Source organism: Reichenbachiella sp. (assembly GCF_039941815.1).
Classification (GTDB): Bacteria; Bacteroidota; Bacteroidia; order Cytophagales; family Cyclobacteriaceae; genus Reichenbachiella.
The window spans coordinates 173,015-230,685 of the sequence record NZ_JBDVDW010000014.1 but is presented as its reverse complement, the minus strand read 5'-3'; the positions used below and the strand labels follow the sequence as shown (position 1 = coordinate 230,685).

The window sequence follows — 57,671 nt, the reverse complement described above, 5'->3', positions numbered from 1 at the left end:
GGCAGACGTTGATTACTTCACAAAATATGAATATCAGCTCGATGACGATTTGAAAAGAAGAAATGTTGATGTTGCGTTTCAAATCTATCGGATATTCAGAGAAAGAGCCAATGCTCGAATTGCACTGGTTGAGCAATTGATATCCGAAGGTTTTGATTTCACTAAAGATGAATCGTTGGAGCTATCAGATGACGAACTGCCCTGGGCCAGCACAGACGATGAAATCAATGAAAGATGGAGAAAATCGATCAAAAACCAGGCTTTGAGTCTTAAGCTTTCTGGCAAAGATGACGTAGGGATCAAAGAGACTCTGACTAAACGATATCGACGCTATCAGAAGGGGATCAACCAGTACAACTCTGATGATGTGTTTCAGTTTTTTATGAATGCGGTGGCCTCATCTTATGATCCACACACCAATTATTTTTCTCCGATCTCGTCTGAGAATTTTAATATCAACATGAACTTGTCACTGGAAGGCATTGGAGCACGACTGACACAAAGCATGGATTACACAGTTATCAATGAGGTGATCGCCGGAGGACCTGCGTATAAGTGCAAGCAGCTGCATAAGGATGACAAAATTATCGGTGTGGCTCAAGATCAGGAGGACTATGTGGATGTAATAGGCTGGAGGCTTCAGGATGTGGTGCAACTAATCAGAGGACCTAAAGGAAGTACAGTGAGGCTGCAATATCTAAAAGGAGGAGATGAAGGTAGAATAAATGAAGTGACGCTTATAAGAGAGAAGATCAATCTAGAGGATGAATCAACCAAGGCCGAAATGATACCGATTTCCAAAGGGAAAAAGGTATATAATTTAGGCGTCATTACGATCCCTTCTTTTTATATGAATTTTGAGGACGCTAGAAATCGAGTGCCTGACTATAGAAGTGTCACCAGGGATGTACAAAAGCTGGTAGAAGACCTAAAAGCTAAAAATGTTGACGGTATTATGATCGACTTGCGCTACAACGGTGGAGGGGCGCTGCCGGAAGCTATCAATCTCACAGGACTATTTATAGATCAGGGACCGGTCGTACAGGTGAAGCATAGCAACGGCGAGATTGATGTCCAAAAAAATACCAATCCCGGTGTAGTATATGATGGCCCACTGGCTGTGTTAGTCAATAGATTTTCGGCTTCTGCTTCGGAAATATTTAGCGCAGCTATTCAAGATTATGGTCGTGGAGTCATCATAGGCGAGACCACTTTTGGTAAAGGAACAGTACAGCAAATGGCAGGGTTCAATAGATACTATCCCAACTACCCAGATAAAATGGGTAACCTAAAGTTTACACTATCCAAATACTATAGGGTATCGGGTAGCAGTACACAAAATATAGGGGTGACTCCGGATGTTGAATTTCCTTCGGCTTTTGACGCTGCAGAATTCGGTGAGAGTTCAAGACCAAACGCTTTGAAGTGGGATCAGATTATATCCTCCTACTATCAACCCACTAATACAATCTCAGAAGAGATTATCGAAAATCTTAGAGCCCTGTATCAAGAGGATCTGAATACGGATGTAGATCTTATAAATATGCAGAAAGACATTGCAAAAATGAGACAGAATCAGGATAGGAAGAAGCTTTCTTTGAACCTGAATGAGCGTAAACAAGAGCAGGACGAAAACGATAAAGAAAGTGATTTGCAAAAGAAACTTTCTGAGTCCGCTGGCAAAATCTATCAAGAGTATTCTGCCTCTGAAGAAGATCAGAAAAAACTTCGTGAAGACCCATATTTGAAAGAAGGGCTTCGGTTGCTCGCAGAACTTGTCAAATAAATTAAGAAAAATCAATTGATGAATGCATCTTCCTTTTGGATTGGCGTAGCTGTATTGCTTGGAGTAGTATTTCTTTACAACTTATTTTTTGTATTGTTCTACGAGAGCTTTCTTTTTCAAGGCGAGCCGCTATCAGAAGATTACAAGTTCTCTTTTGATTTTCAATATGAAGAAGTAGTGCTGAGTCCGGAACCTCAGGTAGCCCTGCATGGAATTCATCTAAAAAGCGATTCTTCTAAAGGGATCGTTATTTATTTTCATGGCAATAGAGGAAATGTCTCGCGGTGGGGATTGGTAGCTGAGCAAATCAGACAGTACGGATATGATGTCCTGCTTATGGACTATCGCGGGTATGGCAAAAGCCATGGAGAAAGATCAGAAGAGGCACTTTATCGGGATGCAAATTTCATTTATGATTATGCCATTGAATCATCTCAACAGCCCAATGTAATCATATTTGGTAGATCTCTCGGAAGTGCAATTGCTACAAAATTGGCATTGGATAAATCGCCTGATCAATTGATACTAGAAACGCCGATGACGCGAATTCGTGATGTTGTGCCGCTGTTGTATCGGCTACTGATTTATAAGCCCTGGATGAAATATGAATTTGATTCGGCCTCACGCATTGAGGCTATTACCTGTCCGATTACAGTCTTTCATGGTACCGATGATGCTATAGTTCCTTACGAATTAGGAAAGTCGTTATTCGACCAAATTAGCCATTCTAATAAAAAATTAGTTACAATTAATCAGGGTAAGCATAATAATTTGGATACTTTTGAGAGTTATCAGCAAGCTATAGGACGAATATTGAGGTGAATTGTTAGAAAACCCCTTGGGAGTTTGCTATAATGAAAAGGATAATTATTACAGTACTTACTAGTGTCATTTGCGTTGCGAGTCTTAGAGCTCAAGACGTGACAGTATACAATAGTCCACATAATCTGGACAACACGATCTCCAAGCTTTATTTTAGTATTGACAAAAATGGATTTTCCTATCTGAATACTACAGAGTACAAGACTAGCTCAAGAGGCGTGGATGGTACCTTCAAAGGAAGAATACAGGTGATCAGTTTTGAAACAGAAGACGTGGGTAAACTAGCTTCTTGCGAACCTACAGCGATGCTTGACATGCCATTCAAAATATTGGTTTGGCAAGAAGAAGATGATACCTTTATTGCTTTCACAAATGCCATTCATCTCAACCAACGTTACATGATTCGTGGATGCGACGAACTCATCCATAGTATCAACAAATCTCTAATTCGTGTGGTGAATGACGCAATTCGCACCAATTAACGACCATCTATTTACATAGACAGTTGTAAAGAAGTCCTGTGATTTTCCGAATACGGAGTGATCTGAAACCATTCTGAAATAATCCAAAAAGGGTGCTGAATTCTTGACGAATCCAGCACCCTCCTCAATATACAACAACCGAAGTCACTGTATACTGCCAAACTACGGTAGAAAGCCCTTCAACTTTTTGCCTCGATTTGCATCAAGACCCTCCATTGTCATCTCTCTGAACTTCGATTTGATTTGACGTATCTCCTTAAATCTTCCCTTCTTTGAGATTGTCTTGCGACTGACTTTTTTCTCTCATTTGGTGATACTAATGTAGAAGTTAAAACATCTTTGTGCAATAAATTAGCCCTTCAGTTATCCTCAACTTTCCCACGCGATATACACACTTTTTGCACAGGAGGTCAGTTCCCAGCTTGGAAACATTCGAAGCGGTGTCTATATTTAGATGCCCATTAAACAATATACTTAGACACTGATCAGTATTCTAATTGATCAAAGTCGTGATTTAAGTAGATAGTACATGGAGCAATATTCCAATATTGAATCTAACCTATGACGCAATTTAGATCTACAGTTGCTAAGAAAGAGGAGAAAAGTACTCCTGTATCTACAGCATTACAAAACAGACCAAGCAGTGACTCTCAAAAGGATACTACAGACAACCGTCCGGAGAGTAGTCAGTTAAATAAACTAATCCAACTCGCGAGCAAAAATGTAACTAACAGTCATCAAGAAAGTCATGTGGTTTGGGAAACTAGTGACATTTTGAACGATTTGCAGGCAGATTTTGGGCGGTGGAAAAAAGGTCAACAAGATACAAGTGGACAATCAGCTTCCGCTGCAAAGAAAATGCTCTCTTCTGATTTCAATAAACTTACAAGTATGTGGACCAAAAGAAACGACAAGACGGCAGGTAAATCAGTGATTAATTTTTCAGTAGACAACTCCCTCTCTGGAGGAAAAGGTGTCAAGTCTATCAAAGCAACTACTACCGAAAATAAGAAGTATTATTCCTTCGTTTGGCACATTCGAGTAGTGCCAGATTAGAATTAGTGATTTTCAGACTTATCAAAACTTTGGTGGGCATAAATCTCGTATAGTTACCTTCAAGCATAAAACAAGCAAAATGACTTTAGAAGACTTAGGCTACAGTTCTGTATTGAAAGACCATAGAAACAATCAGGGACTAACCGATTTTATGGTAGGACGAGTCACCCTCGAACACAAGGACAGGTATGTGGTAAAAACGGACGTCGTAGAATATGATGCCGAGTTAATTGGTAATCTACGATTTACAGCAGAAAGCCGAGAGGATTTTCCAGCAGTAGGCGACTGGGTGGCCCTATCAGAATATGATCAGAATAAGGCTCTTATTCATGCTATCTATCCAAGGTATTCAGTCCTGGGAAGACAAGCAGTAGGCAAAACAGGCCAACAGCAAATCATAGCTACCAACATCGACTACGGCTTAATAGTCCAGGCGGTCAATAGAGATTTTAGCATCAATCGTCTCGAACGCTATCTTACCATTTGCCATACGGCCAAAATAGAGCCCATCATTATACTAAGTAAGGTAGATTTGGTTGATGAAACCCAACTTCATTCTATGCTTGAGGATATTCAAGCACGCATCAAGAATGTTGCTGTGCTGACTGTGAGTAGCGAGCAGAAGGATGGATATGACGCTGTTGCCGATCTTATTGAGCCTGGTAAGACATATTGTTTGCTTGGATCATCAGGAGTAGGAAAATCGACTTTGCTCAATCACTTTTCTGGTGCGGAAAAGATGAAAACCGGAGAAATTAGTGAAAGTATCGATCGCGGCAAGCATGTAACTACCCATAGAGAACTAGTGGTGTTGGATCGAGGAGGAATTCTCATAGATAACCCGGGAATGCGCGAAATAGGCATCGCAGACAACACGGATGGGCTGGAAATGACATTCGATGAGATCCTCGCTTTATCTGAAGATTGCAAGTACAAAGATTGTACGCATCTACATGAAGACGAATGTGCAATCCTTCAAGCATTACAGGAGGGAGACCTCGATCAGGATTCTTATGATAACTATCTCAAGATGTACAAAGAAAAGATGCACTTCGAATCCAGCCAAGAGGATAAAAAAAGGAAAGACAAAGGATTTGGCAAGATGATGAAACAGGTGAAGAAAGCCAGGAAGCACAACAAGTATTAACTGCAAACAAGCAAGAGCCATTAAGGCGGTCTGCTATTCGTGACCTTTATATAGTATGCGTGCATAATAAATATCACCATTATCTTCAATTATTGAAGAATTCAGGTTAAAATTAAGGTTCAGCATTAAACCACAACAAATCATGGCGCACGCAAAGTATCCACATCTATTTGAACCTCTGAACCTGGGATTTACCACTTTGAAGAATAGAGCACTCATGGGTTCTATGCATACTGGATTAGAAGAAACCAAAAATGGGTTCGAGCGTATGGCAGCCTACTTCGGAGAAAGAGCTAAAGGTGGTGTAGGGCTCATTGTGACCGGAGGAGTCTCTCCCAATCGTCAGGGCTGGGTAGCGCCATTTTCAGCCAGAATGACAAAGACACATCATGCCAGAAAGCATCAAATAGTGGCTGATCGAGTACATGAGCATGACGGCAAAATCTGCATGCAAATCCTACATGCAGGCCGATACGGATATCATCCGCTCAACGTAGGCCCGTCAGCGATCAAGTCTCCAATTACTCCATTCAAACCTTTTGCACTATCCCAGCGAGGTATTCGAAATACCATTAGCGATTTTGCCCGTTGTGCTTCTTTAGCCAGAGAGGCAGGATATGATGGAGTAGAAATAATGGGTTCGGAAGGGTATCTCATCAATCAATTTATCGCGGAGCACACCAACAAGAGGACGGATCAATGGGGTGGAAGCTATGAGAATAGAATGCGCTTTCCTGTAGAAGTAGTCAAGGCAGTAAGGCAAGCTGTAGGGCCTGATTTCATTATTATCTATCGATTATCCATGCTTGACTTGATTCCTCAGGGTAGTCAATGGTCAGAGGTAGTGCAACTTGCCAAAGAAATCGAGCAAGCTGGCGCGACTATAATCAATACCGGCATAGGCTGGCATGAGGCTCGAATTCCTACGATCGCAACCATGGTTCCAAGGGCAGCTTTTACTTGGGTGACAAAGAAAATGAAAGGGGAGGTCAGCATTCCTCTGATTACAACCAATAGAATCAATAAGCCAGATGTGGCCGAACAAATACTTGCAGATGGCCATGCAGATATGGTCTCAATGGCAAGACCATTTTTGGCGGATGCCGAACTGATTCTGAAATCTGAACAGGGTCGGGAGGATGAGATCAATACCTGTATAGGTTGTAACCAAGCTTGCCTGGATCATGTATTCAAAAACAAACTTTCTACATGCCTTGTTAATCCACGCGCGTGTAAGGAGACTGAGCTCAACTACCTACCAACTATGAAAAAAAGAAATATTGCTGTGGTAGGAGCAGGGCCTGCAGGATTGGCTTATTCTACAATAGCTGCCGAGCGAGGGCACGAGGTCACACTATTCGATGGAGCCTCCGAAATCGGTGGACAATTCAACATGGCTAAGAAAATTCCAGGTAAAGAGGAATTTTATGAAACGCTTAGATATTTTAATCGACGTATCGAACTCACAGGTGTAAACCTGAAACTAAATACTACAGCATCAGCAGAACAACTCGCGGAAGCTGGATACGATGAGGTGATCATAGCTACAGGAGTCACTCCACGCGATCCGGGAATAGAAGGACAGGATCATGCCAAAGTGCTCTCTTACCTAGACGTATTAAGACACGACAAACCTGTAGGCGATAAGGTAGCAATCATTGGTGCTGGAGGCATAGGATTTGATGTGGCCGAGTACCTGAGCCAGGAAGGTGAGAGCCCCAGTCTAAATATTGAAGACTTTATGCATGAATGGGGAGTAGATGTAAAGAATGAAGAGCGAGGAGGGTTGGTCAAGCCTGAAATGCCAAAAAGCAAACGCGAGATTGTCATGCTGCAAAGATCTGAAGGTAAAATGGGTGCCAGACTTGGCAAAACGACAGGTTGGATACATCGAACCACGCTAAAGCACAAGAATGTCAAAATGATCACGAACGTGACTTATGATAAAATTGATGATGAAGGTTTGCATATTACCATCAACGGCAAAGAAAAGCAGATTCTAGATGTTGATCATGTGATTCTTTGTGCCGGTCAGTTGCCAGAAAACTCTTTGGTAGAAAAGCTGATAAGTCTGGGAGTGAAGGCCTCTAAAATAGGAGGTGCAGATGTAGCAGCAGAATTGGACGCTAAACGAGCTATAGATCAGGCCACAAGATTGGCTGCCGAAGCCTAATTCCTAACCATAAATTTTTGCTTGGAAATCTTCTTGCTAAGTTTTTTTGCGAATTTGCCTATGGCCACTTCTTCATCTCTGGGATCTACTCGCATTATGATATCATCAGTCATCAGCTGTTTGGCACCATTCACATGATAGATGTCCGACTGCACCTCTACTCGACTAGATGAGATCGAATCAAAATAATTTCCAAAAGCATAGTCGCCCCAAGAATACGTTTTACCTCCTTTGATCATCACCCCGCTACTATTTGCAGAACTGAATCCACTGCCTGTATATTGAGCTCTTTGATTGTATGAGTAGCTATTTTCTGCCTCTGAGTCTAGTAGACGCACTACAAGTACCCCGTCAGTTTTGTTTTTTTGACACACTGCTATAACTTCTTTCTTGCTGAGCTCCGTGTATCCTATCAATCTGGTCTTGTGACTCTGAACGGTAGTTATTCCGTAGTTTTCCAACGCAAAAGCTAGCTCACTCTCCAGAGTTACACGATTAGCTTTGGTTTTGACAAGCACAATGATGAGCAAGTTTGAAATTTTGTCTTCATTCTTGGGTTTCTTTTCCAATATTGAGTCGCCATCGTTCGAGCCTTTTGCACAAGTAAGGGGGCTATTCAAAATATTTAACAAGAATATAAGAAGTAAAAAATGGAAAGTGTTTTTCATGGTGATATCCTATCTAGGCCTCAATATTACTCAAAAGACCTCATTCTAGAATAAGGTCTGGTTATTATATTAATAATATAAATCTCGTCCCTCAATACCTCTCTGTTTAGTTGAATTCCTTTTATCTTCGAGCCAGTTAATCGTGTGCTATTATGAAGGAAATATTTGCAGAAGTTATCACCATCGGAGATGAAATTTTGTATGGTCAAATCTTGGATACCAATACCAAATGGATTAGCCGCGAGCTAGATGATATGGGGATCAAAGTTCGGCGAAAGACTGCCATCGGTGATAAAAAACAAGAGATTCTTGATGCCTTGGATGAGTCACTCAATCGCTCAGATATTGTATTGATTACAGGGGGGCTCGGTCCTACCAAAGATGATATCACCAAGAAGACGCTTGCAGAGTATTTTGACATGGAGCTGGAGCTGGACCCAAGTGCCCTAGAAGATGTCGAGGATATTTTTAGCAGATTTGGCAAAGAAGTCACAGAGATCAATAGACAGCAGGCCTTTTTGCCCTTAGGGAGTAAAAAAATTAAAAACGAAAGAGGAACTGCTCCTGGAATGTGGTTTGAAAAAGGAAAAAAGGTAGTCGTATCCATGCCTGGTGTACCATTTGAAATGGAAGCCATGATGGCGAAGACTATTTTACCTAAACTGAAAAAGCATTTCACTCTGCCTATTATCATACACAAAATCATCAAGACCATCGGAATCGGTGAGTCCTGGTTGGCTGATGAAATCAGTACATGGGAAGATCAGCTACCAGAGCATATAGGGCTAGCGTATCTACCAGGCAAAGGCCAAGTCAGATTAAGATTGACAGGAGTAGGTAGTGAAAGAGAAGCGCTGGAGCAAGAAATGGATCACGAAATAGATCAAGTGTTGCCTTTAATCAAGAAGTATGTTTTTGGATTTGGTGACATTCAAATCGAGGATGCAGTAGGTGAAATATTGAAGTCAAAAGAGCTCACCATTGCCACAGCTGAGAGTTGCACCGGGGGGTTTTTAGCGCATCGTCTGACCGCAGTGCCAGGAAGCTCAGAGTACTATTGGGGCTCCATAGTTTCATATCATAATGACATCAAAAAAGCCGCACTTGGAGTGGATGAAAAGACGCTTGAAACGTATGGTGCTGTGAGTGAAGAGACAGCCACAGAAATGGCCATTGGCATTCGCAAAAAGTTCAAAACAGACATAGGAATTTCCACAACTGGCATCGCCGGACCAGATGGTGGAACAGAAGAAAAACCTGTCGGAACCGTTTGGTTGGCAATATCCTTTGGTAAAAATGTAGAAACACGAAAAATAAAGCTACCCGGAACACGCATTCTCAATATAGAATACACGGCCGTGCATGCACTCAATTTCCTACGTCAAACCCTTGAAAAACAGTGATATTTAGTCTTTAATCCAGTAACTTTGCGGCATAATATACCCCAAACTGAAAGAAGTAAATATTATGGCCTTAGTAGAAATGGTAATGCCCAAAATGGGCGAAAGCATAATGGAAGGAACCATTCTTTCCTGGCTCAAAAACGTAGGAGATTCTATCGAGCAAGATGAATCTGTTTTAGAGGTGGCTACCGACAAGGTGGATACCGAAGTGCCTTCCGCTCATGCCGGTGTTTTAAAAGAAATACTAGCCAACGAAGGAGACGTAGTAGAAGTAGGTAAGCCAATTGCTATTATTTCTACCGATGGTGCAGATGTACCGGCTCCGGCTAAGCCAGAGGCAACAGTAGTAGAAAAGGCAGAAGCCCTGGTGACAGAGGCCGTAGCGGCAAATTCAGCAAGTGCTCCCGCACCAGTATTAGAAAAGCCTACCTCAGGTAGATTCTATTCTCCGCTGGTACTGAATATCAGTCGTGAAGAAAATATTCCGATGACAGAATTGGAAGCTTTGCCAGGTACCGGCAAAGAGGGTAGAGTGACTAAGAAAGATATATTGGCCTATGTCAAAACAAGAAAATCTAATGGAGCACCTGCTGCTCCAGTTTCAGCACCAGTAGCTGACAATGGCCACAGTGCCCCGGCCAAACCAGCATCACAGCCAGTCGCTGTTTCCTTTTCAGGTCAGGATGAGATTATAGAAATGGATCGCATGCGAAAGATGATCGCCGAACGAATGGTGTCATCAAAGCAGACTTCGCCTCACGTGACCTCATTTGTAGAAGCGGATGTAACCGAAGTGGTGAAGTGGCGAGCAAAACACAAGAAGTCTTTCATGGATAGAGAAGGGCAGGCACTTACGTTCACGCCGATTTTTATTGAAGCTGTGGTCAATGCCATCAAAGATTATCCAATGATCAATGTGCAGGTGGATGGTACCAAGATTATCAAAAAGGGATCTATCAATGTAGGAATGGCCGTAGCCCTTCCATCGGGTAACCTGATCGTGCCTGTGATTCATAATACTGATCAACTTAGCTTGAAAGGTATTGCACTGAAAGTAAATGACCTCGCAAGACGCGGAAGAGACAATCAGTTGAAGCCTGACGATTTGAGTGGTGGTACATATACGATTTCTAATGTAGGTTCATTTGGAAATGTAATGGGCACGCCGATTATCATGCAGCCGCAAGTTGGGATTTTGGCCTTAGGAGCCATTATCAAAAAGCCTAGTGTAATAGAAACACCACAAGGTGACCTCATTGGAATTAGACACAAGATGTTCTTGTCACACTCTTATGATCATAGAGTAGTAGATGGAGCACTAGGAGGGATGTTTGTAAGAAGAGTCGCTGACTATCTCGAAAAATTTGATCCTTCCAGAACCATCTAATGGTTGGGAAAAGAGAATAAAAAAAGGGCTGTCACATTTGTGACAGCCCTTTTTTATCTTTACTAAATTCTTTTCCAGCGACCAGCTACCCACACTTTGCCTTTTCTGGTTTTGACCCAATGACCTTCGATCCAGACTTTTCTGTGGGCGGGTCTTGCTTTTTTTACCACGACTACCCTGGCGTGAGTACGTTGGTGGCACTTTGCAGGATGTGCATAAGTGCTACTAGCAAACAAAATTCCGATAATTATAAGTAGTATTTTCATGACCGTAATTATATAGTTAAATAATTTTTGGTCATTAGACAGGCTTGACTACAAAAGGTTTAATTGCAATTAGTCGAATTGCGTTTCAACATAGTTGAATTCGATTCCGAGTAGGTCGGCGTAATCTTCTCCGGCCTCCAACATATCTTCATCATCTTCCTCATAGTACCAGTTGATAGACAATTCGAAACCATTCTCTTTGACAGCGTTCATTTTTCTGAAAATGTCGAATAGACATTTTGAAGAACTGGTGTTGAAATATTCAAACTTGAAGTTTGCAATTAAATTTTGTTTGCTATTGCGGGCAAATTCTTCCAAATCGCTTATCAATTGGCTATAGAACTGAATTGAATTTTCTGGACTGGATTTTCCTCTAAGCTCAAGTAATCCTCGGTTAGGATCGAAATAGATTAGGGGTGTAATCCTGGTTGGCCTAATGATTAATTTTTCCATAAATCCTCCATCATTTCCCTGGTTTGGGTATCAGATCGCAAAACTCTCTCAATTGCGTCTTACGTAAGTTGCTTAATTCTTTTGGTTAGGATAAATGAAAAGACTTAGGATTGACTTTTGTCAATGATTCAACCTTTTCTTTCAGTACATAATATAACTTTCTCAGCTGCTGAATGCCAGTTTATATTCTAGTACATGACATACTATCCTACTTGTCGGCTAATATATCCTTTTAGCATCAAAATATGAATATAATTTTGAAATTGTTTAACAGGATATAATTCATCTCTCAACTTGCATTATGATTAATTAGGAGAAGATAATCGACTTTCAAACCCTCCCTTGTTCTATCTTTGATGTATGAGTCAACAAAACCTTTTGGTGGTGATAGCCGGGCCTACAGCCGTCGGAAAAACCAGTGTAAGCTTATCGCTGGCTCAATATTTCCATGGCGAAATTATTTCCGCTGACTCGAGGCAGTTTTATCGGGAAATGGAAATTGGGACTGCCAAACCAGCTCAGGAAGAATTGAACTCCATTGCACATCACTTTGTCAATTCACATTCTATTCAAGAAGATTATGATGCAGGTTCATTTGCCAGAGACGCAGAACCCTTGTTGGATTCGCTGTTCACAAAGAACAAAGTCCAATTTATGGTTGGCGGTTCAGGATTGTACATAAAAGCATTCTGTGATGGATTGGATGAAATGCCTGAAGTACCAAAAGAAATAAGAAACGAACTCAACGAAGAGTTCAGGACATCCGGGTTAGAACCAATGTTGGCCGAATTGAAGCGCTCTGATCCTGAATATTATGAAGTGGTGGACAAATACAATCCGCAGCGCGTGATCAGAGGTGTAGAAGTATTGCGAGCTACAGGAAAGCCCTATTCACAATTCAGAAAGGATAATGTAAAAAAGTCACATGATTTTAGGATACTCAAAATAGGCCTAAGTCTGGATCGTGAAGTTTTGTATGATAGAATAGATCAGCGCATGGACGTAATGATAGAGGAGGGATTGTTTGAAGAAGCCGAGAGTCTTTACCCGATGCGGTCTCAAAATGCATTGCAAACCGTTGGTTATAAGGAGATATTTGACTTTATCGAGGGACAATATGACAAGGATGAGGCAGTCAGACTACTAAAAAGAAATTCCAGAAGATACGCCAAGCGGCAACTTACCTGGTTTAGAAAAGACCCCGAATTTCATTGGTTTCAACCTAATCAAATGGAAGCTATCATAGCGAGAATTGAGCAGGAAATTGATTGATATAATTCGTGATAAATTGTGCGATTAATTATTTTTCAAAACTGTAGAAAAACTTTCGGTATATTTTCTTTAGTCGCTTCTCGGTTTTACCATCGTTGACCAGTAACCCATTGACTTCACCCACAAATATTTTATCCAGTTCTCCATCCTCTCTAATATCAACAGAAAAGCTGGTCATGAGGTCTCTTTTAGAGGCATTGGGTATGGCCACGCCCAGCGTATCCACTTTCAAGGCTAGGAATACAAGTATATCTGGCTCGGTAGACTGCTCAAACCCACGCTTGGACAACGCCTCGTGCAGTTTGCTCTGTACAGCTGACAGCTGACTACTCTCGGCTGGATTGGCTTTTTTTCCATTGATCATAAAAGAAGCGAGGCGATAGGTGTCGTAGTTGGACAGATCGGTTTGGAAGTAATGATGTCTAAACACCAACTGCGACATGGCTGATGATGATACACAAATCAGTAGGACAAGACAAACAATCGTTTTTTTCATATCGGGCTCCTTTTGCAAATAACAATTTAATAAGTATGATCCGTATCTGTGTTATTTATTTAATGACCCTTCTAAAGGCCTTTACATTTTTTTTGTAATAGTCAGAGTTGAGATTGGAAACTACGACCCCCTTGGAGGTAGAGGCGTGAATGAAATAAGTGCCTTTTTTACTCACTGAAGTGATCATACCACTGTGGTACCATTTTTCACGTTTGGATTTAAACTTGAAAAAAACGATATCTCCTTTCCTTAACCCAGACCAGCCGATTTTTTTACCAAACTTTGATTGTTCTTTTGCTGTCCGCGGGATTTTGTATCCAGCCCTTGCATAGGAGTTTTGCATTAGAGCTGAGCAGTCAATACCTGATTTGGAAGTACCGCCATATTTATAAGGTGTACCCTTATAGCTATAGGCTGTCTGTACTACTTTGGTGATAGATTGCTGTTTTTTCTTTTGTTTTTTCTGAGCTACAGCTCCGCCACAGGTTAGAAATAGAAGAATGATTAATGAAAGTCCTGCTTTTTGCATATTGGATCCTACGAGATTGTATTATTAATGCCAAATTAAGTTACTGATATTTTTTTAACGACTAGAAACGGACAAGAATTTTACAATAATTATTTTTGTTGCAATTTTGTAGCTGACTAATGTTCCAGGCTGCGCAATAAATGAAGAGAATATGTCTTGGCAATTAGAAGAAGAAGAGCTCACAGAGGTATTGGAGAAAGAAAAGGAGGATGAAGGACGGATCCTCGTGGTATTCAATGATGAAGTCAATACCTTCGACCATGTCATCGATACTTTGATCAAAGTTTGCAAACATGAAAGGGAGCAGGCAGAGCAATGTACGCATATCATCCACAACAATGGAAAGTGCAAAGTGAAAGAAGGTGCATACGATTTTTTGAAACCGATGAAAGAAGGTATTCTTGATGCGGGCATTAGTGCGGTGATTAACTAAAAAAACTGAATGGAATTTCCAAGTGAACTGATTGAGGAGGCCGTAAAGGAGATTTCCAAACTACCCGGAATAGGTAAAAAAACAGCATTGAGGCTGGCGCTTCATTTACTTAAAGAGAATGAAGCCACCACGGAAAGCTTATCTGCATCACTGGTCAGACTAAGGCAGGAGACCAAATACTGCGATACCTGCCACGTCATATCACATACCACAGATTGTACTTGTCGGACGATTAGTCGAGACCTTTCTCTCATTTGTGTGGTCGTAGATACACCGGATTTGCTAGCGATACGGAGCACAGGACAATACCAGGGCATGTTTCATGTCTTGGGAGGGGTGATTTCTCCGATAGAAGGGATCGGGCCAGAAGACCTGCAAATAGACTCTCTTGTGGAGCGTATCAAAGATTCAAATGGTGAAGTAAAGGAAGTCATTTTGGCACTGAGTGCCACTATGGAGGGCGATACTACCTGTTTTTATCTTTCCAGAAAACTGGAAGAAACAGGAGTGAAAATCTCCACCATCGCTCGTGGGATACCCATTGGCGGGGAATTGGAATATGCAGATGAAGTCACCCTTGCCAGAAGTATCGTCACCCGTACCAGCTACTCTTCTGAAAGTAACTAGAATCGCACCCATAAGTGATGTCCCCACTTCAATAATTATTTTTCGAATCTCATACCAAATCAGCTATGTCACTGATGGGGCTTCCAATTAATTGGTATTTTTTTGAACATTTTTTAACGTGAATGTTAAAATTTTTAATCGGAATGGTATGCGTTTAGTCTCCAGCTTATCTAGTTTTGCCGCATATTAAGTTAAGAAATTAGATCGATGGAACACTTATCAAATAGAATCAAAAATATGGCGGAGTCCGCCACCCTTGCCATGGCTGCAAAAGCCAGAGAATTTAAGGAAAAAGGTATTGATGTGATCAGCTTGAGTCTGGGTGAACCAGATTTTAAGACCCCGAAGCACATTCAGGAAGGTGCCAAAGAAGCCATTGATTCAGAAAAGTATTTCGCCTACCCACCAGTCAATGGATATGCCGATCTCCGTCAGGCTATTTCAGATAAGTTCAAAAGAGAAAATGGATTGGACTATACGCCTAATCAGATCGTAGTGTCCAACGGTGCCAAACAGTCCATCGTGAATGTGATGCTTTCATTGGTAAACCCTGGAGATGAGGTGATTGTGCTTTCTCCATTTTGGGTTAGTTATACCGCTGCCATTGAAATGGCAGAGGGCATTCCTGTGTTGGTCAAAGGTGGACTAGAAAATGATTTCAAAGCCACTGCAGAGCAGGTGAAGGCGGCTATTACTGACAAAACCAGGGTGATCATTTTCTCCTCTCCATGCAACCCTACAGGATCGGTATTCACCAAAGAAGAACTAACAGCTATCGCTGAAGTAGTAAGAGATAGAGAAGGATTGTATGTAATCTCTGATGAGATTTATGAGCACATCAACTTCTCTGGTGCTCATGCCAGCATTGGCACTATGCCCGGTATGTTGGACAAGACCATTACTATCAACGGTATGGCCAAGGGTTTTGCCATGACGGGTTGGAGAGTTGGTTTCATAGGGGCGCCGACCTGGATTGCCAAAGCTTGTAATAAAATTCAGGGGCAGGTGACTTCTGCCAACTGCAGCATAGCTCAACGAGCCACGTTGACGGCTCTCACATCAGACTTGGGGCCGACCAAGGCCATGACCGAAGAGTATGGCAGAAGAAGAGCACTTGTCCATCAACTACTGAACGATATTCCTGGCGTAAAAACTAATATGCCTCAAGGAGCTTTTTACTTCTTTCCGGACTTGAGTAGCTATTTTGGAAAATCTGATGGAACGACCACAATCAATAATGCGAGCGAATTGTGTATTTATCTATTGGAAAATGCGCACGTCTCTTTGGTAACAGGAGAGGCATTTGGAGATGAAAATTGTGTTCGACTGTCCTATGCAGCTTCTGAAGAAAATTTACGAGAAGCGCTCAAAAGAATAAAAGATACATTAGCAAAACTAAGCTAGCTTATCACGCTTGCAAGAGAGAGGATTGGTTAGAGATCAATCCTCTTTTTCCTATTCATCTTTGAGCTGATTTAGTTAGTTTTATCCCGTAATGAATTCAGCTCGGATTTTTATCAGTTACTTGTACCCAACAAACTATCTCAAGAATCTATTTCTTGGTATTTTTTTGGCCTGCTTTTGGTGTTCCAATGCCCAAGACCTGCCTAAAGCCAAAAATGGTGTCCTTGATTTAAGGGAGTGGCAATTTCAAAAAGCACAACCTATACCACTCGCTGGTGAGTGGGAGTTTTACTGGCAAAGTATACTTTATCCTACTGATTTTGATTCCCTCAAAACAACCCCGAGCTATCGCGAATTCCCCAAGCTATGGAAGGGCGATGTAGTCGACGGCGATACTATTACTTCTGACGGCTATGCTACACAGCGCCTGAAAGTAGTGGTCAATTCAGTCACCCCCGAATTAGCCATCACCATTCCGCACTTCTATTCTTCGTATTTGTTGTTTTTGAATGGAGAGTACATTGGATCCAATGGTCAGGTTGGGATGAACCCCAAGACATCTGTGCCTCATTGGCAATACATGACACGCGAGTTTAAAGTCACATCGGATACGCTGGAGATTGTTCTTCAGATTTCCAATTATCATCACTCACGTGGCGGAAGTTTTTATGATCTAAAGCTCGGGGAAAAAGTAAAGATGCAGACCATAGAGGGCCGTGAGCGAGCTTTTGATCTGATCATGTCCTCTAGTCTATTCTTTATTGGACTTTTTTTTATGGTGCTATTCTCATTTGGACGCCATGAAAAGCAGATTCTGTACTACTCCCTATTTTGCTTGTTTTACAGCTATCGATCTGTGGGTTCGGGTAGTTATACCCTGCATACCTTGTATCCGGAATTGCCCTGGCTGCTTACGCTTAAGGCCGAATACATTACCATGTTTATGGCAGGCCTTTTCTTTTCATACTACTCATTCTATCTGTATAAAAGAGAAACCTCCAGGCTATTTCTATTGCTGGTGACTCTGGTGTGTTCATCCTTTGTATTCATTACTTTGGTTTTCCCGGTCAAGGTATTTACTCAGCTGGTGGCGCCATTTTCAGTGATGGTCCTTATAGGATTTGTGTATATGATATACACGTATATCATGGCCGTGATCAAAAGACGTGAAGGATCTCTGATGTCTTTGATCAGTTCGTTTCTACTGTTTTTAGTGATGGGTGCTGTGATACTGGAGCATTTTGGCTTTATGAGCAATTCGATGTTGTTCTATTTTGTTGGCTATCAGCAATTTTTCTTTTTCCAATCTATTATTCTTTTTTATCGCTACAATAGGAAAATGGAAATCGCCAAAGAAAAAGCCGAGTCAGCCGCCAGATCACAATCAGATTTCTTATCCATGATCTCTCATGAGATCCGAACGCCGCTCAACGCAGTCATCGGTCTGACCAACTACTTGATAGAAGACAAGCCAAAGAAACAACATGTAGACGACCTAAAAACGCTCAAGTTCTCGGCCGAACACTTACACGTCCTCATCAACGATGTACTGGACTATAGTAAACTGGATGCTGGGAAAATTGAATTCGAGGAGGTTGATGTAAACGTAATCGAAATGGCGAAAAATATTGTCAAAGGATTTGACAATAAGGCGAGGGAGAAAGACATCTATCTCAGTTTTTTGCACGACGATGATATCCCGAAATATGTGATGTGCGATGGGTTGCGGCTTAGCCAAATTCTAACCAATCTACTTGGGAATGCAATAAAGTTTACCGAAGAGGGAGGAGTAACGCTGAGTATGAATACTATCATGCAGACTAAAAAGAGAGTCTCAATCAAATTCTCGGTGGAGGACTCGGGTATAGGAATTCCAAAAGACAAACTCAAGACGATTTTCGATAGTTTTTCTCAAGCCTCTACCTCCACTACGCGAGAGTATGGCGGCACTGGATTGGGATTGTCTATTACCAAAAGGATATTGGATCTGCAGAATACTAAGATCAATGTATTTAGTGTAGAAGGACAGGGGTCCAGATTCTATTTCACCCAAACCTTCGCGATCAGCGATGATCAGGAAAGGGTGACTGAGAAGATTCTTGAAGTACACAATGATTTGGAAGGCAAGAAGATTCTCTTGGTAGAAGACAACCCAGTGAATGTAATGGTGGCAAAGAAATTTTTGTCGAGATGGGATATAGCGGTGGAGGTAGCAGAAAACGGAAAAGTGGCGCTGACCCGTGCTGAAGAAGGTGTTTATGATTTGATTTTGATGGATCTTCAAATGCCAGAGATGGATGGATACACTGCCTCAGAAGAGTTGAGAAAAAGAGGGTTTACCGTGCCCATTCTTGCCCTCACCGCATCGGTCATGTTGGATGTAGGAGATCGGGTGTTTAAGTCTGGGATGAACGACTTCATTACCAAGCCATTTGATCCGGATGATCTATATAATAAAATCAGAGTGCATATTGAAAAAAGGGAAGCTTCTGAGAAGGAGATGAAATAACCGTTCTTCCCCTTGATGTATTCGTCTTCCAGCGTTCATCAACCCATGGAAATCCTAATTCACTTTGATCCCTATTTCAAATAGAGTAAGATGAATATTTACGCCCGCCAGTTTTTCACCGTTTCGATAAATATCTTCACCTTGTCAGGACTAATATCCGGATAAACACCATGACCTAAATTGGCTATGTGTCTATGTCCACCGAATTTCTCCAGCATTTCGATCGTTTGTCTTTCGACTTCCTTGTCCGAAGCATAGAGCACGCAGGGGTCTAGATTTCCCTGTAGTGTTTTAGACTCTCCAATGAGTCTTCTTGACGCCGACACCGACATGTTCCAGTCCAGTCCGATGGTTTCACAATTGAGCTCACTCATCTTCTTACGTGCAAAATATGCACCTTTGGCAAACACGGTGACTGGCACGATGTCTATAGCATCACAGATTTTGGAAATGTAGCGAAGACCAAATTCTTCATATTGTGCCGGAGATAGAATCCCAGCCCAGGAATCGAAGATTTGTACCAGATCCGCACCGCAGGTAATTTGCATCTTGAGATACTTAATTGTACTCTCAGTGATCATGTCCAGCAGCTGATGAGAAAGCTCAGGTTCGGTATAGAGCATTTTTTTCGCCTTGGAGAAGGTTTTGCTTCCAGACCCTTCGACCATGTACGAAAATATAGTCCATGGTGCGCCCGCAAAGCCAATAAGAGGCACTCGGCCGCTCAATTCTTTTTTCGTGATCTTGATCGCTTCGGCGACATAGTTTAAGTCCTCTTCAGGATTAGCTATGCGTATTTTCTTGAGGTCAGCCGACGACTTAATCGTATTTTCAAACCACGGCCCTTTCTTTTCGATCATCTCATATGGCAGTCCCATAGCCTCTGGGATGACCAAAATGTCCGAGAAAATAATGGCGGCATCCACACCCAGAATATCGACTGGCTGGAGAGTGACCTCTGCGGCCAGCTCGGGTGTCGTGGCCAATTCTATAAACCCACTCACGCTCTCACGCACTTTTCGGTATTCTGGAAGTATTCTTCCAGCCTGACGCATCAGCCATACTGGTACTCTATCAGTTTTTTCTCCTCTTGCGGCTCTTAGAATTAGATCGTTATGTAATTGCATATTGGGTGCTAGAATTCTCTGGCGGCAAAGATAATAGGGGATTTATGAAAACACTTTTTTAAACTAATAATTTGACAACCGCTATAAAAAAGGGAGCATCATTACTTAATCGTAAACAGGTTTAGAATTTCGGAAAGGCGAGTGTTCTGACCATTGAGACTTCTGAAATCATCGTAATAATCGTCTGTGATCGCGTAGAATTTTTCCGCCTGTTTGGCTTCTGACCATCCGTCCTTGATGGAAGAGAGCGCTTCGGCATTCACTTGATGCAAGTCTAATAAGAGGGTGGTAATCTTTTCCTTTTCTGAGTCAGACATTCTCTTGTTTAGCAGCACAGGACCCAATGGAATTTCGTCTGAGATCCAAAGCAAGTTTGTCTTTGTGAGCAGGAGAGAGTCCGCTTTGATTTGTTTGAAATATTCATTGCTACCGATGGCGCATAGGTCTGATTCGCCAGCGAGCAGCCGCTCAAGTGTAGACGTATGATTGCCACCATAAGTCACAGATTTGAATTGGTCTTCCGGTTGATGCAGGCCTAGTGCGCTGAGGTACAATCTGGGAATCAAGTGGCCTGAAGTAGAGCCCGGCGCTACAAACATGAAAGAAAGACTGTCAGAATTAGCTTTGACAAAATCTGTACTGCTTATTTGTTTGTTGCTCAGCAGTACGGTTTTGTAGTTGTCCAAGGCGTCTGTTTTTACTTTCAAGGTGGCAACGGGCAACATGTGCTCATTGTCCAGAGATAAAATCAGATAACCGAGCGTATTGATCAGTGCTACATCTATTTTGTTGGCTTTTATCCCAGCTACAAAAGCTTCCACATCCGGATAACTTGTGATTTCTACCGGCCTGTCCAAAGATTTTTTCAGTTCTTCGGCAAGTGGCTCCAGATGAGCGATTCTGTCATTGGTGGCGTAGGTGTAGGTAGCTAATTGCAGAGGTTCCTTTTGATTGCTACAAGCCATCAGAAGAACTATTGCGAGTAAATGGATTGAGTTTTTAATCTTCGAAATGATCATTTTATGTTTCACTTTTTTGGTAAAATTTTGAGTATTAACGGAGTATTTAGAATGACCAGTAATCTTACAAATTCCTTTAACGATCCTTGCAGAGATTAGGTGTCATAAATCCACTTTCAATTTTGTAACCAGTGCCTGATAGCTATTGATTTGCACTGCTCATTTGATAGCTCTTCCTTTGATTTGTGGAATAATCGGTACAAATGGAGAATAAAGCGCGTAGGCGTCCAAATGCACCTCACTAAAACCAATGGACCGGATGAGCGCACTTGTATCTCTATTGGTATGACATCCTTCAAAGAACCAGTGCCAGGGTCTGTGAATGAGGCGTTGGATGAAAGCCAGAAGCGTTCCACTCCTGGCTTTCACATGTTCAATAAATACAAACTCTCCTCCCTGCTTGAGGATCCGTTTGATTTGCTCCAGACACAGGCGTGGGTCATCTACCGTGCACAAGACCAGCGTACCTATCACAAACTCACAAGAGTCACTGGCCATGTCAATGGCTTCGCCAATCAGACTTTTGATCTCAAGATTGATCCCATGATCAAGCGCGCTTTGCCTTAAGTTTTTATGCATGTGTATGTTTGGTTCTATGGCAATAAGTGTCGAACCCTTTCGAAGGTATCTCATATTGGCTCCCGTACCTGGCCCAATCTCTACCACAGTATCTGGATGATTTTTGAACAAATCCCGTTTGGTTCTAACGAATAGATAGTCCATATAACCATCCAGTGTCTTAAACATCCATGAATTTAATGGCCCTCTGAACTCGTTGAGTTCAAACGAGTTTTTGCTCATGACTTAGAGGGTTTGGAAACATCTTTTCCTCTGAACATAGCCCAGATTTTGCTTGACGCGCCTTCATAAAAACCGGTGGCCTTTGTATAGCTCTCCGGATTTTGGAAAGTGCCAAAAATCATATCAATCAGCGGTAGATCGGCATAATTGTATCGATGGATGTTTCTTCCGTGATGTACAGAATGGCTTTCTGGCCGCTGGACCAGGTATCCCACCCAGCGTGGCGTATGGATGTTAGCGTGCTGAAAAAAGGCCAGGAAGTTGATTACAAAAATATTGATTGTAATCGCATACGGGGACAGTCCTACGATTAGCGCAAAGCTGATGCTACCCACCATAGTAAAGCCTATCATATCTAATGGGCTGTGGAAGAGTGCTCCATAGCAATCCAATCGCTCTGCACTATGGTGTACCTGATGAAAATTTCGCCAGAAGAAGTCGTATTTGTGCATCAGCCTATGGTAGGCGTATTGCACGGTTTCTAAAATGACGAACCCGATAATTGCACTTGGAATGACTCCCCATTGACTCAAGTCCATAAGCTGATACTCTGCTAGATAGGGGTCTGTAAATAGTGGGAGATAGGAGGCTACAAAAAAGTAGGTGAAGAAGAAGGTCAAGCCCTTGATTCGCCAGTTTTTGACCTTTGGTAATTTCCTTGCAGGAAATATCTCCTCCCATGCAATGAGCAAGCCATAGGCCCCGAGAACGTATAATGAAAGTGGGTCCAGCAGAATGTCTACCGGACTGGGTAACTGTGAAAAAATGTTTTCCATGATCCTTTGTTTTTATTTTGAAAGACAAAGGAACGGGGGGCAGGATTTTTAAGCCAGAAAAAGGACTTGACCTATGTTAGGAATTTATCTTCTTCCTGATTCTACTGAGACTTTCGGGGTGAATGCCCAGATATTTGGCAATTTTATTGACCGGGATTTGCGTAATGTACTGCGAATGGGTGGCGAACATTTCAGCGTATTTTTCTTCGGCCGTCTTGGTCAGCAGGTCTTTTTCGCGGTTAGATTTTCTTATGTATCCGTGCTCCGTTAGTATTCTCCCAAACTGATTGGCCTCCAAAGAATGACTATAGGCCTCCATCAAGTCATCACGCTTGATGGCTTCCATTTGAGTATCTATCAGTGCTGTGATCTTTACATCTGTAGGTTGCTGGGTCAGAAATGATGTAAAGCCGCAAACCATTTCGTTCTTAAAAAAGAAGTCAATAATCTTCTCCGTCATGTAGCTTTTGATTGTCATTTCGACCATGCCTTCATTGATGAAATAGACAGTATCTTCCAACTGATCATATTCGGTTACCACTTCACCTTTCTTAAAATGGACTGTACCTACAGAAAAGGGGAGTTCGTTGATCGACTCTATCGAAGTATGAACTATGGAATTATAAAAGGCTAAAAATGACATCTGAAGGCACCATTAGATTCATATAAATCTAACGTATTTTCAGCAAGCTACCTTCTTCTGCCACCACCGCTTTTCTTTCGGTTGGCGAAGAACTCCTGCTTGCGACGCTGCTTCTCCTTGTTCCACTCTTTTTTCTCAGCCTCGCTCATGGCCTTTTCGGTTTGAGGGAATGGGTGATCTTTGATCACTCTGATCGTCTGCCTGGTCAATTTTTCAATCGCCTTGATGCGAACGTTTTCTTCTGGTTCACAGAGCGAGATCGCATTTCCGGATTCGCCCGCACGGCCAGACCTCCCGATTCTATGCACATAGGTCTCTGCTTCTTCCGGCACATCGTAATTGATGACATACTTGAGCTTATCTATATCAATACCCCGGGCAGCAATATCCGTGGCCACCAGTACTCTAATCTTTCCAGCTTTAAAATCTTGGAGTGCCTTCTGACGTTGGTTCTGAGCTTTGTCGCCATGTATGGCTGCTGAGCGAATTTTGTTTTTGGCCAAATCTCGGGTGATGCGATCTGCTCCATGTTTGGTCCGGCTAAATACCAATACCTGATCGATCTTTTGATCAGTCAAAATATGCAGCAACAATTTCTTCTTGTCTGTACGATTGGTATAAAACAAGAATTGCTGGATCGTCTCCGCAGTAGAGGAGACCGGATTGACTTCTATTTTCTTAGGGTTGGTGAGGATCTCATTGGCCAACTTGAGAATGCTAGTCGGCATGGTGGCCGAGAAGAAAAGCGATTGTCTTTTGGTCGGCAATAACTTCAACAGCTTCTTGACGTCATTGACAAAGCCCATGTCGAGCATTCTGTCGGCCTCATCCAATACGAAAATCTTGACCTGACTCAGGGAAATATGACCCTGCGTGATTAAATCCAACAATCGACCGGGTGTGGCGACCAATACATGTACGCCTCTTCTGAGTTTATCTACTTGGGAGCCTTGTTTTACACCACCGAAAATCACGGTGTGCTTCAAGTTGGTGTATTTGCTATACAGTCTGATGTTGTCATCAATCTGAATGGCCAATTCGCGCGTAGGCGTCACGATCAACGAAAGCAATTGCGGTTTGCCGCCTTGATCCATCTCGTGGATCCGCTGGATGATCGGTATGGCAAATGCTGCTGTTTTTCCTGTGCCGGTCTGGGCACTACCCATTACATCCTGTCGATCCAATACCAGAGGTATGGCTTTTTCCTGAATGGCTGTAGGTTCACTGTAATTTTTATCTTTGAGCGCCTTCAATATGGGCGCTATGAGTGGCAATTGATCGAATGTCATTGTATAATATAAAGTGCTGAAATGCACTTTTGGCATTTCTCTAAGGCGCAAAGGTAGGTATAAGTCTGGCTAAAGCGTCTGGAATTGGCAGAATAGATTTTTCAACCCTTTGGTAAAAACAATTCCTTCGTTTCCAGTCATAAGCTACGCTAATCTCGTCTGCTGCAGGCATGGCTAAACTGAGCCAGTGGCGTCAGTTGGAGTTTAATCGCATATTTCAAGCGTACAGGTGGCGTTACCCTCATCATCCAGTGTGCAGTCATCACTTATATTGGTTCTAATATATTCCGCATAGCCAACCTCCTCTGGCGCAAGTTTGTAACTTGTGCCTTTTTATAATTAATAATTCTTAGACTGGTTCATTCAGCTTATAAATTCTACTTTTAATAGTCCTTTCTTTCCCGAATAATCTCTTGCACTGCTGTATAAGTAGTGCTCAGGTTCATCTACTATTCCTGCTTCTACAGGATTATTGTGTAGGTAATCCAATCGCTGTTCCATCATTTGATTGGTAGATAATTCAATGGGGTGATTATCTTGACGCCAGAACTGAAAATTCTTGTTATTGTTGTTTCTTTCACCTGCTTTTTTGAATATCCATAACATCCAATTTTTCCTGCTCTCTTTAGCATTGGATTCTATCATTTTCAATAACTGTTTTGAGGTATGTTTTTTGAAATCTCTAATGATATCTTCTTGTTTTATTCCTTCTTTGGACGAAATGATAAGGTGTAAGTGATTGGTCATGATACACCATGCATAAAGCAATAATCCTTTCTCTTCTTGGCAATATTTTAAACTATCTACAATTACCTGTTTGTATTCAATTCGTGTAAACACATCGACCCACTCGACAGTAGCAAAGCTTAGAAAGTGCGGTTTTTCCTGATCCCTTATCTTGTATTTTACGCTCATTGGTTGTCAATTCACCGAGTTGAAAACTCTGTTTTTCATTTTTAGTCACAAGTTACGCTTGCCTACCCGCCGTAGGCACTGCTAAACTTGCGCCAGTTGGGTAATGTAAGCGAATAACAGCTACAAAAATGACAATTCCATGCTCTGATGAGTAGAAGTCTCATTTTTCAGTCAAAAACTACCCTCTGGCGCAAGTTTGTAACTTGTGCCTTTTAATGACAAGTAAGTCTTAGATTACTTTGTACATGCTAATTTTTCTTGATCCCTTATCTTGTATTTTACGCTTATTGGTTGTCATTCACCGAGTTGAAAACTCTGTTTTTCATTTTCAGTCACAAGTTACGCTTTGCTAAACTTGCGCCAGTTGGGGTATCAAACCGGTTGAAAATAGAATTGGTTTCTAAAAGATTATAAAGTATTTGTTTTTTGACTTTTCTATCTTCTCGTCGAGTTCTAAACCATTGCCCGAGTTCATTAAGTAGCCAACCTAGAGTAACACTGAAAAGTGTCAATAAATAAGTCAAATTAGTTTTTTCCATGGATAAATAATCAAAGCTTGCCTAAAATTCTCCGTATTTTATGTTGTAAATCCAGTTAAAGCAAGCGCCTTACATATCGCTTTTGATAAACTATTCACTTTCCTTTAACTCTTGGATTTTAGCCATGATTCTGTTTTTTGATATGTTTGCTTTGTAGTACAAGGTTGGAACTGGATACTCTATCTCGTCTAATTTTCTGATCTGAACGGCGTATTCCGCAGCTCTATCATAATTCTCTTGGGTCTGATTTGAATCCATGTCAAAATCGTTTAGAAATGTCCTCAGATTTAGAATGTTTTCAGTCCCCCATTTGTCATTAATCAATAAGAAGCCAAGTATTCTAGCAATATGAAACATTCCATACACACGAACATCTCTATCTATTCTTTCAAGCGATGAATCCTTTTTTGAATCACTTGCTTTTTTCTGACAAAGGTCAAAAATTTTGTAGCAAACTAAAAGATCATCGACTGTTGCGTTCGAAAATATTTCCTGATAAAATTCAGACCAAATTGCACCCAAGTATCCACGAGCTTTGGACGGCTTGTTTCTAACTATGGCTAAATAGGCTTGGGCTGCTTTTGTATTCGGTACAATGAGTTTTCTCTTGCTACCTCGAAAATTTCTATATTCTTTATTTTTCCTTTCATAAAAGTGACCATGAATTTCATTCATTATTCTTTGAATATCTCTTTGAACGGGTTCATTGGCCCTCAAATCTCTTTCCGTAATACGGTTTTGATTATTAGTGGTTAATGTTATTCGATCTACAAGATTTGCGTTATCTGTCGCATAAACTTTTAATACTAATTTCACATCAGAATTTAATGAGTCACTTTCAAATGCCTCACGAATAGTAACTGTAGTTTGACAACCATTTACTATTTGTGCATTCTTCACGTTAAGAAAATGATTGTCTGGATCATCAACAAGTTCAAATTTATCACAGACCATCGTCACACCATTATTTAAGAACCAAAATCTACTACTTTCGTCACTTGAACAAGTGTTAAGAATCTCATTATTAACTCTACCTTTTGAGCCATAATAGGGTCGGACATTTAAGTCAAATATTGCATCTCTATGTTCGGTCGAAGCGACTTCCGCAAGCGTAATTCCTGTTATTGTACAAACAACTGATTTTGTTTCACCAGTGTTAAATTGAATTAGAGATCCCCGATTTCTGTCGTAAACAATAGGGACTTTCAGATCAATTTGTTTTTTAACTCTTTCTCTTTCTTCAATAAACCCAACAAGTTCAGAAGCTCCAATTTCTTTATATGAAAAATTTGAAAATCCCGCTGAGCTGTATTTATCAATAAGTACTTTTCTTTCTTGAAGATATTCTTCCGATAAAACTGTGGAATCCCCTTTAGTAGTAAAAAACGCATTAACCTCAATATTTGAAGGTCCGTGGGTCATTCTCAATTCTCTGATTTCATCGATTTTTGTAACGAAATCCTCATTGTCAATTTTTCGGTATTCTTCTTTCGGTCTTTCAAAAATCCAGTCTAACCCATTTCTGATTTGGATTATTACATTCGAGCTAAAACCTGTTGAATTTTTCGCTTGAATTATATCAACAACTGCATACCCTTCTTCCGAATTTTCATTTATTCTAATGATGTCTATTTGTTTGTCCTGGCTTCCATCAACAATTATGTCCGCAGGATCAATGCCATTTATATCTATATCTAAAATGAGACTTGTAGCCAAAGCTTGAAAAGCATTGTCAGAATCTTGAAACTCTGGTGATATGTCATCAATAATTTCATCAAGCCAAGTCTGTCTAATTTTTATGTTTTCAATTTTGTTTTCCATTCTTAGGTTCATTACCACCAGCTGTCTGGCTACAAAAACTTTGCATGTCTTACTTTCAAAAATTGAAATAAACGTACACTGTTCTTCTATTTTGTTTCAACTACTCTGCTTTTCAGGGTAGATATTAGATACCTGTAAATTATCTTTCTCAGAAGGGCTGCTGTCTGGCTGCTGACCAGACGAATTGTAAAATAAGGAAATCAGGCGATGATCACAACTGGATCGAAACGTTATTATTTAATTATGATTTTAATCAAACCAAATCACCTCAGAGTTCAATTCATGCGCTTTGATGTCCAGGATGCGATACGCAAAGTTAAGGTGGTCTTCTATTTCTGCCTTTTCAGAGTGTCTTTTGATCTGGATACTGGCGGAAGGGGTGATGGTTTGGTGGATGTTTTCTACTGTCATACAATCATCCATATGTAAGTGGCCACAAAAGATATGCGCCGATTTAGGATGTGATTTTAGCAGGTCAAAGATTTGCGCATCTCCAGCCAGCGGGAATTCGAGCTGTGGGGTGGTGTTGGTTTGCAGGACTGGATGATGGATGAATAGCAAGAGGTCTTTTTCTGTTTGCAGTTCTGCCTGGAGCCAGGCCAGTTGGGTAGTGCTGATGGCATCCGAAGACGAGTCCAGATAGATGGATTTGTACCCTTCGCTCTCCTCACTCCAGTACCATTCGTTTCGATCGGCTATAGACGCTGGTCTGCTGGTTTGGACTACCTCAGCGAAATTTTCATGATTGCCCAAGATGATATTGTAGTCTATTTGACTTTGATCAAGCGTATCGAAAAACTGACGATGAGCTGCTTGGGACCCTATATCCCCCAAAAAGAAAAGCTGTTGGATACCTCTGGATTGGATATCGGCCAGGATAGTTTTCCAATTTTCCCAGGGCTTAGCGCCAGCTTTTGAGGTGAAATCTTCTTCTGCATGGAGGTCTGTGACTAGGGCGATTTTCATTTAGTTATCTATAGGTCATTCAAATCATGATCAACGCATTTGCAGGTCTCGGGTTTTAGATCTCAACCACCAATTTGCCTTTCGCTTTGTTGTTGATTGAATCGGCATAAATGGAATTACTTCTTGTAATATCTGGCTTTGCCAGGGTCTCTTTTTGGTTTTACTCTACGGCTGTAGCCACGTTTGAGAACGTGAAGATAAAATCGCTCCACTTTTTCACGGGCCCATGGGGTTCTTCTCAGAAACATCAAACTGGATTTTATCGACGGGTCATGGGTAAAACATCTGATATCTACCTCTTCGCCGAGATGTTCCCATCCGCATATTTCCACTAGCTGTTCCAGCATATCTGCCAGTTTTACGCCGTGTAGCGGATTATTTACTTGGTCGTTTTGCGGTTCACTCATTTTGAATTCGGGTTGAGTGCATCATTTTCAATTTCCATCCTGAGCCTTTTTTTACAGCGACAGCGCTCTCCAACCAATGCATACGCCCGACCACGTTTCCATTTTTTGTCCAATAAGCATAGTTGTCATAGGCCAACCAAATCATGTCACCGGATTTCTCAAATTTGATGAATTCGAATCTGTTATTTCTAACAGTACTGTCCGGATAGATCAGGGCTTTTCTGATGTAGTTTTTGATCGTGTCATTGTTCCATACTTCCCCGTGCTCTAGCAATAGAAAGTCCGAGGTCAGGTGAGTCTCGACTTTGGTCGAATCAAAATCAGAAAGGAGATCTTGAAAAATGTCGATAATGAGTTGCTTGGCCGCCTGCTCTTCTTCTGGCGTAGGCTTCACCTGAGCCATAGTGGAAGCTGAACTGGCGAACAATAGTACAATAGCTAATAGATGTTTCATGCTGAATAAATACAGTGGTGTATGACAAATATAATAGAGAATTCCAGCTATGACTTCAGTACAGAAATTCTAACCTTTTTCTTTTTCAATCTCGAATTGTTCAACTGCTGGCTGAGCTGAGCTGACTTGGCCAGAGGAACGGCCACAAAGGCACAATCCAGTTTGAGTTCAATGATTCCGAGTTCCTCCTTTTTCAATCCGCCTTGCTTCATGAAAAGGCCTGCAATGTCACCTTTCGATATTTTGTCCTTTCGTCCGCCAGAGATAAATAGGGTAGTCCAGGAGCTGTCAGAAAATCGAGAGCTCGGCTGTATTTTTTCTTCCTCAATGTCACTGGCAAAACCAGGAATCCTTTCGTTTTTCCCGATCAATAAATAGGCCGTTCCGCTGCTGTTCATTCTAGCCGTTCGTCCATTTCTGTGCGTAAATTCTTCCGCTTTAGGTGGCAATTGATAATGGATGATAAAATCCAACTCAGGAACATCTATCCCTCGGGCTGCCAGGTCTGTAGCGAGCAAAAGTCGACTGGTTCCATTTCTAAACTTGATCAAAGCTCTTTCGCGATCTTGCTGTTCTAAGCCGCCATAAAAGCAAGAGTGACTGATGCGGCTGCCTTCTAAGTAGTCGCTCACGATTTGTATCGTGTCTTTGAAGTTGCAAAAAATAATCCCGCTGCCTTCACCGATATGCCCCAGCAATTGCTCCAGGGATTCTAGTTTGTCTTTCGTAGAAGCCATCACAGTCTTTAGTGTCAACTGATTTTTGGCGCCTCCAAGAAAATCCAGTCTTTCTGGATTGTTGATGTCCATGAAGTCTGGTATCTCTACTTTTTGGGTAGCAGAAGTCAAGATTTTTTTGTCTAAAGTCTTCAAGGCATCCAGGATGTCCATCATTTCCGGCTCGAAGCCTACTTCTAGTGACTTGTCAAATTCATCTAATATGAGCGTTTTGATGCTATCTGTATGGATGGTTTCTCTGCGCATGTGGTCAGCGATACGCCCAGGTGTACCGATCAGGATAGCGGGTGCGTGTTTGAGATCGATTTTGTCTTTGGATCCTGCACGTCCACCATAGACTGCGTTGGTTTTGTAACCACTACCCATTTCCCGTACTACTTGTTCGATCTGAATGGCTAGTTCGCGTGACGGCACCAGAATAAGTACCTGCACCTGATCTGAGTTTGGGTCCAGGCCAGCAAGGACAGGAAGTAAAAATGCCAGCGTTTTTCCTGTTCCGGTAGGTGAGAGTAAGACCACTTCCTTGTTGTTGGCAATAGCCTCATGAGCAGCTACCTGCATTGGATTGAGCTGCTCAATGCCCAATTTTTTCAAAATAGCTTCCTGATCCTTGATGTTTTCTGACATTCGGCAAAGTTAAGGTTTACCGTATTAAAGAAGTTACTCCAAGCCACCTCTTTAATTATTAGTTGCGATGATTGCACATAAGGTTGAATGTAAGTCATTTCGTAAGAAGGAACGACTGCAGAAATCTCCTTAGGAATAAGCAGTAGCTGAATTACAGCATATAGCTAAGGAGATTCCTCCACTCCGTTACGGAATGACATCGAGGAAATGAAAATCAGTCCATAAGGAAGAATGGTTGAAGAAAACTTGTCATGTTAAATAGTAAAGCGCTTTGTTCCAGGAAGCTATTTTGACTTCTCGTTTCAAATTAATACTTTTCAAGTATGCCTAACTATTTCGTTTACATTGTCACAAATCCGGCAAAGACTGTTTTGTATACTGGAATGACCAATGATTTGGAAAGGAGAATTATTGAGCATTTTAGGAATAGAGGAAATAACAAGACTTTTGCTGGAAGGTATTATTGCTATAATTTGGTGTGCTATGAGCGATTTCATTCATCAAGCCATGCTATTGAAAGGGAAAAGGAAATCAAAGATTGGAACCGTTCAAAAAAGGAAACACTCATTAGTGAATTCAATCCTTCTTGGGGAGCTCTGAATGGTAGCATCATGCAATGGCCGCCGCCACCAGAAGTAATGTCTAATTATTGAAGCGTGCCTTGATTTTTCGGAATAACTAAATGATAAGATTCCTCCACTCTGCTACAGAATGACGTCTACGAAATGAAAGTCATTTCGTAGGGAAGCATGACCGAAGAAATCTTATTAGCTAAACCCTGAACGGCTATAATGATAATTCAGAATTTGGAAGGTCAGGTTTTAATTTGACTACTTCGACATATCTTTGCGCCTCGAATGGCAAAAGAGAAGAAAAATATCAGCAAAGAGGACTTGGAGGCTTGCTTGGCCACATTAAAAGAATTGGCGGCCGATAGTCAACCATTGGTGGACCTGACTGAGGAACAGCGTGTGGCTTTGATGAAGGCGGCAGGAGAGGTCTCTCGGCCAGATCGAACCGAATTGCGAAAGCGAAGGAAAGATCAGAAGATCAAAGAAAAAACTCAGATTCGAAAGCAAGATCGCCAGGCTAGAGAGGCTACAGGTATCCGGTCGGCCCGAACTGCCAAAATATTTGAGGCTCCAGATCAAATATTACTTCCAGCAGCCAAATTGGATATGGAAGGGCAGGAGCTGAATTCTCCAAGAAACTGCTATGTCTGCAAAGCTGAGTATACCAAGCTACATCCGTTCTATGATACGATGTGTGAGACTTGTGGAGATCTCAACTATGCCAAGCGATTCCAAACTGCTGACTTGACGGGTCAAGTGGCATTGATGACTGGATCGCGCCTCAAGATCGGCTACCATGTTACGCTGATGATGCTGCGTGCTGGCGCTACTGTGATTGCCACCACAAGGTTTCCGGCAGATTCGGCTATTCGCTTTGCCAAAGAAAAAGACTACTACAAGTGGAGTAATAGGCTACATATACACGGACTGGATTTGAGGCATACTCCTAGTGTGGAGCTGTTTTGCACCTACATCGAGCAGACCTATGATCGTTTGGATATCCTGATCAACAATGCCGCACAGACCGTTCGTCGTCCGCCTGGATTTTATACTCACATGATGGACATGGAGCAGTTGCCATTCGAAGAGCATACCGCAGACGTGCAGCAATTGCTCACGAGTCATCACAATTGTCTAAACAGAATCGGAGCGGTGAGCTCATCAGGAAAAGACACGTCTACCTTGGCAGTATCCTGGAATGAAAAAGCACCGGGCTTAGGTCTTCGTGCTTCTGCTCAGTTGTCTCAGATTCCATATAGCTATGATGGCGCGTTGCAAAACGAAGAAGTATTTCCTGAAGGGAAACTCGACGTGGATTTGCAGCAAGTAGATCTGCGTACGACCAATTCCTGGAGACTCAAGCTAGGGGAGGTGCCTACGCCGGAATTGCTGGAAGTGCAGTTGGTGAATTCTATTGCGCCGTTTGTGCTTTGCAACCGATTGTCTACAATGATGAAACGAGAAAACACAGGGATCAAGCATATTGTGAACGTGACGGCGATGGAGGGCAAGTTCTACCGATTCAAAAAAGAACCAAGACACCCACATACCAATATGGCAAAGGCAGCACTCAACATGTTGACGCATACATCGGCTGGAGAATTGGCCAAGCATGGCATTTACATGAATGCCGTAGATACGGGCTGGGTGACAGACGAAGACCCGGCACAGATTGCCAAGTTCAAAGAGGAAGTACACGACTTTCAGCCGCCTTTAGATATTGTAGATGGCGCTGCAAGAGTGATGGACCCTATTTTTGATGGTATCAATAGAGGAGAGCACTGGTGTGGGAAGTTCCTGAAGGATTATTTTCCGATTGACTGGTAGAGTTCCTTGAGTGAGATTGGCTTCACTAGATATTTCTCCTACCTTTGCGTGCTTATAAAAAAAACAAAAAATGACGGAATTAAATACTGAAGAGCAGAAATTCAGTTACGGACTAGGACAAAGTGTAGGTACCAATTTTACAAACGAAGGTTTTAATGAAATCTTTGACCTCGATGCCTTCATGAGTGGATTGGGAGATTCTTTTGCGGGTCATAGTGAACTGACAGTTGAAGAAATAAATCAGGTAATCCAGAAGAAAATTGGTGAGCTGAAAGCTGCGGCCCACGGTGATGCCAAAGAAAAAGGCGAAGCTTTCTTAGCAGTAAATGCTGTAAAAGAAGGCGTGACTTCTTTGCCAAGTGGCTTGCAGTACGAGATCATCGAATCGGGCGATGCTGCAGGCGACAAACCATCGCTGACTAGTCAGGTGACTACCCACTATACTGGAGCCTTGATCGACGGCAAAGTGTTTGATAGCTCAGTACAACGTGGTGAGCCGGCTACGTTTCCAGTAAATGGCGTCATCCCAGGATGGACAGAAGCGCTTCAATTGATGGTGCCAGGAGACAAATGGAAATTATTTATTCCTTATGATCTGGCGTATGGCGACAGAGGGGCAGGAGCGGACATTCCTCCTTTTGCGGCCTTGGTATTCGATATTGAATTGATTTCGGTAGCCTAATAACAAAATTGAATGTATTAAGAAAAGGGGCCTATATAGGCCCCTTTTCTGTTTTTAGAGGGTTTGGAAGCTTTATTGCAGCCCTGGATCCCAAACCTTTCTTTCGATAGTTGCGTAGAAATGTTTATGTTTGCAAAAGTGAGGATTATAGCAACACCAATAATCCTTTTTTAGTAATAATAATATTTACAAAAGTGAGGATAATATTTTAACGAATCATGAGTAGAGCATATTTAGGAGAATTTGAAGAACTGGTATTGTTGATAATTGCATCGCTGGGAAATGAAGGATATGCAGTATCGGTGAAAGACGCGCTGTCGGATCAGGCCAATCGCAAGGTGAACATCAGTGCAATTCACTCGGCACTGTACCGACTGGAAAAGAAAGGGTTTTTAAACTCTCGCATGGGAGGAGCCACCAGCACCCGGGGTGGAAAAAACAAAAGGATATTTCAGGTGACTGCCGCAGGATTTTCTGCGCTACAGGCGTCTAAGGATTTAAGAAGCAGTATTTGGAAGACCATTCCTCAACTTTCTTTTGCCGTAATCAACTAATGAACAAAAAACATCCTAAAGGGCCTCCTGCATTGGGCACTTATCTTCTAAAGAAGATTTATGGAGAAGAAATGCACGAAGAAATTTCAGGTGATTTTAATGAGGTTTTCGAACAACGAAAAAAGCGGCAAGGTCATTTGATGGCTTCTTTCAGATATGTATGGGATTCCGTGCTGTCCGTCAGAAACCTGGATTTGAAAAGTCAAAACTCAATTATAAAAACAAGCAATACAGCGATGATCAAGAACTACTTAAAAATGGCACTGCGAGTGCTGCAAAAGCATCCTACCAACTCTGTGATCAATATTTTCGGCCTTGCTATCGGTATGGGAGTGTGTTTGATGATTTATCAATACATCCATTTTGAATCCAGCTTTGATAAATTTCATCCAGGAGTCGATAATACCTACCGCGTACTTCTGGACTATTCTCAAAACGGAGAACCTCAGGGTACCGGTGCCCATACCAGTTTTGGGTTGGGAGTAGTGGGCAAACAGGAGATTCCTGAGCTCAAAGAGTTTGTTAGAATCCACCCGCAGTATGGAGGTGCCGTTTTGACTAATCCGGAAAACGGGCAGCCATACAAAGAGGAAGATATGTTGTTCGTAGACCCTGCTTTTTTGCAAATATTTAATTTTCCACTGAAGGCAGGAAACAAGGATTTGGTGCTCAATGAAAAACAAAGTATTGTGATCACCGAGCGTATGGCGGTCAAATATTTTGGAACAGAAGACCCCATGGGTCAGGTTCTTCAGTTGGATGGTGGTTGGGCTTCGGGCAGCTTTGTTGTGACTGGCGTATTGCAACCAATCCCGGCGAATAGCCACCTGCAATTCGACTTTCTCATGCCCATCAAATTATTGACAGAGGATCACCGACAATACAAAGAATCCAGCGGTTGGGGGTGGAATAACTTCGTTACCTATGTTCACCTACGTGAATCTGCAGACTTGCAACAAGTGGCTGATAAATATGATCAACTGATTCTGGCCTACGATCAGGATTTGGCCAAATCTACCACTTCGGTGAGCGTTATTTTTCAGCCCGTAGCTGACATACATTTGAAATCAGATTATTCTGGTGATCCAGCGACCAACAACGGCAGCTTGAGGGATGTACAAATATTCTCCATTATTGCGATTATTATATTGGTCATAGCTTGGGTAAACTATATCAATCTGTCTACTGCGCGAGCTATGTATAGAGCCAAAGAAGTAGGTGTTCGCAAATCGATTGGAGCGTTTCGTGGTCAACTCATTTATCAGTTTGTAGTAGAGTCAGCCCTGGTCAATATTTTGGCGGCATGTCTGGCGTTAGGCATTGCATACATGCTTTTACCAGTTCTGAATGAGATCATTGGGCGGCAACTGGAAATGACTGTAGTACAAGAATTAGGTTTTTGGATATCTTTTTTAACTATTACTCTCTCCGGGTCTCTTCTTTCCGGACTTTACCCTGCATTTATCCTCTCTGCATTCAAGCCTTCAAGCATGCTGGGTTCTACCAGGAAGGCGTCCAAAGGAGGGGTGAATCTAAGAAGGGGCTTGATAGTTTTCCAATTTTGGATCTCGGCGTTACTTATATCAGGCACCTATCTGGTATATGCTCAAATCTCCTATATGAAAAATCAGGAATTGGGGATAAACATGGAAAAAATTGTGGTAATCAATGGCCCTGAGGTCAATCTGAACAGAGAGACTATAAAAGAGAAAATGAATACATTCAAAAATGTAACTGGATCTCATCACTCGATATCCATGGTGACCGGCTCTGGTTCAGTGCCAGGCAAAGGTTATAATTGGCGTACTGGCATGTGGCGATTTGGAATCTCAGAAGACGAAAGCAAATCAGGTAATGTGGTCTTTGTAGATCATGATTTCACCAAGACCTATGACTTCGAATTTCTGGCAGGACGATCCTTCTCAGAAATGGCCTCTGAAGAAAATGGGTTTATCATCAATGAAAAGGCACTGCAAGTATTTGGATTGGGTTTACCGGAAGAGGCTATTCAGCAAAAACTGATTGTGGGCGGTTGGGACACGGTTCGCGTCATGGGTGTAATCAAGGATTTTCATTGGAATTCGCTCAAGGATGAGCATTCGCCTTATATTTTCGCGCATCAGGGCAGTAATAGTTACATTTCATTTAAGATTGATTTGCAAGATATTCCCGGCACTTTGGCTCACATTGAAGAAACGTATGACGCTGTGTTTCCAAACAATCCATTCAACTACTTTTTCCTCGATGACGAGTTCAACAACCAGTATCAAGCTGACCTGCAATTTGGAAACTTATTTACTTCGTTTTCTATACTCGCCATTTTCATTTCGTGCTTAGGACTATTTGGGCTGGTAGCATTTTCTACCAATTCCAGAATCAAAGAAATTGGCATCAGAAAGGCATTGGGTGCAGAAGTACAAAGTTTGATGCTGCTGCTCTCTAAGGAGTACATGATCCTATTGCTGATCGCCAACGTACTGGCAGCGCCTATCATTTTTGTCTGGGGCCAATCCTGGCTTGAGGATTATGCATATAAAGTGAATTTGGGTATTGGACTATATCTGATACCAGGATTGATCTTAGTCGTTATTTCCTTGATCACGGTGAGTTATAAAACCTATGCTGCGGCTAAATCAAATCCAGTAATAGCGCTCAAAGTGGAGTAGATCATATGGTGCTCGACCTATCTATGGAACCACTTCAGATGGTTCTTCACTTTTCGTTATCGAATAACGGGCTCTTGTAAGACTCCATGCTTTCTTTAGCATTGGAGTCTTGTTTTATGAAAATTGATTTAATTGAATTATTTTGGTAGGATTTACTGAAAAGTAAATGGCTTTTCATCAATGATGAAGAGAGAATGATACAACTTAAATCAAACAAAATGACTACTGATTCGTCCGATGACAAAGGGCTGGTAAACAAATTACTTGGCCATGTAGAACGTATAGGAAACAAATTACCTGATCCAGCCATCCTGTTTTTAATATCAATGCTTATCGTTTGGATACTTTCAGCATTGATGTTCTCAATAGAGTTTACTGACATCAATCCGCGCGATGGAATGCCTATTCGCGTTCAAAATTTACTGACTGGCACAGCCATGACCACTTTTATGGCCAATATGGTGGGAATTTTTACAAGTTTTGCGCCATTGGGAGTGGTGCTTGTGGCCATGCTGGGGGTAGGAGTGGCAGATGGCTCCGGATATATTCATACGGCGATCAAAATGATGCTGAAAAAGACGCCTGGTTTTCTTTTGACTCCGGCAGTCATTTTTGTGGGCATTGTTTCTCATTCTGCTATTGATGCAGGATATGTCCTGGTGATACCGTTGGGAGGGATCATTTTTTATGCTGCCGGGAGGCATCCTATGGCAGGGATCGCAGCAGCTTTTGCAGGTGTGTCGGGAGGCTTTAGTGCCAATCCGTTACCATCTGCTATTGACCCGTTGCTACAGGGCTTTACGCAGCCGGCGGCACAGATCATTGATCAATCCGTGCAGGTCAATCCCTTGGGCAACTACTACTTCACAGCAGCTTCAAGTATTTTGGTTACGCTGATTGGTTGGTATATCACTGATAAGATCATCGAACCGAGACTGAATAAAAACAACCCAGTAGATGCGGATGTAGAAAAGGCACCCGACATGGGTAGCTTCACTGTCGAAGAGAAAAAAGGATTTTGGACTGCTACAATTGTGACTCTGGTCATCTTTGTATTATTTGTACTAGCACTTATTCCGACAGATTCACCCTTTAGAGATGCGACAGGTTCGCTTACTTCGTTTACTGCTCCCGTTATGCAGTCTATCGTTCCACTCATCTTTTTGTTTTTTTTACTTCCAGGTGTGATTCATGGTTTCGTATCCGGGAAATTTAAAACCAGTAAAGATGTAATCGACGTAATGTCCGAATCCATGAAGGGAATGGCTTATTATGTGGTAATGGCTTTCTTTTGTTCGTTGTTCATTTATGCATTTGCTACTTCAAACTTGGGTGCTCTGTTAGCCATCAAAGGCGCAAGTTTTCTGAAAGGTCTGAATTTATCCGGTCCGGTCACGATTACCGGAATTATTTTCCTCGCAGGATTTGTCAACCTATTCGTGGGTTCTGCTTCTGCCAAGTGGGCTATGTTAGCGCCTATCTTCGTACCGATGCTCATGCAGCTAGGCTATTCACCAGAGCTCACACAAGCGGCTTATCGTGTTGGTGATTCTTCAACTAACATTATCACCCCATTGATGCCGTATTTCCCACTGGTAGTAGTGTTTTGTCAAAAATATGTGAAGTCTACCGGGATTGGGACTCTGGTCTCTGTGATGATTCCTTATTCCATTGCTCTTATCATTTTGTGGACTATTTTCCTGGTTATTTTTTGGGTGTTGGGTATTCCACTTGGGCTTCAAGCAAGCTATATGTATGGAGGCTAAATAATCAATAAATAGAAATGAAGTTTGAAAAAGATCTTAACATGATGTTAAGATCTTTTTTTGGTTTAAGGAGAATACCAGGTTTCATAAAGCACTAGTACTTGTATATGGAGTATAATGTAGGAATACACGCGATTTCCGGATTTTCTGACAAATAAAAAATTGAAAACTCATCTCCTGCATTTAGGCTTCTTTTGTAGGCAGATTGGAACGAAAACGATAATTGCTTGTGATCTGCCGTGTACTTAAAAATGTATTTTTTGACTGTCCTTCCATTATGTTCGAAATTAGTATCTTGAATCTCGCTTATTGTCGCAGTGGTTTTGTCCCCATATCTAATAGCAAGAATTGAATTTTTGGTAATTCTCACTTTTTTCTTCACTAAAAAATAACCTATTGCGGGAGAGATCAGCAAGGCAAGTGCTTCGATGTTTCGGGAGCCTAAGAATATAATTATCCCAAAAACACCAATAGAAAGGAGTATTTCACTAAATAAGTGAGGTGGAGTTTTGAAATAGATGGTGGCAATTTCAAAATTACTAATGTGCCTTTTTTCCTGCATATTGTAAAAGCTGTCTTTCGAAAAAGAACAGGTTATCGTATTAATCTAAATTACTATAATTCAGATAAAAAAAGCCTTCCCGGTTTCCCGGAAAGGCTTTGAATCTATTTAGAAACTAGCACTAGGCTAGTGATGTCGATTTTACATCAGCAATTCACCGAATTACTTTTTCTCGTCTACCTCTTCGAACTCCACATCAGATACATCTGAGTCTGCAGCGTCTGCTTCAGGGCCGCCAGCTTGTCCGGCGTCAGCTCCAGGAGCTCCACCTTCGGCGCCTTGAGTCGCAGCATACATTTCTTGTGATGCGCCTTCCCATGCTTTGTTCATTTCTTCCATCGCTGCATCTATTGCTGCCAAGTCAGCACTCTTATGCGCTTCTTTTAGCTTCTCTAGTCCAGCAGTGATTTTAGCTTTATTGTCATCAGACAATTTATCACCAAACTCACTCAACTGCTTTTCTGTCTGGAAGATCATAGAATCCGCTCCATTGAGCTTTTCTATTTTCTCTTTCTCTATTTTATCAGCATCAGCATTTGCTTCCGCTTCTTGTCTCATTTTCTCGATTTCTTCTTCTGACAATCCAGAGGAAGCTTCGATTCTGATACTTTGCTCTTTGTTAGTGCCCTTATCTTTAGACGTTACGTGCATGATACCGTTGGCATCGATGTCAAATGTAACTTCGATTTGAGGGATACCTCTTGGTGCTGGCGGTATGCCATCCAAGTGAAATCTACCCAAGCTTCTGTTGTCCTTAGCCATTGGTCTTTCACCTTGTACCACATGGATTTCTACAGAAGGCTGATTGTCAGCAGCAGTAGAGAAGGTTTCAGACTTTTTGGTAGGGATCGTTGTGTTCGCTTCGATCAGCTTTGTCAATACACCGCCCATGGTTTCAATACCCAAAGAAAGAGGAGTAACGTCAAGAAGCAATACATCTTTCACTTCACCCGTCAATACTCCGCCTTGGATAGCAGCTCCAACAGCTACTACTTCATCAGGATTTACTCCTTTAGAAGGTTTCTTGCCGAAGAACTTCTCAACTTCCTCCTGAATGATTGGAATACGAGTGGATCCACCAACCAGAATCACTTCATCGATATCTGATTTGGACAATCCAGAATCTTTCAAGGCTTGTGCTACAGGCTTCATTGATCTTTTGACCAGTGAGTCTGCTAATTGCTCAAATTTTGCTCTTGACAGTGTTCTGACCAAGTGCTTTGGAATGCCATCTACGGGCATGATATATGGAAGGTTGATTTCTGTGCTGGTAGAGCTAGACAATTCAATCTTAGCCTTTTCAGCAGCTTCTTTCAATCTTTGAAGAGCCATAGGATCTTTTCTCAAGTCTATGCCTTCATCATTTTTGAACTCATCAGCCAACCATTGGATGATTACAGAGTCGAAATCATCTCCACCAAGGTGTACATCACCATTAGTAGATTTTACTTCAAAAACGCCATCACCTAATTCCAAAATTGAAATATCGAATGTACCACCACCCAGGTCATACACAGCGATTTTCATGTCTGCATTTTTCTTATCCAATCCATAAGCTAGTGCCGCAGCGGTAGGCTCATTGATGATTCTTTTTACTTCAAGTCCGGCAATCGCACCAGCCTCTTTAGTAGCCTGTCTTTCTGCATCGTTGAAGTATGCAGGTACGGTAATGACCGCTTCTTTGACTTCAGTTCCCAAATAGTCTTCAGCTGTAGTCTTCATTTTTTGAAGAATCACCGCTGACAACTCCTGAGGAGTATAGTTTCTATCGCCGATTTTTACTCTTACGACGTCATTGTTTCCACTTTCTACAGCGTAAGAAACATTCTTCATTTCATCAGAAACTTCCGCAAATTTCTTACCCATGAATCTCTTCACAGAGCTGATTGTGTTTTGTGGGTTGGTGATTGCCTGTCTCTTGGCTGGATCACCCACTTTTCTTTCTCCTTTACCGCCATCCAGAAATGCCACGATTGAAGGGGTAGTTCTTCTGCCTTCGCTATTTGGGATAACGACTGGCTCATTGCCCTCCATCACAGCAACACAAGAGTTGGTAGTACCTAAATCGATTCCGATTATTTTTCCCATGATATAATTTTATTTATCGCTTTCTAAAATTCTTATTCTATTCTGATTGGGTTGTTATCAACTGCTATGCCAAAGCAATTTTTGGTCACCTGTGATGACAGATTGTCAGAATCTTCATTTGAGATGAGACTATGACTGACGGAAAAGGAGGATTTTTCGGATAAAAGTGACAATTTGAACCATATCATATTTCCATATGACAGACTCTATCTCCTGGCTATCTACTTGGGAAGGTAATTATCCAAAGAGCTTGACTAGGCCTTTTTCATCAATTTCAATATACCATAGAGGCCGATGGCAATACCCAAGCCCAAACATGTATAGTATGAAAATTCGCTCATAGTATAAGAGCCGCTAAAGGCGTTGCCTATTACTTTGCCTAGATTTTTGGGTGAGTGGGTCTGAGCCCAATAGATAAAAAATACGCCAATACCGAGGAGTATGATTCCGATGGATTGATTCTTCTTCATGACTTGGTTTTTAGTGATTACTATCAAATATACTATCAAGGTTACAAAAACGAGTATACTGTAGAGCTCAATTCTCGCACTCATCTTTAAGGTAATAAGCAATGGGGGATAGGGCTAGTAAATTTGTCTCATATGATAAATAGACTAACCTCGCTATGAAACGACCATCCAACCTTCTAAGCTCAGTCCTTGTTTGTATTGTATTATGCGCTTCTTCCTGTGCTGGTACCAAGTATGGAAGACATTTCAATTATGCTAATAAAGGTTCCATAATTCAGCATTCGACACCAGTGGATACTTCAAAACCCGAACCGACTGCTAGTATTGATCCTTATACAGGCCTTGATCAGGAAGTCAAAAGCATTACTGAATCCCAAAAACCTTCTGCGCCATTATCGGAGTCTCGCATAAACCCACAGGAAACGACCAACCACCATTATCCAACTGGAGAGCACTTCGCGAAGGTCGGTAAAATCAAAAATAACAAGCCAGCTAAGGAGGGGCGTAAAATGGAGCCTATTGGACTCGCTTCATTTGGCTTGTTTTTGCTGACAGTGCTTTTACTTTTAGGTGAAGGCGCAGTAGGATTGAGTACAGGTCTTGCTGCTATATTAGTTTTGGTTTCCGTGATTGGGGCAGGATTGAGCTACGATAGAATTGCGAAAAACAAAAAAAGGTGGAAGGGTAGATTTTTTGCAGGGTTTACTATAATTGCTGGAATGCTCTTTCTTTTGATGTTAGGCGTAGCGTCCTTATTCAACTCAATTTTTGGAGGCACTTAAACCTGGATTATGCATTAGGAATCGTGATGAAAGCTATAAAGCGCAAAGAAAGAGGCACTTATATTGAATCACCATAGCACCGCTATGGTGATTCAATAAATATATGTTTAGTGTCTATTTCAAAGTGCTTTATGATTGGAATAGATTATCTAATGCATATTTCAGGTTAAAGTTTAGTTTTTCTAGATGCACTTCGGATTACTAAATTTTTATTTCATTTTCATGCCCCATGAGTATTAGCAAATTAATCTATCTACTTTTCCTCACATGTCTGCACTCGTATAATGAATAATTTGATAATTTCATCTAAGCCTTTCACAAAAAAAGTCTTCCCTGAATTTAAGTTAGGAAAGGAAATTTGATCTTCGATAAATTATAGTCAATCTTTACTGGATAGTAGTGAAAGCTAAGAACTCTACTATCTTTGCGCCCCGAATTGACTATTGAATTTGGCCTTCGATTGCTAATTCAGTCATCATTACATAATAATATATAAGCCCATGAGCTTGACAGCAGAGATCGAAAAACGAAAAACCTTTGGAATTATCAGTCACCCAGATGCAGGTAAGACCACACTGACTGAAAAGCTTCTGCTATTTGGTGGTGCCATCAAGACGGCAGGGGCTGTAAAATCCAACAAAATAGATCGTCATGCGACTTCGGATTTCATGGAAATTGAGAAGCAAAGGGGTATTTCTGTTGCCACATCGGTTATGGGCTTCGACTATAGGGGACGGAGAATAAACTTGCTGGATACACCTGGTCACCAGGATTTTGCAGAAGATACCTATCGAACGCTCACCGCAGTAGATAGTGTGGTACTTGTGGTAGATTGTGTAAAGGGAGTGGAGATTCAGACAGAAAAACTGATGGAGGTATGTCGGATGAGAAATACTCCGGTGATGGTATTTATCAATAAACTGGATCGGGAGGGACAAGATCCATACGATTTGCTGGATGAGATAGAGGCTAAGCTCAATATCAACGTCAGACCGCTGAGTTGGCCGATCAGTATGGGTAAGACTTTCAAAGGTGTATATAGTCTGTATGAGAAAAAATTAAAGCTGTTTACGGCAAGTAAGCAGCAGTTGGATAAAGAAAACGATATCAGTATTGCCGATATCAACGATCCTGTCCTGGATGAAATGATAGGTGAGAATTATGCCAAGACGCTCAGAGAAGATGTGGAATTGGTAGATGGCGGATACCCGGAGTTTGACATAGAGGCCTATCGTAATGGTGAGGTGGCTCCCGTATTTTTTGGTAGTGCGGTCAATAATTTTGGAGTGCAAGAATTATTGGATTGTTTTATTGATATCGCACCAGGTCCGGCACCAAGATACACGGAAGAGCGGCAGATATTACCTGAGGAGAACAAGTTCTCTGGATTCGTGTTTAAAATCCATGCCAATATGGATCCCAAACACAGAAACCGTATTGCCTTTGTCAGAGTATGTGCTGGGCAATTTGCCCGTGGTAATAATTATTATCATTCAAGATTGGATAAGAAGCTAAGGTTTTCGAACGCTACTGCATTTATGGCACAAAGCAAAGAAGTGATAGATGAGGCGTATCCTGGTGATATCGTAGGGCTCTATGATACCGGCAACTTGAAAATCGGAGATACACTCAGCGAAGGTGAAAAAGGCATGTACAAAGGGATTCCAAGTTTCTCGCCCGAAATTTTCAGAGAGGTGGTTAACATGGATGCCATGAAGACCAAACAGCTAGAAAAAGGTCTAAAACAACTAATGGATGAAGGGGTAGCTCAGTTATTCACCTACGAAATGGGAGCTCGGAAAGCAGTAGGTACGGTAGGCGCACTGCAATTTGAAGTGATTCAGCATCGGTTGCTGCATGAATATGGAGCGACTTGTAAGTTTATGCAAATGAATCTTTACAAAGCTTGCTGGATAAGCAGTAACGATAAGAAAAAACTGGATGAATTTATTGACTCCAAGTATCGCCATATTGCAAAAGACAAGGACGGAAAACTGGTTTTCATGGCCGAGTCAAAAGCATGGTTGCAGATGGTTCAGGATAATTTTCCTGAAATAGAATTCCATTTTACGAGCGAGTTTTGAGTAATTTCACATCAATTAAAAGATTGACGTACGCAATTTGTTTAAAGTATGTCTTATTAAGCGCAGCAGAGTTAAGGTTAACCCAAATTAGAGTAGTTACGTTTTAGGAATTTGATTGTCTTTGACGTACGTGATTAGAGAAGCATAGTAGTCTCTATCTCGACAAGATTTAGCAATCAAGGTCAATCAAAATTTTGCCCATTTTCATGAATACCATTTTTTTAAGAACTTTACTTTTTCTATTTTCAGCCAGCTTTCTTCTCCTTTTAAGTTCGTTTCAGACTCATGCTCAAAGTATCTCAGGTAGAATATTCTCTATAGAAGATGACGAGAAAGAAGCTTTGACATTTGTAACAGTGGCTATCAGCGGTACCAGCACAGGTACTATATCGGATATAGACGGTCGTTTTATTTTGCAGCTCCCTGCCGGATTTGATGGTAAAATTACCTTTCAGCATGTGGGATATATTAGACGAGAGCTTACCGTCGCAGAAATCAGATCCAATCCAACTATATTTCTTGAGAAGGAAGTGACAGAACTGGAAGAGTTGGTTTTTGAGGCAGGTGAAAACCCTGCTAATATACTCATGCGAAAAGTGATTGAAAACAGAAAGAATCATGATCCAGCCAGATTTCCACAATACAGTTACAAGTCGTATACAAAAGATGTCTACCACTTAGACGCCGATAGCAAGACGGCAGATTCGCTGGCTCGTGTGATCAAAGAAGAAAAGCTCCTGAAAAAACCGAAAAAGGATAGTACTTCTTTGAAGTTCATCAAAATCGACAGCGCATTTGATACCAGACATTTGTATGTGTCTGAGTCTGTATCTGAAACCAAATTTATAGAACCAGGACTCAAGAATGAAACCATTCTGGCGACACAAATATCAGGATTAAGAGGAGGCCTCTTTGCCGCATTTAGCGGATTGTATCAACCCTTCGGCTTCTACAATGATATCCTCGATATCTTTGACAAGGACTATATCAATCCGATCAATTCTGCTGGTTTATCTCAATATGACTTCTATATAGAAGACACCACCTTCTTCGAAACTGACACTGTATTTGTAGTTAGTTACACCCCAAAAAAGAACAAGAGATTCGATGGCCTGGAAGGCCTGCTGTGGGTGCACTCAAAGGATTATGCATTGACTAATGTGACGGCCAAATCTTTGGTGGCTAATTCCAAAATTGACGTAAGTATTCAGCAACGTTATGATAAGATTCTGGGACAGTGGTTTCCCGTCCAACTTAATACCGACATCATATTTAAAGAGCTAAAATTCTATGGCAGAAACCTAATTCTTGAAAATAGGCGCTATCTCTCTGATATCAATTTGCAGACCAATTATACCCAAAAGGACTTTAGTGATATAGGTATTACACTAAATAGAATCAACAACAAAGAACAGAAGTCTATTCTGGATGCCAATCGGGCGGTACCACTTGACTCTATGGAACTCAGGACTTTTGTTGCGGCCGATTCCCTTTATAAAAACTTACGAGTGGTGGAAGGTGTGGCAGAGTCTGTGCTGACACTCAGGCTAAATTTAGGGAAAGTCGACTTACGCGTGGATGACTTTTTAGGTGTCAATAGTTATGAGAAATTTAGGGTAGGAGCCGGGCTGGAAACCAATCATCATTTTTCCCAAAGATTGACTTTGGGGGGGTATGCCGGATATGGAATTTCAGACGAAGAATGGAAATATGGCGGCAATTTGAAATACGAGTTCGAAAAAAGAACAGATACTTATGTGTTGTTTACCTATCAGAGAGATCTACGAGAAGTGGGCACGCAACGGTTTTTTGAAGGAAAAATTTCTAGTATTGATGACCTGATCCGCTCTTTTCAAGGCAACTTATTTGATAGGCATGAGACGTACAAGCTGAGTCTGAACCGTAGAGTAGCACCATTTCTATATGCACAGACCAGTATCTCCACCTCACAGCAGCAGTCTACTTATAACTACAGCTATGACAATACCGATTATGCTAGCAATTTCTTCGAAATCAATGAGGTGTCGTTCTCTTTTAGGTATGTGAGAAATGAGCAATACCTAGACTTATATGGTAAAAAAGTACTATTTGACTACGATTTTCCGGTGTTTAACTTCAAGTACAGTCATGCAAACACTGGATGGCTCAACGGCGATTTTGATTATGATCGGTTCGATGCCAGCCTGGAATACAAGAAAAAGTATTTTCTAGGTAAATCCAATGTACTGGTAAGGGCCGCTTTTGTATCTGGTGACGTTCCCTATGGACATATGATTACTGGATTGGGTAATTCTACCTCCAAGCTCAGTGTACCAGAATACTTTCAAACCATGGGGATTTATGAATTCCTCTCTGATAAGCAAATTGGACTGTTTTTTAATCATAATTTCGGCAACTTCCTCATCTCCAATCGGGTAATGAAACCTGAATTTGTGATTTACCATAACGCGGGATATGGCACTTTGTCTCATCCTGAGCGACACCAAGGCACCGAAGTAATTTTTTCAAGCATGGAAGATGGGTATTTTGAATCCGGTATTGGAATCAAAAAATTGATTAGATTAAACTTCGTTGATGTAGGATACATAGGTTTCGGTTTTGATACCATTTTCAGACATGGTGCCTATGCATTGTCTTCTACCTCGGACAATTTGTTTTTTAAATTTAATATGAAAGTCAACTTGTAATGAATAAGCCCTTTATCGTATTGTATGAAGACAATCATCTAATGATTGTTGATAAAGCGGCCGGTATACTGGTGCAAGGTGACAAAACCAGGGATAAACCACTGCTTGATTATTGCAAGGATTATATTAAAAACAAGTATAATAAACCTGGCGACGTGTTTTTAGGGACCGTGCACAGATTGGATAGACCTGTGAGTGGAGCTGTGGTATTTGCCAGGACGTCTAAGGCGCTTGAGCGAATGAACAAGCTCTTTAAAGACAGGAAGATCAACAAGACTTATTGGGCTGTGGTGAAGGCCAAACCACCTAAAAAAGAAGACAAGCTTGTGCACTATCTGATCAAAGACGAAAAGATAAATAAAACTACTGCCTACGATGTACCAAAAAACGGAGCTCAAAAGGCAGAATTGAGCTACAAGGTACTGGGTAAACTCAACGATCATTATCTGCTGGAGGTAAAACCCATAACCGGAAGACCTCATCAAATACGAGTTCAGCTAGCCAGCATCGGTTGCCCCATTCGTGGAGATGTGAAATATGGATTTATCAAGCCAAACCCAGATGCTAACATCAATTTGCACGCAAGAGCACTGGATTTTCTACACCCGGTAAAAAAAGAGCCAATCAAGATAATAGCCGGACTGCCAGTAAATGACTTTTGGGAGCAGTTTCTTGTGCTGGACAAATCAGCAAAAGAAATCGGAAAAAAGGACAAATACATGAACAAACTCTATTGATAAATGAGTTTTTTGCAGACACTAAAAAAACGGTGGAAGTTTCACAGCATTTGGAGAGTGGTACTGGTGCTGATCGTATTTGCATGCACGGGATTCACTGTAATGTTCCTTAAAGCACCAGCACTTAGGTTTTTCGATGTCAGTGAAGAATACCAAACCCTGTTCACTATTTCCTATTACATCTTAATTTGGCCAGTATATAATATTATCCTACTTGTTTATGGCTTCCTTTTCGGACAATTTGACTTCTTTTGGACTTTCGAAAAGAATCTATGGTTTCGAATGACGGGGCAAAAGCACAGGATCAAGAGTGAATAAGGAAGCATCCATTCAGGAAATAAATAAGTTAGCAAAAGCCGGAATCCCATTCCTGTTGATCACTGATTTTAAGGGCACCCAAAACCATGTATTAACTTTGGATCAAATCGATCCCGAAAACATCCTCTATGATATCAACGGGGTTAGAAACTTTGATGATACAAAAATACGTAGCCGACCAATTCGGTTAAAAAAAGAAGTAATTGCCCCGGAAATATATCAATCAAAATTCAATCGAATACATAAAGAAATCGCGGCAGGAAATACATATCTGCTCAATCTCACTCAACCTACCAATATAGAAAGCAGCTCGACACTGAAAGAAATATTTTATCAAAGTAAGGCAAAGTATAAGCTCTATTTTCAAAATCAGTTTGTCGTGTTCTCACCTGAGATATTCATTAAGATTGAGAATAGAAAAATGTCCTCATATCCGATGAAAGGAACTATCGATGCAGACTTGGATCGAGCTGAAGAAAAACTTCTATCGAGTGCAAAAGAAATGGCAGAGCATGCCACTATTGTCGATCTGATACGAAATGACATGAGCCAGTATGCAAGCAACGTGAAAGTTGAGAAGTTTAGATATATTGAAGAAATCAAGACCAATGAGAAACACTTGCTACAGGCGAGTTCGAAAATCATTGGGGACTTACCTGCTGACTTCAAGCAGAGGCTGGGGGAAATGATATATTCGTTACTTCCGGCCGGGTCCATAAGCGGGGCACCCAAACAAAAAACGTTAGAAATTATTGAATCTGTAGAAGGATACGATAGAGGATACTATACAGGCATAGTGGGCTATTTCGATGGCGAAAACTTTGATAGCGGTGTGCTGATTAGATATATTGAGAATAAGAATGAGCAGCTCACTTATAAGAGCGGAGGAGGGATTCACTTTCTGAGTGATTGGGGATCCGAATATCAGGAAATGATAGACAAAGTATATGTGCCGGTTCATTGAAAGCATAAGATGTGATAGTGGCCTGGCCAGACAACTGCCCTTGCATCAGCAGAGAGTAGATCAAACTTTTCATAAGCACTTCCCGCACAGCAGACCATTGAACCTCAAAAAAATTATTGAACCGGGAAGTTATCATCAAAAGCATAAGTGCCGGATTGAATATGGTGAAAATGACTATTCTATAGCATATAGTCCATACGAAACCCCTTTGATCACCAGTTTGAAAGTTGTCGAAAGCGATGAAATTTCATATTCCTACAAGTCTATTGACAGGCATTTGTTGGGCAAACTCTATGAGAGAAGATTGGAAAGTGATGATATCATCATAGTGAAGAAGGGTAGGGTCACTGATAGCTATTTTGCCAATCTGGCTTTTTATGATGGTGGTGAGTGGTATACCTCTAATTCACCTTTGCTCAAAGGAGTAATGCGAGCCAGCCTCATCTCCCAGGGCAAGTTGAATGAAAGGTTGATTACAGTCGGTGACATCGCAAGGTATGAAAAGGTTTGCCTGATCAATGCCATGCTGGATTTGGATCAAATGAGTTTACCCACAAAAGATATAATAATCTCTTAAGTGTTTTCTTTATAGCAGAGTCTATAAGCTAAACAAGACGTTTGGTGAAATGACAATAAGAAGAAGTTTGATTGTGGTTCTTGGGGTACTGGTAGCCTGCCTATCCTTTTTTGCCTGAGTAGATGCACAAACCGAATACCAATATGACGGCGAAGTAGATGTCAATGACTCCAGAAGACTCAGTTTATGATTGGAGAAAATTTTAGCTCGTCGGAATTAAGAAACTCAAATCCTGAAACTATGTATTTCGTGGGCTAACTTTGTACTCTATGGATAGAAAAATCAAGCTCATATGGGACATGCATGGGCCTCATGCCAAAGGAACGGCTGAGCATCATGCAGTTCATTTACAAGAATATGCTGAGCGAGCCGATATTAGCACGTTTGGAGTAGGTACCGAGGATTTTTCTGACCTTCATAGCATGGCCTTCATGACTGTAGAGGAGAAGGACATGATTACTGTTCGCGATGCACTCAAGCCTCAACGCGCAGAGCTGGCTGAATAACTAATTCTGGATGTCTTACAGTAATTCGGTTTAGACAGGTTTCCCAATCACTTTATTCAGCATACAATGAATCTTCAACTATCGGTTGAAGCATCAATACTTCTTCTAAAAAAACGCTGGTCTCGTCTATAACACTTTCAACGTCTTTGGACTGCAAGTCAGAGGCCATTACGTGATTGCCAACATCCGCAAATGCTATGACTTTCTTTTGATCTTTCGGTGTGCTGGTTTTAGAATCAAAGTCAAGTAGAGCAGGAATGGATATGACATGATCAGACTCCTCTTCATTTTTGTAATAGTAGCCAATGAAATATGGAGAAGATATCTTCCTAAACACCTCATCTTGCATGGTTTGATCCAATAGATCCTGAAGCGCCATCAAGGCCTCCGATCGATATTTTAGAGTCCAGTAGGTCTCTACCTTTGTTCCATACCATTTGGCAGCTCCCTCTTTATATGGCCCCACAACAGATTTTGTCAGTTGCGCACCCCAGGGCATATTCAGAAGTTTGGCAGTCGGGTCGTCTATTGCTGTATTAGGAGAGTATAAGATCTGAGCGGCCACCAGATCAGGATTATTGGCTGTGAGGTATATCGACAATGTACCGCCGGTAGAGCAGGACACCAAGATGACTTTTTCTCCTATCAACTGCCCAATGGCTACTGCTTCTTTTGCTGTGTTAACCAGTGAGGCCGGAGTCAAATCTTTGAAAGATTCAGTGCCGCTCAATCCATGCTGAGACAATCTGGCGAGATAAAGATTGCATCCATATTTTTTCGCAAGCCGGACATGTACTGGGTCAGATTCCATGACCCCGGCAGAAAATCCATGAAGATAAACCATAGCATAGGGAGTTTTCCGGACCGAATCGGCCCAAATAATTCGAGATTCGTTTTCAGGCTTGATATTGGAAAACTTCCGTTCAGCATCTGCAATGACACTATCGAGCTGAAAAAGTGGAACATCAAGCGCTGCGATAGAAGCATCCACCCTGGCATATTCGGGGGTAGGACCTAGCCAATAGATGATATTTAGAAGTACAAGTAAAGTGAGGAGGGATATTGCTGCTTTCTTCATAGCTGAAAGGTCGTTTACAAAAAGGATATATTCAACTATATCCCATCAAGACACAAAAAAACCACATCGTGAGCATGTGGTTTGTATCATAATATTGGATTATTGTTGGATGCTACTATTCGTTGTGCAACCAGGCTTTTTTAGCTAAAAGCTCTTCCTCTGTTTCTACATAATCTGGATCGTCTACACAACAATCCACGGGACAAACAGCTGCGCACTGTGGTTCTTCATGGAATCCGTTACATTCGGTACATTTTCCAGGAACGATATAGTACAAGTCATCATCGACGGGCTCTTGTGGTGCATTGGCATCCACCTGAGTACCGTCTTCCAGTTCAACTTCGGTAAGGCTCGTACCGCCTGCCCAATCCCACTCAATCCCACCTTCGTAGATGGCAGTGTTGGGGCATTCTGGCTCACAAGCTCCGCAGTTGATGCATTCGTCGGTAATAATAATTGCCATTTCCCTTTATTTATTTGTCCTTAAAAATAAGTGTGCAAAAATAAGGATTAATTTTGCCTGCCAAAATGATTGGCATATTAGTTTATCTATACTGATTTAATTGATTTATGTTGTTGAATGACAGAATAAAATCCTTTGCGGCATTAGGCACCCGACTTGAGAATTGGTCATCACCCGATCGAGAAGAACTTCTGCTCAAAGCGGGCAATGAAAATTCATGGTTTACCAAGGAACATATCAATTTAGCCATAGATGGAATTGGCAAATTTCTAAATACTTCAGCCTTGACCGAATGGTCTGGTCATTACAGTATAGAAAACCTTACCTCAAAGAAGGTGGGACTGATTACGGCAGGTAACATTCCTTTGGTTGGCTTTCATGATATATTATGTGTATTGATCTCTGGTCATCACTTACTCTTGAAAATCAGCTCAAAGGATCAAGCTTTGACCAAATTCATTTTGAATCAATTGATTGCTATAGATCCCTCGTTTGAGTCTCGAATCACCATCACAGAACGGTTGAACGACGCGGATGCATTTATTGCTACTGGTAGCGATAATTCGGCCAGATATTTTGAGTACTATTTTAAGGATAAGGCGCACATTATTCGTAAAAACCGATCTTCCGTGGCTGTACTAACTGGCAGCGAAACCGAAAATGACTTTATTCGACTAGGTAAAGATATATTTCAATATTTTGGACTGGGATGCAGAAACGTATCCAAAGTATACGTACCTGAGGGTTATGATTTTGTGCCATTGCTCGATGGATTGAAATCCTTTGAGCCAGTCATTCATCATCATAAGTATCGCAATAACTATGACTATAATAAGTCAATCTACCTGGTCAATAGAGTGCTACATCTGGATACCGAATTTCTACTTGTCAAGGAAAGTGAAGAGATGATCTCACCCATTTCTGTGCTCTATTATCAAACATACAAAGACGCTGCTGAATTGGCTTCTTTGCTCGAGGCAAACGAATCGAAGATTCAATGTGTTGTAGGGAAAAGTGAGAGGCAAATTACTTTCGGTGAGGCTCAACTGCCCAATCTCCATGACTATGCCGATGGGGTCGATACTATGGATTTTTTGCAAAATCTATAGTTTAGCAATCCTCCAACTCGCAATGCTCATCCGGCGTTTCTAATTCGATCGTGACATGATTGATTTCCCCTGCTCTTAGAATATTTCTTGCTTGAGCTTTGATCTCTGAGCCTCGTTCTAAATCCACTGATCGGTCGAGAACAAGATGCAAAGTCATGATATGATAGTTGCCATCCATAGACCACGTGTGCATATCATGAACTTTAGTAACCGATTCAATTTTGAGTAGTTTATTTTCTAAAGATTGAGTATCGACCTCAGGTGGGATGCTCTGTAGTATAATCTTTAAACTATCTTTCAAATTGCGAAAAACGTTGAAGAGTATATAGCCGGCAATGAGCATTGATAAAATCGGGTCAATGATGGGAAAATCGGTCACCCTCATGATAAGGCTTCCGATCAGCACCGCCACCCAACCCATCACATCTTCGAGCAAATGCAAGGACACAACTTTTTCGTTGGCCGTCTTACCCTTTCTGGTTTTTAGGACTGCAGCTCCGTTTACAATCACTCCTAATATAGAGAGAAGAATCATGCCGTTGGCATTAGGTTGTACAGGAGCTAGAAGTCGGGGAATCGTTTCATAGAGTATAAAAACTGAACCTAAGAGCAAAACCAGGGAATTGATAATGGCGCTAAGTACAGAAAACCTTTTATATCCATAAGAATAAGTGAGTGTCCGTCCACGATGAGATATTTTTTGGAAATACCAGGACATACCGAGACTCAAGCTGTCTCCCAGATCATGAATAGCGTCGGAAATAATTGCCACACTATTGACATAAAGTCCTCCTATAATTTCTATGATGGTAAACCCCAGATTTAGAAAGAAGGCCGTTTTGATGTTGTCTACATCATGGTGTAAAGAATCGTGTCCGTGATGGTGGTGAGGCATTTTACACTTTTTGTCCTGTCGGTAACCCGTCCAATGATACCATATTCTTTTCTTGCCAATATTCTTTCACTTTATCACGACCTTTTTTATCATGAGCGATATTTAATAGGTCTCTATGCTCTACGAAATCTAACAATGGAACCGCCATCCCACATGAATGCTGAATCGACTCAATGTCGACTAAAAATATTTGTCTCGCTCCGGTATTTTTCTCAAAAAGCTGTCCATACTGACTCCATTCTTTGTCCTGCTCGTAGATAGCTTTGGCTATGCCATAGATACGCATGATATTTGGTTTGCCATCAAACGCGCACATCATAATTGTCATTCTGTTGGTTTCAAGTATATGAGCCGCGGTTTCGTTCCCGCTTCCCGTGAGGTTTAGCCAGGCAACTTGATTGGGGCTTATGATTCTGAAGGAGTCGAGCCCTTTTGGGCTAAGGTTAATTTTCCCGCTGGAAGCAGCAGTCGCCACAAAAAACATTTGTTGAGCTTCGATAAATGCTCGGGTATTATCGTCGATAGACGTTAGGAATTTAGCCATATGTAAATGATAGTTCTTGTTTGTATCTTTTTGTACGAATACTATTTCATTTGGATTAAAATACTTGAAGTTCTCTTTGGCAAGAGTTCAAGATGTTTCAAACTCGAATTTATGCAATTTTCAGACTAAGATTCCTGACCTATCTCAGCAGGTACATCTTACCGAATCCGTTTTTGAAGCCACGGTCAGCTGAGGTTTCACGATGCTTGAAATCTTCGCCCGGATTTTTGATTAGAACCCGGTATAGATAGACGCCATTGGCCAATTGATCTCCGAAATTGTCTCGACCGTCCCACGCAAAATCTGTTCTATTGTTGCCGATATTCAAAGGCCCTAACTCATCCATAAAAATCTCTCTAACCACACGTCCCGTCACAGTCAGAATTTGAATCTTAATGTCTTCAGGAAATTCCGAGCCCGTAAGTGTGAATACAAATCTCGTACTCGATGAAAATGGATTGGGATAGGGATAAAAATTGGTAATAGTAGAAGCATTGATTACCTCGAACGTGATTTCATATGGTTTCAATCCTGAGGCATTTCCTGAGGCGTCATTCGCCAATACACGAAAACCATAATTGCCATCCTCTAATCGCTCTGGTGTGTAGACGACTTTGAAATTTTCTTCGACAGTAGCAGGTGTCCACTGTACCAGAGGATTGCTAAAAGCTATGCGCTCGAAATCACATTCCTCACAAGGCAATTTGAGATAGATGTTGATTCCCGTGGTGTCCTCCAGAAGCAAGAATGAATTTTCGTCTTTGACCTGTACCTCTATGGACGGGGTAGGAGATACTATATCTCCGTTCATGATTTGAATTCCATCGAAAGAGACATCCACCAAAGGATTCGTGTCATCGGCATTGATTTGTAGATAGTCAGAAAACCTTGCTGTGTTGTTGAATGTATACATCTCTGTGCTGAAAGTTTCATTGGCGGCCAACAGCAAATCGCTAAGGCCTTGATTTCCTATAGTAGAAAATAGAAGGTCGAATTGAGCAGAGTCTCCACTATTGAGTGCTTTTAAATTCAACGAGTCCTTTATTCGAGTTGAGGTGCTGGTATTGAGCAAATCATAGGTCACCTTGATGGAATCCTGAAAGTCCTTCTTTGAGTAATTCCAGAACGTGTATGAGTTGTTGTACGACTGTCCTTCCTGAAGTTCAACCGGATTGGAAATACCTTCCTGATTGCTGATAAGGAGAATTCCTTCTGGGGTGGTTTCATAATCTACACGCCAGGATTTTAATTGATGAGGGGTTTGCTGAACATCATCTGTGACCTCCAAATACATTCTGACATATGGGAATTCGTCGGCATCTATTGTGGAAATGTCAAATTCATCCGAGCTGGCACTTTGAAAAAGCACTTGTTCCGTTTTATCAAGCCTCACCCCATAAATTGTAAATTCTTTGGCATCCTGTGATGAATTGCTAGAAGCCTCGATTACAGCGGAGACTTGTGACCAGGATAGGGCTGGGCCAATCAGTCCGGAAGAAATATTACCAGAATCAAAACTGCCATTTACTGACTCATCGAGGTTAAGTTGCTGTTCATTTTCTGGCAGGGCAGAGCCTTGAATAATCAGTGAAGAATTTGCTGCTGCATTTTTCGACCCTAACATAATTACGGGCTCGTCATCATTGAGATTGTCAACAATGGTCCTGTTAAAGCCCAAAGTCTCCAGATCGTCTTTAAAATCATTGGTCCAGGTAGAATAATTCACCGTTCCTAATGAAAAAATCAGTACATGATCACCGTTATCCAGATTGTCAATCAGCACCTCAGGTCCATATATACTAGACATGTTACCTTCCAGGTAGTTGTATATCACTTGTGGAATCAGCCCACAAACCAAATCTTGATTTTCGTCAAATCCAGGCGTTTCAACGGCTTTAAAAGGGACAGTCGATTGTCTTTTGAGCGCCATAAAATTGATGCTATTATCTCTACAGCCTGCGTCCTTATGCGAGTTGGTTTGAAAATAATTTCTATCGTCTAGTAGCACCTCTGTGTCTGCGTAGTTGAAACTTGGGTGGTTGGAGCCGTAGTTTTGAACTTCAAGATGTAATTGTGAGGTTAGGAAATCCCAGACGCCGGTACCAGAATTCAAGGTTAGACCTTCAGTAATTGCTTCTTCAAATTGCGCAGTGTTGGTCTGGCTCCATCCTTCGTCAGAGTTACTCTCTAATATAAATGAACTGGTGACCCAATCTTCGTCTTCGGTAGGTAGTGGATCACTGAATCTGGTTCTCCAGTATATCACCTTCCCATCTGCTAGATTGCCATTTGCGGCCAGATCTATCGGGACTTTGCTGATGACATTAGAAGTCATGGTCTGGCTAAGTAAGTATGGACTTGTGAAAGTGGAGGTGGTATCAATTTGTAAATCGAAGGATCGCTTACCAACCAGTAGATTAGAAGACTGAAAATAGAAATCAATATTGGTTTCAGGTTGCAAGGATAAGTTGGCCGGAAATAGGTTGACAGTACTGCCAGAAGATAGGAATACATCCAATGAGGCCGTATTATTAGTTTCATCCATTTCATCAATGCTGCCAAAGGGATCCAGCGTAACAAAAAAGGTGTTGAGACCGGCTGGATTTCTTACATCATTGTCAATCGTGAATTTTATAGTATCCTCTCTTAATACCTGATCAAAGAGGTCCGGGCCATAGACCTGAGTGCGTCCATCAGGAAAAGTGC

General features: G+C 41.5%; 53 protein-coding genes (2 of these 53 running past the window's edge). 28 read left to right on the top strand and 25 right to left on the bottom strand.

Features of this window, described 5'->3' with window-relative positions; genetic code table 11:
• The 6 genes from ABJF11_RS01930 to ABJF11_RS01905 all read left to right on the top strand — a co-directional run.
• A protein-coding gene (locus ABJF11_RS01930; protein WP_348117653.1) for a carboxy terminal-processing peptidase crosses the window boundary here: on the top strand, window positions 1–1,786 show its 3' portion. It extends 257 nt beyond the left edge of the window; only the last 1,786 of its 2,043 coding nucleotides appear in the window; the start codon falls outside the window, past its left edge; the stop codon is at window positions 1,784–1,786.
• Between the two features lie 18 nt (window positions 1,787–1,804).
• Window positions 1,805–2,608 carry an alpha/beta fold hydrolase gene (locus ABJF11_RS01925; RefSeq protein WP_348117651.1) on the top strand — a complete coding sequence of 268 codons (804 nt, stop codon included), beginning with the start codon at window positions 1,805–1,807 and terminating at the stop codon, window positions 2,606–2,608.
• Between the two features lie 32 nt (window positions 2,609–2,640).
• The gene (locus ABJF11_RS01920) at window positions 2,641–3,090 is read left to right on the top strand and encodes a DUF302 domain-containing protein (RefSeq protein ID WP_348117649.1); all 450 of its coding nucleotides are present in this window, start codon (window positions 2,641–2,643) and stop codon (window positions 3,088–3,090) included.
• A gap of 561 nt (window positions 3,091–3,651) precedes the next feature.
• Window positions 3,652–4,146, top strand: coding sequence for a hypothetical protein (locus ABJF11_RS01915; RefSeq protein ID WP_348117647.1), 495 nt, complete (start codon window positions 3,652–3,654; stop codon window positions 4,144–4,146).
• A gap of 79 nt (window positions 4,147–4,225) precedes the next feature.
• A complete protein-coding gene (rsgA, locus tag ABJF11_RS01910; RefSeq protein ID WP_348117644.1) occupies window positions 4,226–5,293 on the top strand; it encodes a ribosome small subunit-dependent GTPase A in 1,068 nt (355 codons plus the stop codon).
• A 142-nt stretch (window positions 5,294–5,435) separates the two neighbouring features.
• Window positions 5,436–7,466: an NADPH-dependent 2,4-dienoyl-CoA reductase gene (locus ABJF11_RS01905; RefSeq protein WP_348117642.1), complete on the top strand. Its 2,031-nt coding sequence runs from the start codon at window positions 5,436–5,438 to the stop codon at window positions 7,464–7,466.
• On the opposite strand, the gene ABJF11_RS01900 is transcribed toward ABJF11_RS01905, so the two are convergent.
• Window positions 7,463–8,086 carry a hypothetical protein gene (locus tag ABJF11_RS01900; protein ID WP_348117639.1) on the bottom strand — a complete coding sequence of 208 codons (624 nt, stop codon included), beginning with the start codon at window positions 8,084–8,086 and terminating at the stop codon, window positions 7,463–7,465. The genes ABJF11_RS01905 and ABJF11_RS01900 overlap by 4 nt on opposite strands.
• Window positions 8,087–8,286: 200 nt before the next feature.
• Between ABJF11_RS01900 and ABJF11_RS01895 the strand changes: the two genes are divergently transcribed.
• Window positions 8,287–9,537: a competence/damage-inducible protein A gene (locus ABJF11_RS01895; RefSeq protein WP_348117637.1), complete on the top strand. Its 1,251-nt coding sequence runs from the start codon at window positions 8,287–8,289 to the stop codon at window positions 9,535–9,537.
• Between the two features lie 64 nt (window positions 9,538–9,601).
• On the top strand, window positions 9,602–10,924 hold the full coding sequence (locus tag ABJF11_RS01890) for a dihydrolipoamide acetyltransferase family protein (protein WP_348117635.1): 1,323 nt from the start codon (window positions 9,602–9,604) through the stop codon (window positions 10,922–10,924).
• A 62-nt stretch (window positions 10,925–10,986) separates the two neighbouring features.
• Here the strand turns inward: ABJF11_RS01890 and ABJF11_RS01885 are convergent, their stop codons facing one another.
• Together ABJF11_RS01885 and ABJF11_RS01880 are read right to left on the bottom strand one after the other, a co-directional pair.
• Complete coding sequence (locus ABJF11_RS01885; RefSeq protein ID WP_348117632.1) at window positions 10,987–11,190, bottom strand: hypothetical protein; 204 nt, start codon at window positions 11,188–11,190, stop codon at window positions 10,987–10,989.
• 69 nt (window positions 11,191–11,259) lie between these two features.
• A complete protein-coding gene (locus tag ABJF11_RS01880) occupies window positions 11,260–11,643 on the bottom strand; it encodes a DUF1987 domain-containing protein (protein ID WP_348117630.1) in 384 nt (127 codons plus the stop codon).
• A gap of 360 nt (window positions 11,644–12,003) precedes the next feature.
• On the opposite strand from ABJF11_RS01880, the gene miaA reads away from it, so the two are divergent.
• The gene (gene miaA, locus ABJF11_RS01875; RefSeq protein WP_348117627.1) at window positions 12,004–12,915 is read left to right on the top strand and encodes a tRNA (adenosine(37)-N6)-dimethylallyltransferase MiaA; all 912 of its coding nucleotides are present in this window, start codon (window positions 12,004–12,006) and stop codon (window positions 12,913–12,915) included.
• A 28-nt stretch (window positions 12,916–12,943) separates the two neighbouring features.
• On the opposite strand, the gene ABJF11_RS01870 is transcribed toward miaA, so the two are convergent.
• Together ABJF11_RS01870 and ABJF11_RS01865 are read right to left on the bottom strand one after the other, a co-directional pair.
• Window positions 12,944–13,411 carry a DUF4136 domain-containing protein gene (locus ABJF11_RS01870; protein WP_348117625.1) on the bottom strand — a complete coding sequence of 156 codons (468 nt, stop codon included), beginning with the start codon at window positions 13,409–13,411 and terminating at the stop codon, window positions 12,944–12,946.
• A 55-nt stretch (window positions 13,412–13,466) separates the two neighbouring features.
• Window positions 13,467–13,940 (bottom strand): C40 family peptidase, encoded by a 474-nt coding sequence (locus tag ABJF11_RS01865; RefSeq protein ID WP_348117623.1) that lies wholly within the window; start codon window positions 13,938–13,940, stop codon window positions 13,467–13,469.
• Between the two features lie 151 nt (window positions 13,941–14,091).
• On the opposite strand from ABJF11_RS01865, the gene ABJF11_RS01860 reads away from it, so the two are divergent.
• From ABJF11_RS01860 to ABJF11_RS01845, 4 genes are all read left to right on the top strand, one after another.
• Complete coding sequence (locus tag ABJF11_RS01860) at window positions 14,092–14,373, top strand: ATP-dependent Clp protease adaptor ClpS (RefSeq protein WP_348117621.1); 282 nt, start codon at window positions 14,092–14,094, stop codon at window positions 14,371–14,373.
• A gap of 9 nt (window positions 14,374–14,382) precedes the next feature.
• Complete coding sequence (gene recR, locus ABJF11_RS01855; protein WP_348117618.1) at window positions 14,383–15,000, top strand: recombination mediator RecR; 618 nt, start codon at window positions 14,383–14,385, stop codon at window positions 14,998–15,000.
• 207 nt (window positions 15,001–15,207) lie between these two features.
• A complete protein-coding gene (locus ABJF11_RS01850) occupies window positions 15,208–16,404 on the top strand; it encodes a pyridoxal phosphate-dependent aminotransferase (protein ID WP_348117616.1) in 1,197 nt (398 codons plus the stop codon).
• Window positions 16,405–16,495: 91 nt separating this feature from the next.
• Window positions 16,496–18,913: a response regulator gene (locus tag ABJF11_RS01845; protein ID WP_348117614.1), complete on the top strand. Its 2,418-nt coding sequence runs from the start codon at window positions 16,496–16,498 to the stop codon at window positions 18,911–18,913.
• Between the two features lie 98 nt (window positions 18,914–19,011).
• On the opposite strand, the gene hemE is transcribed toward ABJF11_RS01845, so the two are convergent.
• The 12 genes from hemE to ABJF11_RS01785 all read right to left on the bottom strand — a co-directional run bounded on the left by hemE (window position 19,012) and on the right by ABJF11_RS01785 (window position 31,034).
• Entirely contained in the window at window positions 19,012–20,040 is a 1,029-nt protein-coding gene (gene hemE / locus ABJF11_RS01840) for a uroporphyrinogen decarboxylase (RefSeq protein ID WP_348117612.1), read from the bottom strand.
• Window positions 20,041–20,141: 101 nt separating this feature from the next.
• A complete protein-coding gene (locus ABJF11_RS01835) occupies window positions 20,142–21,059 on the bottom strand; it encodes a PhnD/SsuA/transferrin family substrate-binding protein (protein ID WP_348117610.1) in 918 nt (305 codons plus the stop codon).
• Window positions 21,060–21,218: 159 nt separating this feature from the next.
• A complete protein-coding gene (locus ABJF11_RS01830) occupies window positions 21,219–21,860 on the bottom strand; it encodes a class I SAM-dependent methyltransferase (RefSeq protein ID WP_348117608.1) in 642 nt (213 codons plus the stop codon).
• Window positions 21,857–22,636, bottom strand: coding sequence for a sterol desaturase family protein (locus ABJF11_RS01825; protein WP_348117606.1), 780 nt, complete (start codon window positions 22,634–22,636; stop codon window positions 21,857–21,859). The genes ABJF11_RS01830 and ABJF11_RS01825 overlap by 4 nt, the downstream gene beginning before the upstream one ends.
• A 76-nt stretch (window positions 22,637–22,712) precedes the next feature.
• Entirely contained in the window at window positions 22,713–23,279 is a 567-nt protein-coding gene (locus ABJF11_RS01820) for a Crp/Fnr family transcriptional regulator (protein WP_348117603.1), read from the bottom strand.
• 47 nt (window positions 23,280–23,326) lie between these two features.
• Window positions 23,327–24,568, bottom strand: coding sequence for a DEAD/DEAH box helicase (locus ABJF11_RS01815; RefSeq protein ID WP_348117601.1), 1,242 nt, complete (start codon window positions 24,566–24,568; stop codon window positions 23,327–23,329).
• 363 nt (window positions 24,569–24,931) lie between these two features.
• Window positions 24,932–25,483, bottom strand: a complete 552-nt coding sequence (locus ABJF11_RS01810) for a transposase (RefSeq protein ID WP_348117599.1) — start codon at window positions 25,481–25,483, stop codon at window positions 24,932–24,934.
• 629 nt (window positions 25,484–26,112) lie between these two features.
• Entirely contained in the window at window positions 26,113–27,843 is a 1,731-nt protein-coding gene (locus tag ABJF11_RS01805) for an AIPR family protein (RefSeq protein ID WP_348117597.1), read from the bottom strand.
• Between the two features lie 249 nt (window positions 27,844–28,092).
• A complete protein-coding gene (locus ABJF11_RS01800) occupies window positions 28,093–28,809 on the bottom strand; it encodes a metallophosphoesterase family protein (protein WP_348117595.1) in 717 nt (238 codons plus the stop codon).
• A gap of 116 nt (window positions 28,810–28,925) precedes the next feature.
• The gene (locus tag ABJF11_RS01795; protein WP_348117593.1) at window positions 28,926–29,216 is read right to left on the bottom strand and encodes a VF530 family protein; all 291 of its coding nucleotides are present in this window, start codon (window positions 29,214–29,216) and stop codon (window positions 28,926–28,928) included.
• Window positions 29,209–29,670: a DUF4440 domain-containing protein gene (locus tag ABJF11_RS01790; protein ID WP_348117591.1), complete on the bottom strand. Its 462-nt coding sequence runs from the start codon at window positions 29,668–29,670 to the stop codon at window positions 29,209–29,211. The genes ABJF11_RS01795 and ABJF11_RS01790 overlap by 8 nt, the downstream gene beginning before the upstream one ends.
• A 47-nt stretch (window positions 29,671–29,717) precedes the next feature.
• Window positions 29,718–31,034, bottom strand: coding sequence for a DEAD/DEAH box helicase (locus ABJF11_RS01785; RefSeq protein ID WP_348117589.1), 1,317 nt, complete (start codon window positions 31,032–31,034; stop codon window positions 29,718–29,720).
• 323 nt (window positions 31,035–31,357) lie between these two features.
• On the opposite strand from ABJF11_RS01785, the gene ABJF11_RS01780 reads away from it, so the two are divergent.
• The 6 genes from ABJF11_RS01780 (at window position 31,358) to ABJF11_RS01755 (ending at window position 39,101) form a co-directional block, all read left to right on the top strand.
• Window positions 31,358–31,687, top strand: coding sequence for a GIY-YIG nuclease family protein (locus ABJF11_RS01780; protein ID WP_348117587.1), 330 nt, complete (start codon window positions 31,358–31,360; stop codon window positions 31,685–31,687).
• 204 nt (window positions 31,688–31,891) lie between these two features.
• Window positions 31,892–33,433 (top strand): SDR family NAD(P)-dependent oxidoreductase, encoded by a 1,542-nt coding sequence (locus ABJF11_RS01775; RefSeq protein WP_348117585.1) that lies wholly within the window; start codon window positions 31,892–31,894, stop codon window positions 33,431–33,433.
• 70 nt (window positions 33,434–33,503) lie between these two features.
• Window positions 33,504–34,115 (top strand): FKBP-type peptidyl-prolyl cis-trans isomerase, encoded by a 612-nt coding sequence (locus tag ABJF11_RS01770; RefSeq protein ID WP_348117582.1) that lies wholly within the window; start codon window positions 33,504–33,506, stop codon window positions 34,113–34,115.
• Between the two features lie 218 nt (window positions 34,116–34,333).
• Window positions 34,334–34,669, top strand: coding sequence for a PadR family transcriptional regulator (locus ABJF11_RS01765; RefSeq protein ID WP_348117579.1), 336 nt, complete (start codon window positions 34,334–34,336; stop codon window positions 34,667–34,669).
• Window positions 34,669–37,335 carry an ABC transporter permease gene (locus ABJF11_RS01760; RefSeq protein ID WP_348117576.1) on the top strand — a complete coding sequence of 889 codons (2,667 nt, stop codon included), beginning with the start codon at window positions 34,669–34,671 and terminating at the stop codon, window positions 37,333–37,335. Before ABJF11_RS01765 ends, ABJF11_RS01760 begins: the two co-directional genes overlap by 1 nt.
• A 218-nt stretch (window positions 37,336–37,553) precedes the next feature.
• Window positions 37,554–39,101 carry an AbgT family transporter gene (locus ABJF11_RS01755; RefSeq protein WP_348117573.1) on the top strand — a complete coding sequence of 516 codons (1,548 nt, stop codon included), beginning with the start codon at window positions 37,554–37,556 and terminating at the stop codon, window positions 39,099–39,101.
• A 94-nt stretch (window positions 39,102–39,195) separates the two neighbouring features.
• On the opposite strand, the gene ABJF11_RS01750 is transcribed toward ABJF11_RS01755, so the two are convergent.
• The 3 genes from ABJF11_RS01750 to ABJF11_RS01740 form a co-directional block, all read right to left on the bottom strand.
• On the bottom strand, window positions 39,196–39,663 hold the full coding sequence (locus tag ABJF11_RS01750; protein WP_348117570.1) for a hypothetical protein: 468 nt from the start codon (window positions 39,661–39,663) through the stop codon (window positions 39,196–39,198).
• Window positions 39,664–39,825: 162 nt separating this feature from the next.
• Window positions 39,826–41,751, bottom strand: a complete 1,926-nt coding sequence (dnaK, locus tag ABJF11_RS01745) for a molecular chaperone DnaK (RefSeq protein WP_348117567.1) — start codon at window positions 41,749–41,751, stop codon at window positions 39,826–39,828.
• A gap of 254 nt (window positions 41,752–42,005) precedes the next feature.
• The gene (locus tag ABJF11_RS01740) at window positions 42,006–42,221 is read right to left on the bottom strand and encodes a hypothetical protein (protein ID WP_348117564.1); all 216 of its coding nucleotides are present in this window, start codon (window positions 42,219–42,221) and stop codon (window positions 42,006–42,008) included.
• Window positions 42,222–42,376: 155 nt separating this feature from the next.
• Between ABJF11_RS01740 and ABJF11_RS01735 the strand changes: the two genes are divergently transcribed.
• The 8 genes from ABJF11_RS01735 (at window position 42,377) to ABJF11_RS01700 (ending at window position 50,876) form a co-directional block, all read left to right on the top strand.
• Window positions 42,377–43,003: a hypothetical protein gene (locus ABJF11_RS01735; RefSeq protein ID WP_348117562.1), complete on the top strand. Its 627-nt coding sequence runs from the start codon at window positions 42,377–42,379 to the stop codon at window positions 43,001–43,003.
• 500 nt (window positions 43,004–43,503) lie between these two features.
• Window positions 43,504–45,087 carry a peptide chain release factor 3 gene (locus ABJF11_RS01730; RefSeq protein WP_348117560.1) on the top strand — a complete coding sequence of 528 codons (1,584 nt, stop codon included), beginning with the start codon at window positions 43,504–43,506 and terminating at the stop codon, window positions 45,085–45,087.
• A gap of 206 nt (window positions 45,088–45,293) precedes the next feature.
• Window positions 45,294–47,774, top strand: a complete 2,481-nt coding sequence (locus tag ABJF11_RS01725; RefSeq protein WP_348117557.1) for a DUF5686 family protein — start codon at window positions 45,294–45,296, stop codon at window positions 47,772–47,774.
• A complete protein-coding gene (locus ABJF11_RS01720) occupies window positions 47,774–48,511 on the top strand; it encodes an RluA family pseudouridine synthase (protein WP_348117555.1) in 738 nt (245 codons plus the stop codon). The genes ABJF11_RS01725 and ABJF11_RS01720 overlap by 1 nt, the downstream gene beginning before the upstream one ends.
• 3 nt (window positions 48,512–48,514) lie before the next feature.
• On the top strand, window positions 48,515–48,829 hold the full coding sequence (locus ABJF11_RS01715; protein WP_348117552.1) for a DUF6787 family protein: 315 nt from the start codon (window positions 48,515–48,517) through the stop codon (window positions 48,827–48,829).
• A complete protein-coding gene (locus ABJF11_RS01710; protein WP_348117550.1) occupies window positions 48,822–49,793 on the top strand; it encodes an aminodeoxychorismate synthase component I in 972 nt (323 codons plus the stop codon). Before ABJF11_RS01715 ends, ABJF11_RS01710 begins: the two co-directional genes overlap by 8 nt.
• The gene (locus ABJF11_RS01705) at window positions 49,777–50,370 is read left to right on the top strand and encodes an aminotransferase class IV (RefSeq protein WP_348117548.1); all 594 of its coding nucleotides are present in this window, start codon (window positions 49,777–49,779) and stop codon (window positions 50,368–50,370) included. Before ABJF11_RS01710 ends, ABJF11_RS01705 begins: the two co-directional genes overlap by 17 nt.
• 269 nt (window positions 50,371–50,639) lie before the next feature.
• Window positions 50,640–50,876: a hypothetical protein gene (locus ABJF11_RS01700; protein WP_348117545.1), complete on the top strand. Its 237-nt coding sequence runs from the start codon at window positions 50,640–50,642 to the stop codon at window positions 50,874–50,876.
• A gap of 52 nt (window positions 50,877–50,928) precedes the next feature.
• Here ABJF11_RS01700 and ABJF11_RS01695 read toward each other — a convergent pair whose 3' ends face one another.
• Both ABJF11_RS01695 and ABJF11_RS01690 read right to left on the bottom strand, forming a co-directional pair.
• Complete coding sequence (locus ABJF11_RS01695; RefSeq protein WP_348117543.1) at window positions 50,929–51,954, bottom strand: alpha/beta hydrolase; 1,026 nt, start codon at window positions 51,952–51,954, stop codon at window positions 50,929–50,931.
• A 115-nt stretch (window positions 51,955–52,069) separates the two neighbouring features.
• Entirely contained in the window at window positions 52,070–52,417 is a 348-nt protein-coding gene (locus ABJF11_RS01690; RefSeq protein WP_348117540.1) for a 4Fe-4S binding protein, read from the bottom strand.
• Window positions 52,418–52,524: 107 nt separating this feature from the next.
• Between ABJF11_RS01690 and ABJF11_RS01685 the strand changes: the two genes are divergently transcribed.
• Window positions 52,525–53,526, top strand: a complete 1,002-nt coding sequence (locus tag ABJF11_RS01685; RefSeq protein WP_348117538.1) for an acyl-CoA reductase — start codon at window positions 52,525–52,527, stop codon at window positions 53,524–53,526.
• A 1-nt stretch (window position 53,527) separates the two neighbouring features.
• Here the strand turns inward: ABJF11_RS01685 and ABJF11_RS01680 are convergent, their stop codons facing one another.
• The 3 genes from ABJF11_RS01680 to ABJF11_RS01670 form a co-directional block, all read right to left on the bottom strand.
• Complete coding sequence (locus ABJF11_RS01680) at window positions 53,528–54,421, bottom strand: cation diffusion facilitator family transporter (RefSeq protein WP_348117536.1); 894 nt, start codon at window positions 54,419–54,421, stop codon at window positions 53,528–53,530.
• Between the two features lies 1 nt (window position 54,422).
• Window positions 54,423–54,965: a pyridoxamine 5'-phosphate oxidase family protein gene (locus ABJF11_RS01675; RefSeq protein WP_348117534.1), complete on the bottom strand. Its 543-nt coding sequence runs from the start codon at window positions 54,963–54,965 to the stop codon at window positions 54,423–54,425.
• Window positions 54,966–55,104: 139 nt separating this feature from the next.
• Window positions 55,105–57,671 carry the 3' portion of a C25 family cysteine peptidase gene (locus ABJF11_RS01670; protein WP_348117532.1) on the bottom strand. 2,470 nt of this gene lie beyond the right edge of the window, so the window shows 2,567 of its 5,037 coding nt (coding positions 2,471–5,037); its start codon lies off the right edge, out of view; its stop codon occupies window positions 55,105–55,107.

Coding starts and splice junctions, on each gene's coding strand:
- ABJF11_RS01925 (WP_348117651.1), top strand. CDS start 1,805: ATGAATGCATCTTCCTTTTGGATTGGCGTAGCTGTATTGCTTGGAGTA.
- ABJF11_RS01920 (WP_348117649.1), top strand. CDS start 2,641: ATGAAAAGGATAATTATTACAGTACTTACTAGTGTCATTTGCGTTGCG.
- ABJF11_RS01915 (WP_348117647.1), top strand. CDS start 3,652: ATGACGCAATTTAGATCTACAGTTGCTAAGAAAGAGGAGAAAAGTACT.
- rsgA (WP_348117644.1), top strand. CDS start 4,226: ATGACTTTAGAAGACTTAGGCTACAGTTCTGTATTGAAAGACCATAGA.
- ABJF11_RS01905 (WP_348117642.1), top strand. CDS start 5,436: ATGGCGCACGCAAAGTATCCACATCTATTTGAACCTCTGAACCTGGGA.
- ABJF11_RS01895 (WP_348117637.1), top strand. CDS start 8,287: ATGAAGGAAATATTTGCAGAAGTTATCACCATCGGAGATGAAATTTTG.
- ABJF11_RS01890 (WP_348117635.1), top strand. CDS start 9,602: ATGGCCTTAGTAGAAATGGTAATGCCCAAAATGGGCGAAAGCATAATG.
- ABJF11_RS01885 (WP_348117632.1), bottom strand. CDS start 11,190: ATGAAAATACTACTTATAATTATCGGAATTTTGTTTGCTAGTAGCACT.
- ABJF11_RS01880 (WP_348117630.1), bottom strand. CDS start 11,643: ATGGAAAAATTAATCATTAGGCCAACCAGGATTACACCCCTAATCTAT.
- miaA (WP_348117627.1), top strand. CDS start 12,004: ATGAGTCAACAAAACCTTTTGGTGGTGATAGCCGGGCCTACAGCCGTC.
- ABJF11_RS01870 (WP_348117625.1), bottom strand. CDS start 13,411: ATGAAAAAAACGATTGTTTGTCTTGTCCTACTGATTTGTGTATCATCA.
- ABJF11_RS01865 (WP_348117623.1), bottom strand. CDS start 13,940: ATGCAAAAAGCAGGACTTTCATTAATCATTCTTCTATTTCTAACCTGT.
- ABJF11_RS01860 (WP_348117621.1), top strand. CDS start 14,092: ATGTCTTGGCAATTAGAAGAAGAAGAGCTCACAGAGGTATTGGAGAAA.
- recR (WP_348117618.1), top strand. CDS start 14,383: ATGGAATTTCCAAGTGAACTGATTGAGGAGGCCGTAAAGGAGATTTCC.
- ABJF11_RS01850 (WP_348117616.1), top strand. CDS start 15,208: ATGGAACACTTATCAAATAGAATCAAAAATATGGCGGAGTCCGCCACC.
- ABJF11_RS01845 (WP_348117614.1), top strand. CDS start 16,496: ATGAATTCAGCTCGGATTTTTATCAGTTACTTGTACCCAACAAACTAT.
- hemE (WP_348117612.1), bottom strand. CDS start 20,040: ATGCAATTACATAACGATCTAATTCTAAGAGCCGCAAGAGGAGAAAAA.
- ABJF11_RS01835 (WP_348117610.1), bottom strand. CDS start 21,059: ATGATCATTTCGAAGATTAAAAACTCAATCCATTTACTCGCAATAGTT.
- ABJF11_RS01830 (WP_348117608.1), bottom strand. CDS start 21,860: ATGAGCAAAAACTCGTTTGAACTCAACGAGTTCAGAGGGCCATTAAAT.
- ABJF11_RS01825 (WP_348117606.1), bottom strand. CDS start 22,636: ATGGAAAACATTTTTTCACAGTTACCCAGTCCGGTAGACATTCTGCTG.
- ABJF11_RS01820 (WP_348117603.1), bottom strand. CDS start 23,279: ATGTCATTTTTAGCCTTTTATAATTCCATAGTTCATACTTCGATAGAG.
- ABJF11_RS01815 (WP_348117601.1), bottom strand. CDS start 24,568: ATGACATTCGATCAATTGCCACTCATAGCGCCCATATTGAAGGCGCTC.
- ABJF11_RS01810 (WP_348117599.1), bottom strand. CDS start 25,483: ATGAGCGTAAAATACAAGATAAGGGATCAGGAAAAACCGCACTTTCTA.
- ABJF11_RS01805 (WP_348117597.1), bottom strand. CDS start 27,843: ATGGAAAACAAAATTGAAAACATAAAAATTAGACAGACTTGGCTTGAT.
- ABJF11_RS01800 (WP_348117595.1), bottom strand. CDS start 28,809: ATGAAAATCGCCCTAGTCACAGACCTCCATGCAGAAGAAGATTTCACC.
- ABJF11_RS01795 (WP_348117593.1), bottom strand. CDS start 29,216: ATGAGTGAACCGCAAAACGACCAAGTAAATAATCCGCTACACGGCGTA.
- ABJF11_RS01790 (WP_348117591.1), bottom strand. CDS start 29,670: ATGAAACATCTATTAGCTATTGTACTATTGTTCGCCAGTTCAGCTTCC.
- ABJF11_RS01785 (WP_348117589.1), bottom strand. CDS start 31,034: ATGTCAGAAAACATCAAGGATCAGGAAGCTATTTTGAAAAAATTGGGC.
- ABJF11_RS01780 (WP_348117587.1), top strand. CDS start 31,358: ATGCCTAACTATTTCGTTTACATTGTCACAAATCCGGCAAAGACTGTT.
- ABJF11_RS01775 (WP_348117585.1), top strand. CDS start 31,892: ATGGCAAAAGAGAAGAAAAATATCAGCAAAGAGGACTTGGAGGCTTGC.
- ABJF11_RS01770 (WP_348117582.1), top strand. CDS start 33,504: ATGACGGAATTAAATACTGAAGAGCAGAAATTCAGTTACGGACTAGGA.
- ABJF11_RS01765 (WP_348117579.1), top strand. CDS start 34,334: ATGAGTAGAGCATATTTAGGAGAATTTGAAGAACTGGTATTGTTGATA.
- ABJF11_RS01760 (WP_348117576.1), top strand. CDS start 34,669: ATGAACAAAAAACATCCTAAAGGGCCTCCTGCATTGGGCACTTATCTT.
- ABJF11_RS01755 (WP_348117573.1), top strand. CDS start 37,554: ATGACTACTGATTCGTCCGATGACAAAGGGCTGGTAAACAAATTACTT.
- ABJF11_RS01750 (WP_348117570.1), bottom strand. CDS start 39,663: ATGCAGGAAAAAAGGCACATTAGTAATTTTGAAATTGCCACCATCTAT.
- dnaK (WP_348117567.1), bottom strand. CDS start 41,751: ATGGGAAAAATAATCGGAATCGATTTAGGTACTACCAACTCTTGTGTT.
- ABJF11_RS01740 (WP_348117564.1), bottom strand. CDS start 42,221: ATGAAGAAGAATCAATCCATCGGAATCATACTCCTCGGTATTGGCGTA.
- ABJF11_RS01735 (WP_348117562.1), top strand. CDS start 42,377: ATGAAACGACCATCCAACCTTCTAAGCTCAGTCCTTGTTTGTATTGTA.
- ABJF11_RS01730 (WP_348117560.1), top strand. CDS start 43,504: ATGAGCTTGACAGCAGAGATCGAAAAACGAAAAACCTTTGGAATTATC.
- ABJF11_RS01725 (WP_348117557.1), top strand. CDS start 45,294: ATGAATACCATTTTTTTAAGAACTTTACTTTTTCTATTTTCAGCCAGC.
- ABJF11_RS01720 (WP_348117555.1), top strand. CDS start 47,774: ATGAATAAGCCCTTTATCGTATTGTATGAAGACAATCATCTAATGATT.
- ABJF11_RS01715 (WP_348117552.1), top strand. CDS start 48,515: ATGAGTTTTTTGCAGACACTAAAAAAACGGTGGAAGTTTCACAGCATT.
- ABJF11_RS01705 (WP_348117548.1), top strand. CDS start 49,777: ATGTGCCGGTTCATTGAAAGCATAAGATGTGATAGTGGCCTGGCCAGA.
- ABJF11_RS01700 (WP_348117545.1), top strand. CDS start 50,640: ATGGATAGAAAAATCAAGCTCATATGGGACATGCATGGGCCTCATGCC.
- ABJF11_RS01695 (WP_348117543.1), bottom strand. CDS start 51,954: ATGAAGAAAGCAGCAATATCCCTCCTCACTTTACTTGTACTTCTAAAT.
- ABJF11_RS01690 (WP_348117540.1), bottom strand. CDS start 52,417: ATGGCAATTATTATTACCGACGAATGCATCAACTGCGGAGCTTGTGAG.
- ABJF11_RS01685 (WP_348117538.1), top strand. CDS start 52,525: ATGTTGTTGAATGACAGAATAAAATCCTTTGCGGCATTAGGCACCCGA.
- ABJF11_RS01680 (WP_348117536.1), bottom strand. CDS start 54,421: ATGCCTCACCACCATCACGGACACGATTCTTTACACCATGATGTAGAC.
- ABJF11_RS01675 (WP_348117534.1), bottom strand. CDS start 54,965: ATGGCTAAATTCCTAACGTCTATCGACGATAATACCCGAGCATTTATC.